Origin of the sequence: Mesorhizobium sp. M0621 (assembly GCF_040320745.1) — a bacterium.
Taxonomy (GTDB): domain Bacteria; phylum Pseudomonadota; class Alphaproteobacteria; order Rhizobiales; family Rhizobiaceae; genus Mesorhizobium.
The window spans coordinates 171,531-219,804 of sequence record NZ_JAMYQF010000004.1 but is presented as its reverse complement, the minus strand read 5'-3'; the positions used below and the strand labels follow the sequence as shown (position 1 = coordinate 219,804).

The 48,274-nt window shown below is 61.4% G+C and carries 49 protein-coding genes, 2 tRNA genes and 1 pseudogene (1 of these 52 running past the window's edge); 18 read left to right on the top strand and 34 right to left on the bottom strand.

Annotation, left to right across the window (positions count from 1 at the left end; all coding sequences use genetic code 11):
* Positions 1 to 103: 103 nt before the first annotated feature.
* Positions 104 to 550: an iron-sulfur cluster assembly scaffold protein gene (locus NKI38_RS05000; protein ID WP_352655273.1), complete on the bottom strand. Its 447-nt coding sequence runs from the start codon at positions 548 to 550 to the stop codon at positions 104 to 106.
* A gap of 239 nt (positions 551 to 789) precedes the next feature.
* Here NKI38_RS05000 and folE point away from each other — a divergent pair, with 239 nt between their 5' ends.
* From folE to NKI38_RS04985, 3 genes are all read left to right on the top strand, one after another.
* Positions 790 to 1,425: a GTP cyclohydrolase I FolE gene (folE, locus tag NKI38_RS04995; protein ID WP_352628070.1), complete on the top strand. Its 636-nt coding sequence runs from the start codon at positions 790 to 792 to the stop codon at positions 1,423 to 1,425.
* A 36-nt stretch (positions 1,426 to 1,461) separates the two neighbouring features.
* Positions 1,462 to 1,923: a phosphoribosyl-AMP cyclohydrolase gene (gene hisI / locus NKI38_RS04990; protein ID WP_352655272.1), complete on the top strand. Its 462-nt coding sequence runs from the start codon at positions 1,462 to 1,464 to the stop codon at positions 1,921 to 1,923.
* Between the two features lie 138 nt (positions 1,924 to 2,061).
* Positions 2,062 to 2,973: a patatin family protein gene (locus tag NKI38_RS04985; protein ID WP_502899252.1), complete on the top strand. Its 912-nt coding sequence runs from the start codon at positions 2,062 to 2,064 to the stop codon at positions 2,971 to 2,973.
* Positions 2,974 to 2,979: 6 nt separating this feature from the next.
* Here NKI38_RS04985 and recJ read toward each other — a convergent pair whose 3' ends face one another.
* The 8 genes from recJ to NKI38_RS04945 form a co-directional block, all read right to left on the bottom strand.
* The gene (gene recJ / locus NKI38_RS04980) at positions 2,980 to 4,764 is read right to left on the bottom strand and encodes a single-stranded-DNA-specific exonuclease RecJ (protein ID WP_352655270.1); all 1,785 of its coding nucleotides are present in this window, start codon (positions 4,762 to 4,764) and stop codon (positions 2,980 to 2,982) included.
* A 189-nt stretch (positions 4,765 to 4,953) separates the two neighbouring features.
* Positions 4,954 to 5,178, bottom strand: coding sequence for a DUF6434 domain-containing protein (locus NKI38_RS04975; RefSeq protein ID WP_352655268.1), 225 nt, complete (start codon positions 5,176 to 5,178; stop codon positions 4,954 to 4,956).
* 73 nt (positions 5,179 to 5,251) lie between these two features.
* Positions 5,252 to 6,235: a class II fructose-bisphosphatase gene (gene glpX, locus NKI38_RS04970; RefSeq protein WP_352655267.1), complete on the bottom strand. Its 984-nt coding sequence runs from the start codon at positions 6,233 to 6,235 to the stop codon at positions 5,252 to 5,254.
* Between the two features lie 204 nt (positions 6,236 to 6,439).
* Positions 6,440 to 6,607 carry a Thivi_2564 family membrane protein gene (locus tag NKI38_RS04965; RefSeq protein ID WP_352628058.1) on the bottom strand — a complete coding sequence of 56 codons (168 nt, stop codon included), beginning with the start codon at positions 6,605 to 6,607 and terminating at the stop codon, positions 6,440 to 6,442.
* A gap of 71 nt (positions 6,608 to 6,678) precedes the next feature.
* Complete coding sequence (locus NKI38_RS04960; protein ID WP_352655265.1) at positions 6,679 to 7,032, bottom strand: hypothetical protein; 354 nt, start codon at positions 7,030 to 7,032, stop codon at positions 6,679 to 6,681.
* A 137-nt stretch (positions 7,033 to 7,169) separates the two neighbouring features.
* Positions 7,170 to 8,483 carry a homoserine dehydrogenase gene (locus NKI38_RS04955; RefSeq protein ID WP_352628054.1) on the bottom strand — a complete coding sequence of 438 codons (1,314 nt, stop codon included), beginning with the start codon at positions 8,481 to 8,483 and terminating at the stop codon, positions 7,170 to 7,172.
* 46 nt (positions 8,484 to 8,529) lie between these two features.
* Positions 8,530 to 9,747 (bottom strand): LL-diaminopimelate aminotransferase, encoded by a 1,218-nt coding sequence (locus tag NKI38_RS04950; protein ID WP_352628052.1) that lies wholly within the window; start codon positions 9,745 to 9,747, stop codon positions 8,530 to 8,532.
* A 60-nt stretch (positions 9,748 to 9,807) separates the two neighbouring features.
* The gene (locus NKI38_RS04945; protein ID WP_352655263.1) at positions 9,808 to 10,200 is read right to left on the bottom strand and encodes a hypothetical protein; all 393 of its coding nucleotides are present in this window, start codon (positions 10,198 to 10,200) and stop codon (positions 9,808 to 9,810) included.
* A gap of 98 nt (positions 10,201 to 10,298) precedes the next feature.
* On the opposite strand from NKI38_RS04945, the gene phaC reads away from it, so the two are divergent.
* From phaC to NKI38_RS04925, 4 genes are all read left to right on the top strand, one after another.
* Positions 10,299 to 12,134 carry a class I poly(R)-hydroxyalkanoic acid synthase gene (phaC, locus tag NKI38_RS04940; RefSeq protein ID WP_352655262.1) on the top strand — a complete coding sequence of 612 codons (1,836 nt, stop codon included), beginning with the start codon at positions 10,299 to 10,301 and terminating at the stop codon, positions 12,132 to 12,134.
* Between the two features lie 215 nt (positions 12,135 to 12,349).
* Positions 12,350 to 13,600 (top strand): YcbK family protein, encoded by a 1,251-nt coding sequence (locus tag NKI38_RS04935; protein WP_352655260.1) that lies wholly within the window; start codon positions 12,350 to 12,352, stop codon positions 13,598 to 13,600.
* Positions 13,601 to 13,669: 69 nt separating this feature from the next.
* Positions 13,670 to 13,888 carry a hypothetical protein gene (locus NKI38_RS04930; RefSeq protein ID WP_352628048.1) on the top strand — a complete coding sequence of 73 codons (219 nt, stop codon included), beginning with the start codon at positions 13,670 to 13,672 and terminating at the stop codon, positions 13,886 to 13,888.
* A gap of 2 nt (positions 13,889 to 13,890) precedes the next feature.
* Positions 13,891 to 13,965: transfer RNA gene (locus NKI38_RS04925), tRNA-Glu, on the top strand.
* Between the two features lie 270 nt (positions 13,966 to 14,235).
* Here the strand turns inward: NKI38_RS04925 and NKI38_RS04920 are convergent.
* From NKI38_RS04920 to NKI38_RS04895, 6 genes are all read right to left on the bottom strand, one after another.
* Positions 14,236 to 14,538 carry a DUF1330 domain-containing protein gene (locus NKI38_RS04920; RefSeq protein WP_352628047.1) on the bottom strand — a complete coding sequence of 101 codons (303 nt, stop codon included), beginning with the start codon at positions 14,536 to 14,538 and terminating at the stop codon, positions 14,236 to 14,238.
* A 497-nt stretch (positions 14,539 to 15,035) separates the two neighbouring features.
* The gene (locus NKI38_RS04915) at positions 15,036 to 15,440 is read right to left on the bottom strand and encodes a TadE/TadG family type IV pilus assembly protein (RefSeq protein WP_352655258.1); all 405 of its coding nucleotides are present in this window, start codon (positions 15,438 to 15,440) and stop codon (positions 15,036 to 15,038) included.
* Positions 15,430 to 15,855 (bottom strand): TadE/TadG family type IV pilus assembly protein, encoded by a 426-nt coding sequence (locus NKI38_RS04910; protein ID WP_352655256.1) that lies wholly within the window; start codon positions 15,853 to 15,855, stop codon positions 15,430 to 15,432. Before NKI38_RS04910 ends, NKI38_RS04915 begins: the two co-directional genes overlap by 11 nt.
* A gap of 19 nt (positions 15,856 to 15,874) precedes the next feature.
* Complete coding sequence (locus NKI38_RS04905; protein ID WP_352655254.1) at positions 15,875 to 17,101, bottom strand: pilus assembly protein TadG-related protein; 1,227 nt, start codon at positions 17,099 to 17,101, stop codon at positions 15,875 to 15,877.
* 551 nt (positions 17,102 to 17,652) lie between these two features.
* On the bottom strand, positions 17,653 to 17,928 hold the full coding sequence (locus NKI38_RS04900) for a DUF6074 family protein (protein ID WP_502899251.1): 276 nt from the start codon (positions 17,926 to 17,928) through the stop codon (positions 17,653 to 17,655).
* Positions 17,929 to 18,140: 212 nt separating this feature from the next.
* On the bottom strand, positions 18,141 to 18,437 hold the full coding sequence (locus tag NKI38_RS04895; protein WP_352655252.1) for a DUF982 domain-containing protein: 297 nt from the start codon (positions 18,435 to 18,437) through the stop codon (positions 18,141 to 18,143).
* A 276-nt stretch (positions 18,438 to 18,713) separates the two neighbouring features.
* On the opposite strand from NKI38_RS04895, the gene map reads away from it, so the two are divergent.
* Complete coding sequence (gene map / locus NKI38_RS04890) at positions 18,714 to 19,541, top strand: type I methionyl aminopeptidase (protein ID WP_352655251.1); 828 nt, start codon at positions 18,714 to 18,716, stop codon at positions 19,539 to 19,541.
* A 53-nt stretch (positions 19,542 to 19,594) separates the two neighbouring features.
* Here map and NKI38_RS04885 read toward each other — a convergent pair whose 3' ends face one another.
* Positions 19,595 to 20,563: a quinone oxidoreductase family protein gene (locus NKI38_RS04885; RefSeq protein ID WP_352655249.1), complete on the bottom strand. Its 969-nt coding sequence runs from the start codon at positions 20,561 to 20,563 to the stop codon at positions 19,595 to 19,597.
* Between the two features lie 97 nt (positions 20,564 to 20,660).
* On the opposite strand from NKI38_RS04885, the gene NKI38_RS04880 reads away from it, so the two are divergent.
* Positions 20,661 to 21,503, top strand: coding sequence for a LysR family transcriptional regulator (locus NKI38_RS04880; protein WP_352655247.1), 843 nt, complete (start codon positions 20,661 to 20,663; stop codon positions 21,501 to 21,503).
* 47 nt (positions 21,504 to 21,550) lie between these two features.
* Here the strand turns inward: NKI38_RS04880 and NKI38_RS04875 are convergent, their stop codons facing one another.
* From NKI38_RS04875 to NKI38_RS04865, 3 genes are read right to left on the bottom strand one after another with little or no spacing between them, the layout of a single operon-like run.
* The gene (locus NKI38_RS04875; protein ID WP_352655246.1) at positions 21,551 to 22,879 is read right to left on the bottom strand and encodes an ATP-binding protein; all 1,329 of its coding nucleotides are present in this window, start codon (positions 22,877 to 22,879) and stop codon (positions 21,551 to 21,553) included.
* Positions 22,876 to 23,637, bottom strand: coding sequence for a response regulator (locus NKI38_RS04870; protein WP_352655244.1), 762 nt, complete (start codon positions 23,635 to 23,637; stop codon positions 22,876 to 22,878). Before NKI38_RS04870 ends, NKI38_RS04875 begins: the two co-directional genes overlap by 4 nt.
* Positions 23,638 to 23,676: 39 nt before the next feature.
* The gene (locus NKI38_RS04865) at positions 23,677 to 24,534 is read right to left on the bottom strand and encodes a MipA/OmpV family protein (RefSeq protein ID WP_352655242.1); all 858 of its coding nucleotides are present in this window, start codon (positions 24,532 to 24,534) and stop codon (positions 23,677 to 23,679) included.
* Positions 24,535 to 24,788: 254 nt separating this feature from the next.
* Here NKI38_RS04865 and radC point away from each other — a divergent pair, with 254 nt between their 5' ends.
* Complete coding sequence (gene radC / locus NKI38_RS04860) at positions 24,789 to 25,547, top strand: RadC family protein (RefSeq protein WP_352655240.1); 759 nt, start codon at positions 24,789 to 24,791, stop codon at positions 25,545 to 25,547.
* Between the two features lie 61 nt (positions 25,548 to 25,608).
* On the opposite strand, the gene NKI38_RS04855 is transcribed toward radC, so the two are convergent.
* Positions 25,609 to 26,133, bottom strand: coding sequence for a hypothetical protein (locus NKI38_RS04855; RefSeq protein WP_352628035.1), 525 nt, complete (start codon positions 26,131 to 26,133; stop codon positions 25,609 to 25,611).
* A gap of 160 nt (positions 26,134 to 26,293) precedes the next feature.
* Positions 26,294 to 27,769 carry a trigger factor gene (gene tig, locus NKI38_RS04850; protein ID WP_352655238.1) on the bottom strand — a complete coding sequence of 492 codons (1,476 nt, stop codon included), beginning with the start codon at positions 27,767 to 27,769 and terminating at the stop codon, positions 26,294 to 26,296.
* 358 nt (positions 27,770 to 28,127) lie between these two features.
* Here tig and NKI38_RS04845 point away from each other — a divergent pair.
* Positions 28,128 to 28,212, top strand: a tRNA-Leu gene (locus tag NKI38_RS04845).
* Between the two features lie 101 nt (positions 28,213 to 28,313).
* Here NKI38_RS04845 and NKI38_RS04840 read toward each other — a convergent pair.
* Together NKI38_RS04840 and NKI38_RS04835 are read right to left on the bottom strand one after the other, a co-directional pair.
* Positions 28,314 to 29,270, bottom strand: coding sequence for a glycosyltransferase family 2 protein (locus tag NKI38_RS04840; protein WP_352655236.1), 957 nt, complete (start codon positions 29,268 to 29,270; stop codon positions 28,314 to 28,316).
* Between the two features lie 2 nt (positions 29,271 to 29,272).
* Positions 29,273 to 31,312 (bottom strand): hypothetical protein, encoded by a 2,040-nt coding sequence (locus tag NKI38_RS04835; protein WP_352655234.1) that lies wholly within the window; start codon positions 31,310 to 31,312, stop codon positions 29,273 to 29,275.
* A gap of 87 nt (positions 31,313 to 31,399) precedes the next feature.
* On the opposite strand from NKI38_RS04835, the gene NKI38_RS04830 reads away from it, so the two are divergent.
* The 3 genes from NKI38_RS04830 (at position 31,400) to NKI38_RS04820 (ending at position 33,467) form a co-directional block, all read left to right on the top strand.
* The gene (locus NKI38_RS04830) at positions 31,400 to 32,101 is read left to right on the top strand and encodes a class I SAM-dependent methyltransferase (protein ID WP_352655232.1); all 702 of its coding nucleotides are present in this window, start codon (positions 31,400 to 31,402) and stop codon (positions 32,099 to 32,101) included.
* A complete protein-coding gene (locus NKI38_RS04825; RefSeq protein WP_352655230.1) occupies positions 32,101 to 32,496 on the top strand; it encodes a GtrA family protein in 396 nt (131 codons plus the stop codon). Before NKI38_RS04830 ends, NKI38_RS04825 begins: the two co-directional genes overlap by 1 nt.
* Before the next feature lie 392 nt (positions 32,497 to 32,888).
* Entirely contained in the window at positions 32,889 to 33,467 is a 579-nt protein-coding gene (locus NKI38_RS04820; protein ID WP_352655228.1) for a class I SAM-dependent methyltransferase, read from the top strand.
* A 59-nt stretch (positions 33,468 to 33,526) separates the two neighbouring features.
* Here NKI38_RS04820 and NKI38_RS04815 read toward each other — a convergent pair.
* The 3 genes and pseudogenes from NKI38_RS04815 to NKI38_RS04805 all read right to left on the bottom strand — a co-directional run bounded on the left by NKI38_RS04815 (position 33,527) and on the right by NKI38_RS04805 (position 36,713).
* Positions 33,527 to 34,974: pseudogene (locus tag NKI38_RS04815) on the bottom strand (aromatic amino acid lyase).
* Positions 34,975 to 35,013: 39 nt separating this feature from the next.
* On the bottom strand, positions 35,014 to 35,598 hold the full coding sequence (locus NKI38_RS04810) for a GDYXXLXY domain-containing protein (protein WP_352655226.1): 585 nt from the start codon (positions 35,596 to 35,598) through the stop codon (positions 35,014 to 35,016).
* Complete coding sequence (locus NKI38_RS04805) at positions 35,595 to 36,713, bottom strand: DUF2157 domain-containing protein (protein ID WP_352655224.1); 1,119 nt, start codon at positions 36,711 to 36,713, stop codon at positions 35,595 to 35,597. The genes NKI38_RS04810 and NKI38_RS04805 overlap by 4 nt, the downstream gene beginning before the upstream one ends.
* A 235-nt stretch (positions 36,714 to 36,948) precedes the next feature.
* Here NKI38_RS04805 and NKI38_RS04800 point away from each other — a divergent pair, with 235 nt between their 5' ends.
* The 3 genes from NKI38_RS04800 (at position 36,949) to trmFO (ending at position 39,088) form a co-directional block, all read left to right on the top strand.
* Positions 36,949 to 37,089 carry a DUF1127 domain-containing protein gene (locus NKI38_RS04800; RefSeq protein WP_013531315.1) on the top strand — a complete coding sequence of 47 codons (141 nt, stop codon included), beginning with the start codon at positions 36,949 to 36,951 and terminating at the stop codon, positions 37,087 to 37,089.
* Positions 37,090 to 37,138: 49 nt separating this feature from the next.
* The gene (locus NKI38_RS04795) at positions 37,139 to 37,279 is read left to right on the top strand and encodes a DUF1127 domain-containing protein (RefSeq protein ID WP_013895120.1); all 141 of its coding nucleotides are present in this window, start codon (positions 37,139 to 37,141) and stop codon (positions 37,277 to 37,279) included.
* 390 nt (positions 37,280 to 37,669) lie between these two features.
* On the top strand, positions 37,670 to 39,088 hold the full coding sequence (gene trmFO, locus NKI38_RS04790; protein ID WP_352655223.1) for a methylenetetrahydrofolate--tRNA-(uracil(54)-C(5))-methyltransferase (FADH(2)-oxidizing) TrmFO: 1,419 nt from the start codon (positions 37,670 to 37,672) through the stop codon (positions 39,086 to 39,088).
* Positions 39,089 to 39,094: 6 nt separating this feature from the next.
* On the opposite strand, the gene NKI38_RS04785 is transcribed toward trmFO, so the two are convergent.
* From NKI38_RS04785 to yajC, 6 genes are all read right to left on the bottom strand, one after another.
* On the bottom strand, positions 39,095 to 40,045 hold the full coding sequence (locus tag NKI38_RS04785; protein ID WP_352655221.1) for a sterol desaturase family protein: 951 nt from the start codon (positions 40,043 to 40,045) through the stop codon (positions 39,095 to 39,097).
* Positions 40,045 to 40,479, bottom strand: a complete 435-nt coding sequence (locus NKI38_RS04780; protein ID WP_352655219.1) for a hypothetical protein — start codon at positions 40,477 to 40,479, stop codon at positions 40,045 to 40,047. The genes NKI38_RS04785 and NKI38_RS04780 overlap by 1 nt, the downstream gene beginning before the upstream one ends.
* 82 nt (positions 40,480 to 40,561) lie before the next feature.
* The gene (locus tag NKI38_RS04775; protein ID WP_352655218.1) at positions 40,562 to 41,404 is read right to left on the bottom strand and encodes a phytoene/squalene synthase family protein; all 843 of its coding nucleotides are present in this window, start codon (positions 41,402 to 41,404) and stop codon (positions 40,562 to 40,564) included.
* Between the two features lies 1 nt (position 41,405).
* Positions 41,406 to 41,798 (bottom strand): Mth938-like domain-containing protein, encoded by a 393-nt coding sequence (locus tag NKI38_RS04770; RefSeq protein WP_352655216.1) that lies wholly within the window; start codon positions 41,796 to 41,798, stop codon positions 41,406 to 41,408.
* A gap of 28 nt (positions 41,799 to 41,826) precedes the next feature.
* Positions 41,827 to 44,376 carry a protein translocase subunit SecDF gene (secDF, locus tag NKI38_RS04765; protein ID WP_352655214.1) on the bottom strand — a complete coding sequence of 850 codons (2,550 nt, stop codon included), beginning with the start codon at positions 44,374 to 44,376 and terminating at the stop codon, positions 41,827 to 41,829.
* 51 nt (positions 44,377 to 44,427) lie between these two features.
* Positions 44,428 to 44,766, bottom strand: coding sequence for a preprotein translocase subunit YajC (gene yajC / locus NKI38_RS04760; RefSeq protein WP_008876289.1), 339 nt, complete (start codon positions 44,764 to 44,766; stop codon positions 44,428 to 44,430).
* A gap of 284 nt (positions 44,767 to 45,050) precedes the next feature.
* On the opposite strand from yajC, the gene NKI38_RS04755 reads away from it, so the two are divergent.
* Entirely contained in the window at positions 45,051 to 45,926 is an 876-nt protein-coding gene (locus NKI38_RS04755) for an ATP-binding protein (RefSeq protein WP_352655211.1), read from the top strand.
* A 118-nt stretch (positions 45,927 to 46,044) separates the two neighbouring features.
* On the opposite strand, the gene NKI38_RS04750 is transcribed toward NKI38_RS04755, so the two are convergent.
* Complete coding sequence (locus tag NKI38_RS04750) at positions 46,045 to 47,565, bottom strand: peptidoglycan DD-metalloendopeptidase family protein (RefSeq protein ID WP_352655209.1); 1,521 nt, start codon at positions 47,563 to 47,565, stop codon at positions 46,045 to 46,047.
* Between the two features lie 206 nt (positions 47,566 to 47,771).
* Positions 47,772 to 48,274: the 3' portion of a protein-L-isoaspartate(D-aspartate) O-methyltransferase gene (locus tag NKI38_RS04745; RefSeq protein WP_352655207.1), read on the bottom strand. The gene runs 151 nt beyond the window's last position; only the last 503 of its 654 coding nucleotides appear in the window; the start codon falls outside the window, past its right edge — the gene reads right to left on this strand; its stop codon occupies positions 47,772 to 47,774.

The following is a 48,274-nucleotide window of genomic DNA, read 5'->3' as shown; positions in this document are numbered from 1 at the left end:
CTGCCCCTGCCGGATGACGCTCAACGCGGGCGCGACGACCGGTTCTTGATCACTACCTCAACCGCAGGCGCCCCTCCCGCGCAGCGGGTTCGTTCTTCGGGCCTCAGGCCGCTTGTTCGGCGCGCTTCTTCTCGATCTGGCCGATCGCGTCGACCACGGCATCGAAAGTCAGCATGGTCGAGGCATGCCGCGCCTTGTAGTCGCGCACCGGCTCCAGATATTTCAGGTCGGCGAAGCGGCCGTCAGGCGGCGCGCCATTTTCCTTCAACATCTTTAGCATCGTGTCGCGCACCGCACGCAGTTCCTCGGCATTCGCGCCGACGACGTGCTGCGCCATGATCGAGGACGACGCCTGGCCGAGCGCGCAGGCCTTCACGTCATGGGCAAAGTCCGTGACCACGCCATCCTGCATCTTGAGGTCGACGGTGACGGTCGAGCCGCACAGCTTGGAATGCGCCTTGGCGGTCGCGTCGGGATGATCGAGGCGGCCGATACGGGCGATGTTTCCGGCGAAACCCAGAATTTTCGCATTGTAGACGTCGTTTATCATTATTTTCCAATCCATCGCCGCCAAGCGAACAGCGATTGCCGCTGTCGTGTCTTCCTTTCGCTCGTCATGACCATATATAATGGTGGCAGTCCGGTATCGACAAGACGACGAAAGCCAGTGTCCTTGCCGGGAAGTTCACGCCACTTACGGGGCTGGAAACGGGGCGAGTTTCCGACACCGAAAGGTCGTGGTCCGTTCAACTCGTTCCTCCGTCGAGAGGGACTACGGGAGACGCCTTTATGGATGCAGTCATCAAGAAACTCATGCCCCAGTCAGCCTACATGGAGAAGCCGGTTACCGACCGGCCGAGCGAAGCCGAGGTCGAGGCAGCGGTGCGCACGCTTTTGCGCTGGACCGGCGACAATCCGGACCGCGAAGGGCTGGCCGACACGCCCAAGCGCGTGGCCAAGGCCTTTCGCGAAATGTTCGGCGGCTACGATATGTGCCCGGCCGACGAACTCGGCCGCACCTTCGAGGAGGTCGCCGGCTATGATGACCTGGTCATCGTCAAGGACATAACATTCCACTCGCATTGCGAACACCACATGGTGCCGATCATCGGCAAGGCGCATGTCGGCTATCTGCCGGACGGCAAGGTCGTCGGCCTGTCCAAGATCGCACGCGTGGTCGATATCTTCGCCCATCGCCTGCAGACGCAGGAGGCCCTGACGGCCCAGATCGCCGGCGTCATCCAGGATGTGCTCAATCCGCGCGGCGTCGCCGTGATGATCGAGGCCGAGCACATGTGCATGGCCATGCGCGGCATCCGCAAGCAGGGTTCCACAACGCTGACCTCGACCTTCACAGGTGTCTTCAAGGATACGCCCGAAGAGCAGGTTCGTTTCGTCACCATGGTGCGCGGCGGCGGGGTCTGAATGGCCCTCGCCGGCCACTAAGAACAAGGACCGGCGATGTCGGCACTGGAATTTCCAAAAGCTCCGTCAGACAAGAAAGCGTTGGAGGAAGGCGCGGTGTTTTCACCGCGCTTCGACGCAGCCGGCCTCGTCACCGTCGTCGTCACCGATGCCGAAGACGGCATGCTTTTGATGGTCGCGCACATGAACGCGCAGGCGCTGGCGCTCACACTGGAGACAGGCATCGCGCACTACTGGTCCCGCTCGCGCAACGCGCTCTGGAAGAAGGGCGAAACCTCGGGCAATTTCCAGCATGTCGTCGAGATGCTCACGGATTGTGACCAGGACGCCATATGGTTGCGCGTCAAAGTGTTGGGCCACGACGCAACCTGTCACACCGGCCGGCGTTCATGCTTTTATCGGACGGTGGGGCTGATCGACGGCAAGGGGACGCTTGCCGACGACGGCAGCAAGCCGCTGTTCGATGCGGAAAACACCTATCGGAAACCACCGGCTTGAACCTTCTGCCTGACATCAGCGACACAGATTCATCATTTCGATACGGCCCGCCTGTATATTGGCCGTGGGACAAGGGAGATCATGATGCTCGAGTGGGCGTCATTGCGTAACAGACCAGATGTCAGGGAGGCCAACGGCCTGTCCTCGTCCGGCGGCGCATCGGAAACACCAAGGAAAACCGGCATTTCGCTCGCCCTGGGCGGAGGTTGCGCCCGCGGCTGGGCGCATATCGGCGTGCTGCGCGCGCTCGACGAAGCCGGCATCGAAGTGTCGATGATCGCCGGCACCTCGATCGGTGCGCTGGTCGGCGGCTGCTATCTCGCCGGCAAACTGGACGAACTGGAAGAGTTCGCCCGCAGCCTGACCAAGCGACGCATCTTCGGCCTGCTCGATCTCAACCTGCGCGGCAGCGGCCTGTTCGGCGGCATGAAGCTTGACGCCCGGCTGCGCGAGCACATGGCCGGCATTCGTTTCGAGGACCTAGCTAAGCCGTTCGTCGCAGTCACGTCCGAAATCCGTACCGGCCATGAAATCTGGCTGTCGAGCGGCTCATTGATCACCGCCATGCGAGCCTCCTATGCGCTGCCCGGCGTGTTCGAGCCGGTGGATTGCAACGGCCGCGTGCTGGTCGACGGTGCGCTGGTCAACCCGGTTCCGGTTTCGGTCTGCCGCGCCTATGAGCAGCCACTCGTTGTGGCGGTCAATCTTCACTACGACCTGTTCGGGCGCGCCGCGGTGATAAAACACAGCGCCGGCGAGCTGGTCATCGAAAAGGATGCGCCGAGGCCCGGCCAGATCGATGCCGAGCACCGGTCGCATCAGACCCGGCTCGGCATCACTGGCGTCATGGTCGAGGCCTTCAACATCATCCAGGACCGCATTTCGCGCGCCAGGCTTGCCGGCGATCCGCCAGACATGTCGCTGCAGCCGAAGCTCAGCCATATCGGCCTGACCGAGTTCCACCGTGCCGACGAGGCGATCAACCTCGGCTATCAGGCGACGATGGCGCAGATCGGCGAACTGACCCGGCTGCAATCGGTTCTCGCCTGATCGACGTCATGCCCGCGCCGCATCGGTGATGCGAAACTGAACGGTGCGGTTGCCGTTCCAGTGATTGCCCGATAGCGAACCGGCGACGTGGATTGTCTTGCCGCGGTTCTTGAACAGGAATTCGCCGAGTGCGGTATCGACGGCGCGAAAGGCGATCGCCTGGATACGGCCGCCGCTTTCCGATTGCAGCTCGACGCGGATGTGATTGGTGCCGACCGGCCGCGCATCGGCCAGCCGATGACGCGGCAGAGCGAAAACGGGTGCCGCATGCCCGGCACCGAACGGTCCGGCCTTCTCCAGCGCGTCGAGCAGGCCGAGCGTCGCGCCTTCGGCGGCAAGCGCTCCGTCGATCGCCAGGCTTTCCTCGCCTTGCAGGCGAAACACATCGGCCGCCGCCCGCTCTTCGAAAAACGCTCTGAGCTCACCGAGCTTCGCCCGCTCCACGGTGATGCCCGCCGCCATGCCGTGGCCGCCGCCCTTGACGATCAGCCCGGCATCGGCCGCCTCGCGCACCAGCCGGCCGAGGTCGAAACCCGACACCGAGCGGCCCGAGCCGGTGCCGGTGCCGTTGGCATTGAAGGCAATGGCGAAGGCGGGCCGGCGCGCATGATCCTTCAATCGCGAGGCCAGCAGGCCGACAATGCCAGGATGCCAGTTGTTGCTGGCGGTGACGACGATGGCCGGGCCATTGCCGCCGGCAAGCTCGGCATCGGCCTCGGCGCGCGCCGCCGCGAGCATCTCCTGCTCCATCAGCTGACGTTCCTGGTTGAGCCGGTCGAGCGTCTCGGCAATGGTGCGCGCCTCGACCGGGTCGTCGGTCGCAAGCAGCCTGCTGCCGAGTGCGGCATCGCCGATGCGTCCGCCGGCATTGATGCGTGGGCCGATCAGATAGGCCAGATGGAAGGGGCTGATCGGCTCGCCGATATGCGAGACCCGTGCCAGTGCGGCAAGCCCTTCGTTCTTCTGCTGACGCGCCATCTGCAGCCCCTTGACGACGAAGGCGCGGTTGATGCCGGTCAGCGGCACCACGTCACAGACGGTGGCGAGGGCGACGAGATCGAGCAGCGAAAGCAGGTCCGGCGGCGTGGCATCGGCCATGCGGCCACGCAGGATCTTGGCTGTCTGCACAAGCGCGAGGAAGACCACGCCGGCGGCACAGAGATGGCCCTGACCGGAAAGATCGTCGTCGCGATTGGGATTGACGACGGCGATTGCCGCCGGCAAGGCGCCGCCGACCTGATGGTGGTCGAGCACCACGACATCGGCCCCGGCCTCGTTGGCGGCATCGATGGAAACGGCGCTGTTGGTGCCGCAATCGACGGTGACGATCAGTGTTGCGCCACGCGAAACCAGTTCACGCATAGCGTCTGGATTGGGACCATAGCCCTCGAAAATGCGATCCGGGATGTAGATTTCCGACGGCACGGAGAAATGCGTGAGGAACCGTTTCAGCAAGGCTGACGAGGCGGCGCCGTCGACATCATAGTCGCCGAAGATCGCCACCTTTTCCCTGGCCATCACCGCGGCGGCGATGCGCGCCGCCGCCCTGTCCATGTCGGTCAGCGATGCCGGATCCGGCAGAAGGTCGCGGATCGTCGGATCGAGAAATCGCTCGGTCTGGTCGGCGGTGACTCCGCGACCGGCAAGCACGCGCGCGACGATGTCGGGCACGCCGTGGCCTTGCGCGATGGCGAGCGCGGTCATGTCCTGGCGCTCGGTCAGCCGGTGTTCCCAGGAAACGCCTGATACGGACTGCCTGACATCGAGGAAGAGGCGTTTTTCGCCGGTCATACTGTTTGCCGACTCATGGTTGGCTGCAGGATAGTGCATGTCGTCCAAAAGTGTGCAGCGGTTTTGGGACGACGACCTGCATAAACAACAACCTAAAGCGCGTCGCGTGAACGCAAGGCGCTTTAGGCCAGAGGCTGGCAAAGCCAAGCGGTTCGCGGTGATGCGCCGTCCCGGGAGATTTCAAGAAAACTACGCTTTCCGCTTTTCAGCTTGACGCCGCAGCCATTCGTCGACCGCATCGCCCATCGTCTTTTCCGCACCATCCTTGAGCCAGGCCATGAAAGGTCGGTCGAACCTGAACGCATCGCCGCATTCCCGGGTGAGAAAGCGACGCACATTCTGGGTGTTGCGATAGGACTTCGTGATGGCGGTGGCGCGCGAAATCGGATCCGCGTGCCAGTCGAATGGTTTCATCGTCAAATCCTTGCAGCCAGCATTGGGTGCGCCCGAATGGCTAACAATTGCAAGGTGGCTTCGCAAGCGAGCGTCAGAACTTATCCAGGTCCTGATGGCGGGCCTTGATCTCGCGCACCGTCCGCGACGACGAGCGCAGCACGATCGTGTGGGTGGTGATATAGTTTTGTCCGAACTTGACGCCTGCCAGCATGTTGCCGTCGGTGACGCCGGTGGCTGCGAACAGCACGTCGCCGCGCGCCATGTCTTCGGCCCGATAGACCCGCTTCGGATTGGAAATGCCCATCTTCGCGGCGCGAGCGACCTTTTCCGGCGTGTCGAGGATCAGCCGGCCCTGCATCTGGCCGCCGGTGCAGCGCAACGCCGCCGCGGCCAGAACGCCCTCCGGCGCGCCGCCAGTGCCGAGATAGATGTCGATGCCGGTTTCCTCGGGATCGGTGGTGTGGATGACGCCGGCGACATCGCCGTCGCCGATCAGCCGGATCGCAGCACCCGTGGCGCGCACGGCGTCGATCAGCTTGGCATGGCGTGGCCGGTCGAGGATGCAGGCGGTGATGTCCGAGACGGCGACGCCCTTGGCGCGGGCGAGGCTCGCCATGTTTTCGGCCGGCGAGGCATCGATGTCGATAACGCCGTCGGCATAGCCCGGACCGATGGCGATCTTGTCCATGTAGACATCGGGCGCGAACAGCAGGCTGCCCTTCTCGGCGATGGCGATGACGGCGAGCGCATTGGGCAGGTTCTTGGCGCATATCGTCGTGCCTTCCAGCGGATCGAGCGCGATGTCGACGGCAGGACCTTTGCCCGAGCCGACTTCCTCGCCGATATAGAGCATCGGCGCCTCGTCGCGCTCGCCCTCGCCGATTACCACCGTACCCTTGATGGCGAGCCGGTTGAGCTCCTGGCGCATGGCATCCACGGCGACCTGGTCGGCCGCCATTTCGTCCCCGCGCCCGCGCAGCCTGGCGGCCGCGACAGCGGCCCGTTCGGTGACACGCACCAGCTCCATGGTGAGTATCCGATCAAGACCGGCAACGATATTCTGGGCCACATTCATCTGGTGATTTCCTCGTTGGCAATGCGGCCTCCCGCCGGAGGCGGCCTGTTTTGTCAAACGAGCATGACAACGGCAAGACCTGCGGAAGATTTTGTCGAATAACCAGCAATATCAATCGATTAAACCGCATTCCGAAATGAAATCGGCCCGGCCGCAGCGCACCGGACCGGGTTGAAAAAGTGAAAATCGGGCGCCCTTGGCGACCTAGAAAACCGCGAGATATTTGAGCAGCGAAATGATGCCGATGATGATGACGATGATCTGCGCGATCTGTCTCGTCCGGGCGTCGAGCGGCAGGCGCTGAACCAGATAGAGAACGAGTATGATGACGAGGAATGTGATCAGGATGCTGATCAAGGCGGATGAAGCCATAGTGCCCTCCTTAAAAATGATCTGCTGAAACAGGGAAATGAGCCGGCAAACCCGGCCCTATCGCGCCGCGGTCAATACCAGCGGCGCGACGTATCGCTCGTCGACTGACCAATGGCGAAACCGGCCATAAAGCCAAGCAAACCGATCACGCCGACCACGGCTGTCGTCGTCCCGGGATTTTCGCGCGCGACTTCGGAGACCGCGTGGGCCTGCGTGCGCAACTGCTGTGCGGTTCGCGACGCGCGGGTCGCGGCCGTGTCGTAGAAGTCAGATGCCTGCTCGCTAGCGTCCAGCATTTCCGCACCGCGCGCCGAAATGCTCTTGTTGATCTTGGTGATCTCCTTGCGCAGTTCGGCAATCTGCTTTTCCAGCGTCTTCTGGATGTCGTCGATATCAGGGGTATCGGATTTGTTGGTATCGGCCATGAAGCGGCTCCCTCTGGTTGCTGACCAAGAGAACGGCGGCGACGCGAATTCGTTCCGGTGGAGCGTGGCAACTTGCCATCAACCGACGCGAAAATGCCGGCGGGATTCTTGAGCCCGCGCGGCTATCGGGCGGGAAACTACCCTGCCCGCTCGATGCGGATGACCTGCGGCTTGTCGGTCAGATGGCCGTCCTTGGTGATGCCGTCGACGGCCTTGCGCACGGCGGCCTCGGTCGTCTCGTGGGTAACGAGGATCACCGTCTTTTGCGCCGCCGCTTCGCCGTTGACTGCGTGCTGGACGATCGATTCCAGCGAAATATCGCTGTCGGCCATGCGCTTGGCAATTGCCGCAAACACGCCGATACGATCATGCACGGTCAGCCGGATGAAGTAGCCACCGGCATGGCTGCGCATCTGCGCTTTCTTGTAGGGTTTCAATTCCTTCGCAGGCTGGCCGAAGACCGGACCGTGCTGGAAACCGGGCCGGCTCTTGGCGATGTCGGCGATGTCGCCGATCACAGCCGATGCGGTAGCGTTGCCGCCCGCACCGGGGCCGGACAGCAGCAGCTCGCCAAGAATGTCGGTCTCGATCGCCACCGCATTGGTAACGCCATGCACCTGCGCGATGACCGAGGCCGTCGGCACCATGGTCGGGTGCACGCGCTGCTCGATGCCGCTGTCGGTGCGCTGGGCGACGCCCAGCAACTTGATCCGGTAACCGAGATCGCCCGCCGCGCGGATGTCGGCCTGGGAGATGTTGGAAATGCCTTCCATGTAGATGTCGTTGGCGGCGATCCTGGTGCCGAAGGCAAGGCTGGTCAGGATCGACAGCTTGTGCGCGGTGTCGTGGCCCTCGATGTCGAAGGTCGGATCGGCCTCGGCATATCCCAGCCGCTGTGCGTCCTTCAGGCAGGCATCGAACGAGATGCCCTCGGCCTCCATGCGGGTCAAGATATAGTTGCAGGTGCCGTTGAGAATGCCGAAGACGCGGGTGACCGAATTGCCGGCCATCGCCTCGCGCATCGTCTTGATGACGGGGATGCCGCCCGCCACTGCCGCCTCGTAGTTGAGCAGCACGCCGCGCTTCTCGGCGATCTCGGCCAGCGCCACGCCATGTTTGGCCAGCAGCGCCTTGTTGGCGGTGACGACGTGACGACCGGCTTCGAGCGCTGCTTTCACCGACAAGCGCGCCGGCCCCTCGTCGCCGCCGATCAGTTCGACGAACACGTCGATTTCGGCGGTCTGGGCCATCTTGACCGGATCGTCGAACCATTTTGCGGCACTGACATCGACGCCGCGATCACGCTTCTGGTCGCGCGCCGAGACCGCGGTAACGACGATATCGCGCCCGCACTGCCGGGTCAGTTCCGCCGCTTTGTCGCGCAGCACGCGCGCCACCGACGCGCCGACGGTGCCGAGACCGGCAATTCCAACACGCAATGCTTCAGCCATGTCCGGCGACGTCCCTCAAGTCAGATCGAAATTGTCTGCGGCAAGCTTACCGATGAGCGGAGAGCGGCACGACATTGTTGGGCTGCTTGGCGCTGGTCGCCAGGAAGCGCTTGATGTTGCGCGCCGCCTGGCGGATCCGGTGCTCGTTCTCGACCAGCGCAATGCGTACGTGATCGTCGCCATGTTCGCCGAAGCCGACACCTGGCGCCACCGCCACGTCGGCATGTTCGATGAGCAGCTTGGAGAATTCAAGCGAGCCGAGATGCCGGAACGGCTCCGGAATCGGTGCCCAGGCGAACATCGATGCCGCCGGTGCCGGAATGGTCCAGCCGGCGCGGCCGAAGGCATCGACCATCACGTCGCGGCGCTTGTGGTAGATGTCGCGCACTTCGGCGATGTCGGCGCCGTCGCCGTTGAGCGCGTGTGCCGCCGCCACCTGGATCGGCGTGAAGGCGCCGTAGTCGAGATAGGATTTCACCCTGGTCAGCGCCGAGATCAGCCTCTCGTTGCCGACCGCAAAACCCATGCGCCAGCCCGGCATGGAAAAGGTCTTCGACATGGAGGTGAATTCGACGCAGACGTCGATCGCGCCCGGCACCTGCAGCACCGAAGGCGGCGGATTGCCGTCGAAGTAGATCTCCGAATAGGCAAGGTCGGACAGGATGATGATGTCGTTCTTCTTCGCGAACGCCACCACATCCTTGTAGAAATCGAGCGAGGCGACCAGCGCCGTCGGGTTCGACGGATAGTTGAGGATCAGCGCCAGCGGCTTCGGGATCGAATGCTTGACACCGCGCTCGAGCGCCGGAATGAAGCCGTCGTCGGGTTCCACCTGCAACGAGCGGATGACGCCGCCCGACATGATGAAGCCGAAGGCGTGGATCGGATAGGTTGGGTTCGGGCACAGGATCACGTCGCCCGGCGCGGTGATCGCCTGCGCCATATTGGCGAAGCCTTCCTTCGAGCCGAGCGTGGCAACCACTTGCGTGTCGGGATTGAGCTTCACGCCGAAGCGGCGGGCATAGTAGCTGGCCTGGGCCCGGCGCAGGCCCGGAATGCCGCGTGACGAGGAATAGCGGTGCGTACGCGGATCGCGCACGACCTCGCACAGTTTGTCGACGATGGCCTTGGGCGTCGGCAGGTCCGGATTGCCCATGCCGAGGTCGATGATGTCCGCGCCGCGCGAACGGGCGCTGGCCTTGAGCCGGTTGACCTGCTCGAAGACGTAAGGCGGAAGCCGGCGAACCTTGTGAAATTCTTCCATGGCAGTTCCAGACAGCAGAGGGGTCCCAGAAATCTAAGGTATTGGGCGCGCGCTATATACTTATTTGCAGGTAGGGTCGAGGGCGGGGTCGCATTTGGCTTCGATCTGCTTCAGCGTTTCGTCACCGTGCTTCTTGGCCAGATCCGTCAGCGCCGCCTGATTGGCGACCTGCGGACCGCCGCCTTTTGCCGCCTGCGAATTCTCATCGGCCTTCAATTGCGCAAGCTTGGCGTTCTTCTCGGCTTCGGTGAACTGCGGCGCCGCCACTTGCGGCTTGATGTTGAGGTTCGGAAAAGTACCGGTATCCTTCGGTCCCGCGTCCACGGCAATCGGCGTCGGGCCGCTGGTGTTGGTACTCGAGCACCCGGCAATCCCCATGAGGACGATCGCCGCACCGATGCGGCAAAAACGTCCGGCGTCGAAAAAAACAGTCTCGCCAATATTAATCGTCATATTGTTTCCTTGGCAGCCGAGCTAGAGCGAGATTGGACCCGGTCGGATGTCCCATGTTAATATGTCAAGAAAAGGCCTCGGGAGGAACCCCGCCAACCATGTCCAAAACACCCGATTCGGGCAAAGCGGAAGATGACGAGCCTTCGACCGTCGAGCAATATCTGGTGAAGGACCCGGAACGCTTCGCCCTGAACATGGCGCGCATGATCGAGCAGGCCGGCAAGGCCGCTTCCGCCTGGGCCGAGCCGCGCGAAAAAGGCGAGGTGCGCGATCACGTCGCCGAGCCGGTCGTCGACATGGTGAAAACTTTTTCCAAGCTCAGCGAATACTGGCTGTCCGATCCGCAGCGCGCGCTGGAAGCGCAGACGCGGTTGTTCTCCGGCTACATGACTGTCTGGGCCAACGCCATTCAGCGCACCAGCAACGCTGCGGAAGAAACCGAAGACGCCGTCAAGCCGGAGCGCGGCGACAAGCGCTTCCTCGACCCGGAATGGGGCCGCAACGCCTTCTTCGATTTCCTCAAGCAGGCCTATCTCGTCACCTCGCGCTGGGCGGTCGACCTGGTCGAGCATGCCGAAGGCCTCGACGAGCACACCCGCCACAAGGCCGGTTTCTACGTCAAGCAGGTGTCCAACGCCATCTCGCCGTCGAATTTCATCCTGACCAATCCGGAACTGTTTCGCGAAACCATCGCTTCGAACGGCGAGAACCTGGTGCGCGGCATGAAGATGCTGGCCGAGGACATCGCCGCCGGCAAGGGCGACCTGAAGCTGCGCCAAGCCGACTACTCGCCCTTCGAGATCGGCAGGAACATCGCCACCACTCCCGGCAAGGTGGTTGGCCGCAGCGATGTCGCCGAGATCATCCAGTACGATCCGGCGACCGAGACGGTGCTCAAGCGACCGCTGCTGATTTGCCCGCCATGGATCAACAAGTTCTACATCCTCGATCTGAATCCGCAGAAATCCTTCATCCGTTGGGCGATCGAGCAGGGCCATACCGTCTTCGTCATCTCCTGGATCAACCCGGACGAGCGCCACGGCACCAAGGGATGGGAGGCCTATATAAGGGAGGGCCTGCAATATGGCCTAGACACCGTCGAGAAGGCCACTGGCGAACGCGACGTCAATGCGATCGGCTATTGCGTCGGCGGCACGCTCTTGGCGGCGGCACTGGCGCTGATGGCGCGCGAAGGCGACGACCGCATCAAGTCGGCGACCTTCTTCACCACGCAGGTCGACTTCACCCATGCCGGCGACCTGAAAGTGTTCGTCGACGAAGAGCAGGTCGCGGCGGTGGAAAAGTCGATGAGCGAAAAGGGCTATCTCGACGGCACCAAGATGGCGACCGCCTTCAACATGCTGCGTTCCGGCGACCTGATCTGGCCCTATGTCGTCAACAACTACATGCGCGGCAAGGATCCCCTGCCCTTCGACCTGCTCTACTGGAATGCCGATTCGACCCGCATGGGCGCGGCCAATCACTCCTTCTACCTGCGCAACTGCTATCTCGAGAACAACCTCTCGCGCGGCATGATGGAACTGGCGGGCCACACGATCTCGCTCGGAGACATCACCATCCCGGTCTACAACCTCGCCTCCAAGGAAGATCACATCGCGCCGGCACTTTCGGTGTTTCTCGGCTCGAAATATTTCGGCGGCAAGGTCGAGTACGTCATGGCGGGATCGGGCCATATCGCAGGCGTCGTCAATCCGCCGGCATCCAACAAGTACCAGTACTGGACCGGGGGGGCACCGACGGGCGACTTCGGCCAATGGATAGCCAAGGCCACCGACCATCCAGGGTCCTGGTGGCCACATTGGCAAGACTGGATAGAGGCCGAGGACAACACGCGCGTGCCTGCCCGCAAACCCGGCAAGCATATGAAAACCTTGGGGGATGCTCCCGGCACCTATGTGAAGGTGCGTGTGTAACGGACTGTAATGTCTGGTGAGTTGACGCACCGGTAAAAGCGGGCGAAATGGTGTCGTCAACCATCAAGCAGCCGTAATTCGGCAATCACTGCAAAAATACTTTCAGGCTTGCGGATTTGACACAGGTCTCGTTTCCGGATCGGAGACAAAGGTCACCTTGACGCGGCGTATCGGTGCTGCACCAAGGACATACCGACCGGACATCGAGGGGGAATTTGGCTTTGAAATCAGCAGGATGGAGCCTCGCAAAGGGAGAACGCCGCGCCATCGTGGCAGCGCTCTGCTCCTTGCTTCTGGCCTCCTGCACTTCGGCCGGCGACCCGACAATGTCGGTTGGAATGCCCGGCTACAACGCCACTGCATCGGACATAAATGCCGCTTCAGGCGCTACGCCGACCACCGTCGCCGATTCGTCTGAGGTCACGACCGAGCAGACGACCGTGATGACGGCGAGCGATACGGCGCTCCCCGAGAAGGTCGCCTATGTCCCGATTGCCAAGCCCCAAGCCGCCTTTCCGCTGACCACGCCGGCCGGCGCCGAGACGATTGTCGGACAGACGCCTCAGTCCTTGCAGCAGCAGGCACAGACAGCGCAGCAGAGCGACGCGGTCGCCGAAAAGATCGCTGCCGCCGATGCCGGCGTGAACGCGCCGAAGCCGACAGATGCACCTGCAATGAACAATCCGGTCTATGTGACGGCTGGCGAGATGCCGCAGGCCGACGCACCGAAGAAAAGAGGCTTCCTGGCCTCGATGTTTGGCACCACACCTGCCTCGGCGACATCCGCACCCCTCATCAACACCCGGTCGGGCGAGCAGCCAGCCGTTCAGGCGAAACCGGCACCAGCAGCGGCAAAGCCGATCATAACGCTCGCCTCCGCCAATTCCGCGGAAAAGCCGGTGCAACTGGCTTCGACCGGTGGCGATACCGGCCACATCACCGGCAGCGACGCCCTGCCCGGCGTGCGCCAGACAGCCCTGTTCGAAATCAAGCGCAAGTCCGGCCTCGACGACGAAAGCGACGTCGACCTCAACGAGGACGAGGGGCCAATCGGCGGCTCCTATCAGGTTGCATCCGCCGCAGGCATGGCCAGGCTGGCGCCCAACGGGCTGCTCAAGCAGAACGAGAGCGTCGATGTGGCCTGCTTGAAGCCGTCGCTGGTCCGCGTGCTGAAGACGATCGAAGGCCACTACGGTCGCAAGATGACGGTGACGTCAGGCTATCGCGACCCAGCCCGCAACCGCCGCGCCAACGGCGCCAAGAATTCGCTGCATATGTATTGCGCCGCCGCCGACATCCAGGTCCCCGGCGTTTCGAAATGGGATCTGGCGAGCTACATCAGAACCATGCCCGGCCGCGGCGGCGTCGGCACTTACTGCCACACAGAATCGGTTCACGTCGATGTCGGCCCCGAGCGCGACTGGAACTGGCGTTGCCGCCGGCGCAGCGGCGGTGGCGACGGCTAGCGGCGCAGACGGTCTGAGGCCTATTAGCAGCCAAGATCGTTCCGTTGAACCATTCTAAGATATTCGGGATTGGCCGAATCTTTCCCAATTTCGTCATCTCAGAGCGAAGCAGAAGTGAAGCGATTTGCTCCGCCCGTGGATGACGAAGCAATGGGCATCACCGCTGATCATCGAAGCCTGCCAACCCTCGCGAAATCGCTGATTTGGCAGGCTCGAAAAAAGTTGTCCAAGGTGGCACCTGACGGGTTGCCGGTTGCGCGCAACGCCAGTATAAGCCGCTTCGTCTGAGCGCGCCCATCGTCTAGCGGTTAGGACACCGCCCTTTCACGGCGGTAACAGGGGTTCGATTCCCCTTGGGCGTACCAGATACTCAGCACTTGGTAGAAAACCAACCTCCTTTGACCAATTTCGTTGGCCATGTCGCGGCCCGATCTTCCGCGATCACCCCATAGGCTAACGCGGTCACACAGTTCACAATACTACTACAAGTGGTCGATTCCTCAGGGATGTAGCCGCTCCAAAAGCCCGCCACAGGTCGCTCCCGTGGCGGGTTTTTCAGCGACATGGCACGGCCAAAGCACCCTTGGCTTCAAGTTCTAAGAGAAAGGTCGGGAGAAGTGGCAGCGCCGCCACGGTCAGGCAGTGGGTGTTGCGATCCCCTCAAGCGCAATGATCCTGGTGCTGGCGCAACGCTTGCGAATTTCGATAAGGCGGGCGTATTCCGGTGAATTGTACCAGCCCATCAATGACGCCATATCGGGGAATTCGATGATAACCAAACGGTGCGGCTGCCAATCACCTTCCAAAACCTTGGTCGCACCGCCACGACCCAGGTATCGCCCACCGTAACGCGCTTCGGTGGCAGGCACATCCCGCCGGTATTCCTCGAACACGGCAGCGTCTTTTATGTCTACATCCGCGATCAGATAGGCGGCCATCTGTGCCCACTCCTTCCCGACAGCGGCCGAACGGGCGCCCGCCGGTTAAGGCTGCTCCCCTTCAACGCTTCAACTTGGCGTCCTCCAACGCAAAGTCAAAAGCCAGTTACAATCCACGGATTCGAGTTGTATCCGAGGCGCGGCTCTGCCTTTGCGCCGCTGTCTTCCGGTTTGGCAGTTCCGGTCATACTGCAGTCCAGATTTGGAACGGGCTTCTTGGTTGTGGGGTTGGTGGAACACAAGGCGGCGGCGTCACTGACTGCCACCTTCTTCTCCTTCGCAACAGCGACACCGGTTGCAGCGAGCACGATAGCCGCACAAAATATAGCCACTCTCATTGGAACCCCCACAGTGCACACTCCGAGAAATACCCGACATGACGTAGCGTCAGATTTATATTAGCATTAATGAATATATAAGATAGCCCTATGTCGTCGAAAGCCGGCCGGAGTGCCAGGCTTGCGTCACTTGACCGTCAAAAGCCCGGACTCCAGAGCCTAACTCCCGACCAGCGGCACAGTAACGGTTGTCGCGTAGTTGACCGGGAAGTTGCTGAAGTAAGGGAAATCGATGACGAAGGCATAGGTGGCGGTCAGATGCGCCATGCGGAAGCCACCGCTCGCGGGATCGATAGCGATTGTGACGTTCACATCCTTAAAACCCAGGACCTGCAGTTTCTGCGTGGCGATCGATTGGATGTCGGCCTGGGTCAGCGTGTTCTTAAGCTGCAGCGAGCGTGATGATGTCTCCAACACATAGCGAACGCTGGACACGGAATGCATCGACCAGCCGAAGGCGAAGATCCCGAACAGCAGCATGACGAGGAAAGGCGCGATCAGCGCGAACTCCAATCCGGCCCCGCCCGATCGATCCCGCCTGAACGCGCTTGCCCTAGCGGACACGGATCATCTCCTGATGGCCGATGATACTGGAACCGGAAAAGGCACCGAAGGCGATGGGCGGCACCCAGGTGGCCGATGCCTGGATCTGGACATAGATCGATGGCACCTTCGGCCCACTGCAGATGATGGAAGCGTCGACCACGGTCGTTCCGCACATGTATATCCGGCTGAGTGTGACCTGGCCGTCCTCCGGCCGATTCTCCCAGCTCGCAATGGCAACGGCCTTGGTCACCGCGTCATCGGTCGATCCGCTCATGACCAGATTAGCGGCGGTCTTCACGCCGGCGCGCATCGACAGCGAACTCGTCACGTAGGACCAGCCGTCCAGAATACCAAGCAGCACCAGGCATAGGATGGGCAGGACCAGCGCGAACTCGACCGCCGCAACGCCCGCGTCATCGCCAAGGATCGGCATCGATCGGCGCTCCACGAAGCTACTCGGCCAGTGCAACGGACCGCGCGGCTGGAATGTTGGGCACTCCGAGGCTCGAGCAATCCTGATTGATGGTTGAGTTACCGGACCATTGGATCGTATTGGCCACGACCCGGGTGCAGCCGCCATTGCCCGAGAAATTGCCAAGATAGTTCACTTGCTGTTTGGGAAAGTAGATGGCTCCGGTCAGCAGCGAGTCCGCTGTGCCGTTGAATGTGCTGGATGCGCTGATACCGGTCCTGTCGCCGTAGAACAGAACGCCTGAATAGGTCCCCGAAGCCGGCGCGCTGAGCTGCACGGAGGCATTACCATTCATGCTGACCGTCGAACTGCCCGACATGAAGATGGTCACCCCGCTGCCGGTGATGGCCGCGTTGGCATTTATCTTGAAATTGCCCTGGACGACATAAACGCCCGGCGAGAGCGTGACATTGCCCTTTAGGTTCATGCCGCCGCAATAAGTGCCTGGACTGAGCGTCGCCTTGTTGTCGTTCTGGCAAGGAGTTGAGGATGTCGGAGCTGGCAACCCGGCAAATGGATCGGCGGCAGGCAGTGCCTGGGTGATCGGAGCCGCGCAAACGGTCGTGACGGGGTTGCTGAGGGAGACGCCGCCCGCCGATAGCAGACAATCAGCCTGGAGGCCCGCCGAGCCTTGAAGCTTGATGGCATCCGAGGCGATCGAGTTGGACATGACGGAGCAGCCGATGAGCTTCACGGTGGTGCTGCCGGAAAACAGCACCGCCTGCGAAGCGGATGGATCGAGCGCGAGCATGCAGGCCGAGGAGGCGTCGGTGATGAGGGCCACCGCCCTCGCCTGTTCGGGAACCTGGGCCTGCGTGAAGATCAAGGTGAACATCCGGTCGAGCTTCTGGCCGACGATCACCTCGACCGCTTTCTTCGCCGTATTCGGTCCGGACGCTGGCGGCGTATTGACGATGATCGTGCCCGAACCCAGCCCGTTCGTCGCTGCCGACTGGGTCGCGGCCGCGACGATGGTCGGCTTGTCGGAACCCGAGATCTGTTCAAGCGCGCCGGCATAGGCGGCGGCATCGGCCGTCGCCTGCAATCTCAGGCTGTTGTAGTACCAATAGGAGGTCTCGACACCGAAGCCTGCTGCGCCGACAACAATCGGCAAGGTCAAAGCGAAGATCGTCGCAACATTTGCGCCCGTGCTCCGGCATATACCGTCCGCCATAAGCCGAATTCGGGTGAAGCAACTGAAGGTCATGACATAGATTAGAAAGCACGCATATGTGAATGAATGGCTAAAAAGTTCAGTTCATTTTCGGTCAGCGCTCTATTGTCCTCCAAAAGAAGGGGTTCGTTGGCTGATCGGCGGGCATTGAAGGCAGCAAGACGACCAAAAAGCCCGCATCCCACGCGGACGAAAGCCGGCTATAGTTTACCGTTTGCTAACACTGCGAATTGCGGAGATGGCGGCAAGTGACCCGCTATGGTGCAGGTTCGGCCGGCTCGCGTTGCAACAGGACTTATGCGCGGCGAACCGGTACCAGATCCGGATCCCGAGCCGACCATTCCGTGCCACTCGCCTACCCTGAACCCGACATTCCCGCCATAGGTCTGCACCCGATCGGCGAATTTGCCGTCGAAGGTGGCGCATACCCGATGTGTCGCTGTCCCAGTTCAGCTTGACATCAGCATTGACGGCGACGGCGTCTTCCGCCGCCGCAAGGCGTAGCCGGTACCGCTTGGAAGATTGGTTCGACCGAGCAGTCCGGCTCGAACCCATGCAGCCAGCCGTAGCCGCGAAATTTTTCTTCAGGCGGAAAGGACTGGCATCGGCTCCGCGATCGTTTCGGCCAACATCTCTCTCTGCACGGCCAGGAAGAACCTGCGCACTTCATCTCCGGCTGCTGTTCTGTCCCTGCCGGATCCGACAATGAGATCGAGTAACTCCGACGCCTTGGCCCTCCAGAACGAGGTGGCGGTCTCGCCATGCAGATTGCCGAGCTTGGCGGCAACCTCTCTGACCAAGAATACCTGACGGTCGATCGGGAATGCACGAACTTTTTCTGGGGACATCTTCCGAACCATGAGACTAACGCAACGAATCAACCATTGCCCAACAAGCAATGGCGTAGCCGGCAAAGTGGAAACGGAAGCTTAACGGCGCTGAAGTTGACGCGTGCCAGTGCAGTCTTCGGGGACGAACGGGCGCAGCGATACGCTCACGACATCGCCGTGTGTGTTCAAACGCAATCGCTGACGTTGCAATCGGGGCAGGCGAACCGGTGGACGGGGAGCCCTCAGGCCTGCAGTGTCCTCGCCTCACCGCCGCGCCTGCGCGGCGCCATCATATCCCTGGCCATCAGTCCGCTCGCGCGACAAAACGCCATGAACGTCCGGCAGGCATCCTCGGTCTTGACCACGTCCACCGTGGCGCCAAAGCAGGCGTTGAACGCTTTCTGATAGATCGGGCCCTGACGGCGCACAGGCCAATCCTGGAGAAAATCGAGCGCCTGTTCGACCCCGTAAATCTCCTCGACTGGCAGGCCGGGCGCGGGTGCGATGCGCACCGGCACCTCGAATTGCAGTCTGTCCATTTCCTATCTCCCGAACTGGCGTCACCGAGGCAATGCCGTTCGTCGTCAAAAAGTTGCTTTGGTCGGCTTTGGCCCAGAAATGTGTCGTCACTTGGGTCGCCAGAAAGGGAAGCAAACCGGGCAAAACCCGGCAAGACATCGCCCCATGCAGGACGAATATCCCGAAGCGCGACTGCATTGGGCAGTTCTTCCTTGAACCTTTTGCCCTCAAGTGCCAAATCTGGGGAGATTTTCACGTCGGCTCTCTTGCAGGGCCCTACCAGCTACACGGACAAAATGGTCACCTATCTCGACGCCGCCACGGCACCTCTCAGAAACACCGGACAGATTCGCCTCTATGGCGAGGAGGGCTTTGCCGGTATGCGCAAGGCATGCGACCTCACCGCGCGCTGCCTCGACCAACTGGTGGCGATGGTCGAGCCCGGCGTCACCACCGAAACCATCGACCGTTTCGTGTTTGAATTCGGCATGGACCACGGCGCGCTACCGGCGACACTCAACTACCGCGGCTACACGAAATCGTCCTGCACCTCGATCAACCATGTCGTCTGCCATGGCATCCCCGACAACAAGCCGCTCAAGGATGGCGACATCGTCAACATCGACGTCACCTACATCCTCGACGGCTGGCACGGTGATTCCTCGCGCATGTATCCGGTCGGCACGATCAAGCGCGCCGCCGAGCGCCTGCTCGAAGTCACCCATGAATGCCTGATGCGCGGCATCGCGGCGATCAGGCCCGGCGCCCGCACCGGCGCCATCGGCGCCGCCATCCAGACCTATGCCGAGGGCGAGCGCTGCTCGGTGGTGCGCGACTTCTGCGGCCACGGCGTCGGCCAGCTTTTCCATGATGCGCCGAACATCCTGCACTACGGCAGCGCCAATGAGGGCGTCGAGATGCGGCCCGGTATGATCTTCACCGTCGAGCCGATGATCAATCTCGGCCGGCCGCACGTGAAGGTTCTGTCGGATGGCTGGACCGCGGTGACGCGCGACCGCTCGCTATCGGCGCAGTACGAGCACACGATCGGCGTCACCGACACCGGTTGCGAGATTTTCACGCTGTCGCCCAACAAGCTCGACCGCCCGGGCCTCCCGGCCTAGCGGCGCGGGCATCGTCACCCGCAAGAATCGCCAACCGGCGGGTTGGTGCCAGCCTATGGGATCAGCAGCAGGCTTCCGGTGGTTCGTCCTGCTTCGAGTTCGGTATGAGCCCTGGCTGCGTCGCTGAGCGCGAATTCCTCACCGACGGCCGCCGTGATGTTATGACGAAAGGCGTCGATCAGGGCTGCAGCAGCTTCGGCGTAGAAAGTGTGGTCGCCGGTCGCGGCCATTATGCTTGGGTGGGCAAGAGCGCGGTTTGGCCGTAACTGGTCAAGCGAAACCGGCGGGATCGGCCCGGCCGCCTGGCCGAAACTCACGGCAGTGCCGAACGGCCGTATGCATTGGATTGTCTTGGCGAGCATGGCGCCGCCGATGCCATCGTAGCCGACATCCACGCCTCGACCACCCGTGAGCTCCAAGACCTGCTGGACGAGATCGGCATCGCGCCCGACGATGAGATAGTCGGCGCCGTGAGAACGAGCAAGTGCGGCTTTTTCCTCAGTGCTGACCGTGCCGATCACCGTTGCGCCCAGATGTTTTGCCCAACGAACCAGAATAGCACCAAGACCGCCCGCCGCGGCATGGACCAGGATGGCAGTGCCCGGCTTAACACCATAGGTGCGCTTGAGCAGCATGTAGGCCGTCATGCCCTTCAGCGTCGACGCCGCCGCGATGCGCGACCCGACCCCGTCCGGCAGCTTGATCGCCCGCTCCGCCGGCAGCAGGCGCGTGGAACTGTAGGCGCCGACCGGAGCGCCCGCATAGGCGATACGGTCCCCCGGAACAAGCAGCGCGACCTCGGAGCCGACGGCCTCGACGATACCGGCTCCTTCGGCACCGAGCACAGCGGGATAGGAGGACAGCGGGTAGATGCCCTTGCGATGGTAGATATCGAGAAAATTGACGCCGATCGCCTCGTGACGAATACGGATTTCGTTCGGACCGGGAGATTGCGGCGCGCGCTCCGACACCTGCAGCTGCTCGATGCCTCCCGTAGCGGCCAGCGTGACGGCGATATCCATCTTCATTCTCCAATCTGATGTTCGATGGGTGAATGGCAGATGGCAGCTTGATTGAAAATTACCTATAAGCTCCCATTCGATGGGAAAAAATAATCAGATGCTGGATTGGGAAGACCTTCGCCATTTCCATGCTCTTGCACGTCTGGGCACGCTGTCGGCCGCCGCCCGGGCACTCGGCGTGGAGCATGCCACGGTAGCGAGACGGGTGGCGCATCTGGAAGAAGCGATCGGTGCCAAGCTCGTCGATCGGCGCGGGCGGCGCCTTTCGCTTACAGCCAAGGGGCAGCAGATCGCCGGCATCGCCACGCGCATGAGCGAAGATGCTCTGACGATCGAGCGTGCGGCACTCAATGCCGACAACCGGCATATAGGTACGGTCAGGGTAAGCGCCCCGCCTGCCTTGGCGACCGCGCTGCTGGCTGAGCGGTTCGTTCGCCTCCGACAACGGCATCCTGGCATCAATGTCGTCGTCATCGGCGAGACGCGTTACGCCTCGCTTGGGCGGCGGGAGGCAGATGTCGCCGTGCGGATGGCGCGACCGGAACAGGGCGATCTGACTGTCACCAAGATCGGCGAGATTGCCTTCAGTCTCTATGCCGATCCCGCCTATCTCGCCGCGACGCGCGAGACGGATTGGTCCTTCGTTGGTTATGAGGAAACCATGGCCTCGTCGCCGCAGGAGAGGATGCTTGCGCAGATTGCCGGGGACCGTCCGGTCGCCATCCGCGCCTCCGCACTGGAGTTTCAACTGGCTGCCGTCAAGGCTGGCGGCGGCGTCGCGCTGCTGCCGGATTTCATGGCGGCGGATCTGAATTTGACCAGATTGCCTTTGCCGGACGACCCACTTACGCGTGAACTCTGGTTGGTCGTGCACACTGATATCAAGGATGTGCCGTTAATCCGCGCCGTAATGGACGAGCTTGGCGGCAAGGCTGGATGAGGCGCCTGCCGGCTTAAAGCCCGTCGTCTAACGCGGCACGAGGCTGTCTATGTTGGTTGGGCACCGGGACCATTCGGCAGGTCGATGGTGACGACCAGTCCGTTGGGTTGGTTGTCCTGCAATTCGATTCTGCCGCCGTGACCCTGGATGATGTCGGCAACGATCGAGAGGCCCAGGCCGAAGCCATGCTTCGATGCAATGCCGCGCGACGCATCTTCCTTGAAGAATGGTTCGAAAACACGGGAGCGCGCCGTCATCGGAATGCCCGGCCCATCGTCGCCTACCGTGATGTGTGCCGCCGTGTCGGTCGCCGTCAACGCGACCGTGACATTGCTGGCGAATTTGACCCCGTTGTCGCAGAGATTCGCGATCGCTCGCGCCAGCGCATTGGGCTTGCACCAGCCCGGAAGCCGATCCGGTCCGGAATATGAGACCGGAAACCCGACATCGGAGAATTCGGCGCAGACGGTTTGCAGAACGCTGGCAATGTCGGCGCGCTGCAGCTTCTCCGTCGAAACATCATTGCGCAGATAGGTCAGGGTCTCGTCGATCAGGACTTCGATGTGCTGGACATCGGACAGTATCGCGGTTCGGATGGGGCCATCATCCATGCGCTCGGCGCGAAGCCGCAGCCGCGTCAAAGGCGTACGCAGATCATGACTGACGCTGCGCAACATGCGCGTGCGGTTTTCGATCATCGTCCGGATACGCGTTCTCATCCTGTTCAGCGCGCGCGTCAGGCCGACCATTTCTACGGAGCCGCGTTCGACGAAAAGCTCGTTGCCGTTCTCGATCTCGGCCGAACCGACGGCTGCCGAGATGCGCTTCAACGGGTCCGTCACGGCCCATACAGCAAACAGCCAGATCAGGACGGGCAAGGCGACGAAAGCCATGAACCTGTAGAAAGTGACGCGGACGAAGCCTGATGTCAGAAAAGAATCGGGCATGCCGAAATGAGCCAGGACATCTCGCTCGTCCAGATCGACGACAAACGCGTATCGACCGCCGATCCTTGTCCAGCGTCCATCAATTCCCCCCCTGTCGATTCGGAAAAGCCATTCGATACTTCGCCATTGCAGATAGGAGTGCGGAATGCCGCGGATCTGTTCCTTAGACAGTATCTCGAAATCAAAACCGGCTCGCATAGCCGTTGCCAAAATTGCGCCACGCGCCGCCCCCACTGGCGTTTCGCGCAACAAGGCAGCCACAATGGCAGTCCGTCTGGCGCTATCTTCCGCCACCGGAAGGTCAACGTTCTCTATAAAACTTTCGACGACCGACCCGACGGACATGATCACAATCACCGCGATGAAAATGATTGCCGTGAACTGCCCACGCACGGATTGTGGCAGAAAACGGCGGATGAAGCCCCTCATGCTTCCTCCACCGTCGCCGTGAAGATGTAACCGCCCAACCGGACAGTCCTGAGAAGCACCGGGTCGCGCGCGTCCTTTTCGATCTTCTGGCGGATCCGGCTGATATGAACATCGACGCTCCGCTCGATCGGTCCGGCAAGGCCGGCATGGGTTTCGCCGAGAAGTTCCTCGCGCGAGAGAACCCGGCCCGCATTGCGGCAGAACGCGAGCAGCAGGTCGAATTCATGCGTCGTCGTCGCAACCCGCGCGTTGCTCGGATCATGCAATTGCCGGCGTATTGGGTCGAGACGCCAGCCGTTGAAGCGAAGCACCTTCGAGCGGTCCCGCTCGTCGGGAGCATAGGCCGTGCGGCGCAGCAACGCCCGTATCCGGGCCGTCAATTCGCGCGCGCTGAATGGTTTCGTCACATAATCATCCGCACCGATCTCCAGTCCGAAAATACGGTCGATTTCCTCGCCGAGCGCGGTCAGCATCAGGATCGGAACGTTCGTTTTCGCGCGAAGACGGCGGCAGATGCTGAGACCGTTTTCACCCGGCAGCATGACATCCAGCACGATGAGGTCGAACTTCTGGTTACGAAGCGCAGCATTCATCTGGACTCCGCTCTCGGCGACTTCCACGATCATGCCGTTGTCGGTGAGTGTTTCACCCAGTATGCGCGCGATCTCGAGATCGTCCTCGACAATGAGTATACGCCAACCTTGCCCCGCCGATTTGGCTTCGGCGCTCAAATCGCTTTGGTGCCGTCGCTGTGCCATGTCGGAGTTTGTCTAGCCTGCATTGGTGCCTGGTAGGCGTCAGAACCGATATCCGACGAGAAGCATCCCAGAAGGCTGGATCTTGTCGACGACAACAGGGCTGTCGGCGGCGTCACCCAAGAGAACGCCGACCCCCGCTTCGCCGCGCACCATCCAGTTCTGGTTGAGCATATATGTGGCGGAAATCGAAAAATCGGCGCGCTTCAAACCCGCGCCGGCGTCATAGCGCGCCAGTCCCGAGCGAGCCGACTGTTCGGGCGTGACGCCGAAATAGGCTTGCATATAATTTTCGTCGGCGAAGACGGCCGATGCGCTGGCGCCGATCAGCAACGATTGGGACAGAGGCCGGGTCACCTCGATCCCCACCTTGCCCAACAGGCCATCGCTGCCGCCGACGGTCTTGTCCAGTTGCGCGAAGATTTCAGCCGGGCCGAACTTCACCGCGGCCTTCGCGCCGACTGTCGCGCCCATGTCGACATCGCCCAAGCCGCGCAGGTGATCGGAGTCGTCTTCCTGGCGGCCCATCTCATAGCCAAGCCGCGCACTGAATGCGAACGGTCCTTGGTCATAGACGGCGATGTTGGCGCCTGTCGGATCGATCGTCACCGTGTCGCGAAATGTTGCCGTGACGAAAGGCACCGGCATGATCTTGAACTCGTCGCTGCCCTCGTATTTGGGGGCGATGATGGCGCCGCCGCCAAGCACGACATGCCAGTCGGCCAGTTTCTGTTCGACGCGCCCAAAACGGGAAGGCTCGGGCGGCGGGCTAAAATCGTCGGAATTGACCGCAATGGCGTCGGCCGCCAGCACGACCCCCGAATGCGTTGAAAACAGAATTGCCATCGCCGCAAGAGAGACGCGGCCGGCGAACATTCCAGAATCGATCTTGGCGAACATGCGTGCTCCAGAACAGCGAGGCAATGAGCCCCTGATGCTCTGACTATTTCAGGTGAAAGTGGCTGCATGCGTGAAGTGATGTTAAGTTTTGTTGCGCAATCGTGGTTTCATCTTGCCGTCGTATAAGAAAGCCGGAGGCTGTTAGCGGGAGCCGCCACCACCTGTCGCGGATCGTCTCGTGATCGGAGAACAGAACTGTTTCAATCCAGGCCGGAACGGTTCTAATGTCAGCGCCGGAGCAATGTGGGCGGCATATGGGGAACACGAGCGACGACGACGAGCGGAGTTTCTTCTCCGAAGCGCCGATGCGGCCAGCGGCGAAAGCCAAGGCGGCCGGCGAAAAGCCGCATTATCTCGGCCATCGCGACCGCCTGCGCGAGCGCTTTGCCTCGGCAGGTCCGGACGCCCTGCCCGACTACGAACTTCTGGAACTTCTGCTCTTTCGCCTGATCCCTCGCGCCGACACCAAGCCGGCGGCCAAGGCGTTGCTGGCGCGCTTCGGCACGCTGGCAGAAGTGCTCGGGGCGCCGGTTGGCCTCTTGCGGGAGGTCAAGGGCATCGGCCCGGCGGTGGCGCTCGATCTCAAGATCGTCGCGGCAACCGCGCAACGCATGGCGCGCGGCGAGGTGCAGGGTCGCGAAATCCTCTCGTCCTGGACACAACTTCTTGCCTATTGCCGGTCAGCCATGGCCTTCGAGGCGCGCGAACAGTTCCGCATCCTGTTCCTCGACAAGAAGAACGCGGTGATCGCCGACGAGGTGCAGCAGACAGGCACCGTCGACCATACGCCGGTCTATCCGCGCGAAGTGGTCAAGCGCGCGCTCGAACTCTCGGCGACCGCCATTATCCTGGTCCACAACCACCCGTCAGGCGACCCAACACCATCACGAGCCGATATCGAGATGACGAAGGAGATCATCGACGCGGGCAAGCGGCTGGGCATTGGCGTGCACGACCACATCATCATCGGGCGGAAGGGATACGCCAGCATGAAGGGCCTGCTGCTGATCTGAGTGGTGAGTTCCAGAAGGTGAGCGCTTGAGCAAGCCATGCCGCCTTGGACCCGCGATCCGGTCACGGCGGATCGGTGTTGCAACTGCCGGCCACTTGGTTGACCGCTTCACCGAACCCGGCGAGGTTGAAATCGGCCTCGCCGCGTCCCGACAGCAGCCCGAATCGCCACGAAAGCTGGAGCCGGTCGGCGGCAACAAGGCGCCTGATGCCATCGGCGCCATCGAGCACCAGCATCCTGCCGCGCGGCCCGACCGACCAGCTCTCATCGAACTTGCTGCCTTGGTCGAGCGTGACCGACATGGTGATCTTGCGGCTGGCCGAGACACCGTCATTCAGTTGCAGCCATTCGGTCCAATGCGGCTCGCCGTTTGCCCGGCAGGCAATCGTCAGGATCGGGCTGTAGCTCAGGGCCCCGCCCCCGGTGATCAGCTTGTTGGTGGCATACAGCGAGGCCGTGACGAGGCCGTCCTCGCCCGTTTCGAACCGCCAATTGTCAAGCACGGCTTCGGCACGGGCAATGCCGCAGACCGAGACCAGGATCAACGCAACTGCCGCAGCGTATCCCATTTCGACGAACAGCCTCAACACGTCCTCCAACAACCCAAGCGGCTGCAATAGAAGCGCAAATAATGATCAAAGCTTGGTCGCCACAGGCCATTGTGCGCAAAGCGCATCGGCTGTTGCAGTTTAGCAACGAAAAGGCCGCCTCGAGGGCGGCCTTTCCTGTTCCAGTGAAATGCTGGTGTTATTCAGCGTCCTTGGCGGCCTTCTTCTTCGGCGCGGCCTTCTTCTTGGGCTCTTCGGCGTCGTCGGCCTTCTTGTCGTCAGCCTTCTTGGCGGCGGCTTTCTTCGCCGGCTTCGCCTTGACGGCCGTTTCGTCCTCCTCGTCGTCGGCCATCAGCTCTTCCTTGCTGACCTTGACGTCGGTAACCGAAATCTGGCCGAGCAGATGATCGACCACCTTCTCCTCGAACATCGGCGCCCGCAGAGTGTTCAGCGCTTCCGGGTTGTTGCGGTAGAATTCGAAGACTTCCTGCTGCTGGTTGCCCGGATAGCGGCGGACCTGCTCGAACAGGCCGCGCTGCAGCTCCTCGTCCGACACGGTGACGCCGGCCTTCTCGCCGATTTCAGCCAGCACCAGGCCGAGGCGCACGCGGCGCTCGGCGAGACGCAGATACTCGGCACGTGCCTCTTCTTCCGTCGTCTCTTCGTCGGCGAAGGTGCGTCCGGCCGCTTCCAGGTCGCGATTGACCTGCGCCCAGATGTTGTTGAACTCGGCGTCGACGAGCTTCGACGGCGCCTCGAACGAGTAGGACGCGTCGAGCTGGTCGAGCAGCTGGCGCTTGACCTTCTGGCGCGTCATGGCGCCGAACTGGTTCTCGATCTGGCCGCGCACGACGTCGCGCAGGCGCTCCAGCGACTCCAGGCCGAGGTTCTTGGCGGTCTCGTCGTTGATTTCCAGGGCGCCGGGCTGGGACACTTCCTTGACGGTGACGTCGAAGGTCGCTTCCTTGCCGGCCAGATGCGCCGCCTGGTAGTTTTCCGGAAAGGTCACGGTGACCTGCTTTTCGTCACCGGCCTTGGCGCCGACAAGCTGATCCTCGAAGCCGGGGATGAACTCCTTCGAGCCCAGCACCAGCGGCTGATCGGCGCCGGCGCCGCCATTGAAGGCCTCGCCGTCGATCTTGCCGACATAATCGATGGAGACGCGGTCGCCAATGGCGGCCTTGCCAGTCTTCGGCTCGTAGCTGCGCGCCGATTCGGCAACGCGCTGGACCTGCTCGTCGATCTCGCTGTCAGGCACGTCGAATACCTGGCGTGTCACCTTGATGTCGGAAAAGTCCTTGATCTCGATCGCCGGAATGATCTCGTAGTTGAGGCGGAATTCGAAATCGGCGCCGCCGGCCAGGATCTTCTCGGCTTCCTTCTCGTCCTCGGTCATGATGACTTCGGGCTGCATGGCAGCCTTTTCGCCACGCCCGGTGATGATCGAACGGGTCGAATCGTTGAGGATCTCATTGACCACTTCGGCCATGAACGACTTGCCGTAGACCTTGCGCAGGTGCTGCACCGGCACCTTGCCGGGACGGAAGCCGTTGATGCGGACCTTGTTCCTGGCATCCGAAAGCCGCGCCATCAGCTTGGCTTCCATGTCACCGGCCGGCACGGTGATCTTGATCTCGCGCTTGAGACCGGAGTTGAGCGTTTCGGTGACCTGCATCGTAAAACCTTTGTTTTCACCAATGAGACTGCACGGCCTCTGCCGTTTACAGCCTGCCGGTATATTCTTGCCGGGAATGGCTTTTGGTACGGAACCTGGCGATTTGACCGAAAATACGGCTCAAACTCTCCCAAACTGCGTTCCAAAATGTGAATAAGTTCTTGTTTTTCCTACTTCTTATCACATTCTGTAGAAGCGGATCGTCGCGTCCCGTCACATTTGACACGCCTTTTGTCACAGGCGAGGCTAATTTTCAACAGTCTTCGCATTCCGGCGAATAACCAACATTCTGGCCCTGACCCAACATCATCTTGTCTGACATTGACAGAATGATGGCTACATGGGATTGCCGGTCCATGCGGATGTGGCGGAACTGGTAGACGCCCTGGATTTAGGTTCCAGTGCCGAAAGGCGTGGGGGTTCGAGTCCCTTCATCCGCACCACGGCTCATCGCGAGACCGTATATCTTGCCGGTCCTACCGATCGGTAGCTGTTCGAATTCGAACCTGTCGGCGCCAACACTGTCGCATCGCAGCTGCCGAGATTAGTTGGAATTTGAAAAGGTGGTTTCCCGAACGATATATTGCGGCGTGTTGTTGAGCCGAATGTAGACGCGCCCGAGATATTCGCCGAGAATGCCCAAAAAAACCATCTGCAGCCCGCCTATCAAGAGAATGGTGGCGATGACCGATGCCCAGCCAGGCTGCATCTCTGGATGCGTCAATCGCTGTATTATGATCAATGCCAGAAAGATCAGGCTGACAGCTGCCATCACAAACCCGAACACCGTCGCAATGCGAAGCGGATAGACCGACGATCCCGTAGCCATCTTGAGCCACAGCGACACCGATCGCTTTAGATTGTAGTTGCCCGCGCCGGCAAAGCGTTCCTGATGATCAATGTCGACCGAGGTGACTGAGTTTGTCACATTGAAGATCAGTCCATCCACATATGCATAGGGGCCATCATAGGCCAGAACGGCGTCGACGGCGCCGCGGCTCAGTGCCTTGAAGGATGAAAGATAAAGGTCGCGAGGCTTATTGAGAACCCAGCCAGCCACAATGTCATTGAGGCGGCTGCCCCACTTCTTCCAGGCTGCATGTTTGCGTTCATTGTACCGGGTGTAGCAAACGTCAAAGCCTTTCTCGATCATCGCAGCGAGCGCAAGAATGGCGGATGGGGGATGCTGCAGGTCATCATCCATGACAATGATGACGTCCCCTCGCGAGTACCTGAGGCCTGCCATCGTAGCGTTGTGCTGGCCAAAGTTTTTTCGGAGAGAGATGCCGCGCACCCAAGGGAACTCCTTGGCATAGCGCTCAATATAGTTCCAGCTCTCGTCCGGGCTGCAATCGTTGACCAGGACGAGTTCATAGTGTCCCTCGTATTGGCTTCCAGCGAGCGCATCCCTCACCTGGGATATAAGTTCGGGGAGAACCTCCGCGCTCCGATAGACTGGAACTACAACCGATAGGGCGACTTGGTCAGAATTTTTTTGCATGGCTAAAACTCAAATGTCGCGACAGCATGATCGCAATTCGGTTGGGACCTGTCATGGACAACAACCGAAAGGATCCCGTTTTCTTCCGGGAGTTGAATTGTCGTGTTGTCTCCGGGCAAAACGACACCCGACCAAAGCTCTCGCTCATTAAGGACGACATTTGCCGCCACCCCATCGGCGGTGGGGCATTGTTGTAGGACTTTGCTCGAGATGGATAGGTTAAGGCGCTTCGGCCGTTGGTTGATGGCAGATTGAAAAGGTAGCGTGATCGAAGTCGGCAGGTTCGTTCCGGGGTGGATAAGAAACGAGTTCGGTCCCATTATGATGACTTGCCCCCATTGATCTCCGAGGGCCTGATCTCGTGCCGCGAAGGGCATCACCATCGAGGATCGGAACATCTGCCCCCAGCCGGGATAGTGGCCATCAAGTTCGGTCACAAGCTCGTTGACCTCGTCGAGTGTGACCGGCCGAACGCGTCGAAAAAGATATGCATGCACACCATCCATGAGCGCATAATCCGAGCCGATCTTCTCATAGGCCCGCCCAAAGCCGCGTCGGTCAAGCAGCCATTGGCCAGGGATTGTTATGTTGGCTTGGCTTCCGGGCGCTTGGTGTTCTTGCGGTGGGGTGACGGCAACAGCGAATTCAGCCCCAAGTGCATTGAAATCGAAAAGAGCCTGCTTTGCGATGTGAGGGGAATAGATCACGCGGTCTCGAAGATTCCGATCGAGAGCCACCAGCAGAGAATCCGATATTCTCTTGGTTGATGCATAGACCACGAATTTTTCACCCCTGCCGGTTAGCCGCTCCAGATCGGAGGTGAGTCGCTCGTACTCGGCATAATTATCTAGATAAAGCGGGCTTGTATCGCTCTCCGGAACGAAGATATGGGCCGTGGGACCCAGCGATCGCGACCACGGAGTGATGGCCATAAGGAAGGTTGCAACCGCGATCGCGGCAAAAGGCCAAAGCCGGAAGTGAATTGGCAAAACTCTCAGATATCCGGCGCATCGCGTCACGCCAGCGAGCAAGAGCGGCAAAAGCCAAAACGCGATCGGCAGGAAATGGTGAGGACCGAGGTATTGAGTTCTAATGAAAAGCAAGAAAGTTCCGACCGCGGCCAAGAGGCAGAAGGCTCCCTCAAAGCTCTTATTCGCGAGAAGCACGATCGCTCCGAACAGCGTCAGCGCCAGCATATAAGGACTGAAACGGCTTGCAAACATCTGGAGATGGGTCAGAAAAGGCACTTGGTAGGCACTATAAAGATCACCATACGAGGTGGTGAGCACGCGAACCAAAAGTTCATATTGAAACGCGAGCGCCAAGGTGATGAGCACGACGAAGGCGATCGCCAGACCGCAGCCCAGACTGAGGACAGATCTGGCCCCGGTCCGTTCGTGGAACGCTTTGACTGACCCAACCAGAAAGGCAACAACGAAGAACATAACGACGCTGTAGGCGTACCAGCGCCGAAACAGGAATGGCAGCCAAATCAGAAAGCCCAGAAGGAGGCCATTGGCAACTGGTCGCCTCGTCAGGAAATCGGATTTAAACAGCAGCAGCGTGGCGAGGCCCAGGAACACGAGGCCAACTATGTCCAGCATTCCTCGGAGGGTCGGCGCCCAAAAAGGTAGAAATGTCAATGCCACCAAGAAGATTGGCAACAAGCCCGAGGTGGTCTTCGCCGTGCGACTATAGACAGCTGTCGCAATGAGCGTTGTCGGAAGCAGGTAAAGAAGCGCAACTGCGCTCACATAGACTATTCGTCCGGAACCGAACAGCGCGTAAAAGGGCAAGAGGGGTACTACCCCGGACGGGTTATAGTCCTGCGACCAGATCCCGCCAAAAACGGCCTTCAGCGCTCCGACGGGGCTGGTAGCGAAGAAATTACCATATTCCCCAAAAGTGTTCCAATATGCGGCGTAGTCCCAAGTGTACGCGGGGCTTTCCCGGTGCACGTAAGCCGCGACAACGCCCACGATCGCCAGCGAGGAAAGCGCCCAGATCAGGATCCATCGCCGCAACGACTGGGCTTCGAGCATGTGACTACCTTTCACGAGACGCGGGCTTGCCGCCCGATGGCGGCCGATGCTAGTGAGACGGCGTGCTTCTAGCGGAGAAATTGTAGATTGAGCAAGAACGCAACTGGTAATGAGTTTGATGCGTACCGCAACTCCTACTCGGAGGCTGTGAACAACGCGATTTCCTTTTCCGGTCTGAAAGTCGATTTCTTCACGCGCGCCAAGGCTGCGCGGTTGCTCGGGCTCCTGGAAGACTCACTCGGGCCAACCGAAAAGCTTTCGGTTCTCGACGTCGGCTGTGGGATTGGAAACTACCACGAACTCCTTCGAGACAAGATCGGCAAGCTTACGGGCGTCGATCCTTCATCCGAATGCATTGATGAGGCGAAGCTGAGAAACCCCGGCCTGATTTATCGTGTCTCGGATGGGATAGAACTACCGTTCCAGGATGGGGAATTTGATGCCGTGTATGCGATCTGCGTCATGCATCACGTACCGCCTGCCAACTGGATAAAGTTTTCATCCGAACTCGCGCGCGTCACTCGCCCCGGCGGCGTGGTACTGATCTTCGAGCACAATCCTTATAATCCGCTGACCCGCCGGGCAGTATCGACGTGTCCATTCGATGAGGACGCGGTCCTGCTCGCGAAGAAACAAGTTGCGGAACATCTCAGAGGAGCGGGGCTGCACGACGTCGCGGGTCGCTATATCCTTACGGTTCCGGCCATTGAGGGTTTGCTCAGGCGCATTGACGATGCTTTAGGCAGCGTGCCGCTTGGCGCTCAATATTATGTTCTTGGCCGGCGTTAATGACCTCCAGCACCAGCCTGAGGCAATTTGTCGTCTTCTGTGCCGTGGGCCTCGTCAATACCGGCGCGTACTTTGCCGTCGCCAATGGCTTGCATCTGCTCGGCGGCTTCACCGAGACGGCGTCTGCCTATTTGGCCTATGGGGCTCTGGTGCCGGTTTCCTTTATTGGGCACCGAAAGCTGACATTCGCCTCGGACGCAGCAGTGTTGGGCGAATGGGCAAAATTCTGTGTCGTCCAGGCAATGAGCCTGCTGGTAATCTCGGTCACCACATATTCGGCGCACCAGGGATATTTCTCCGGATGGCAAACCTTCGCCATCATCAGCATCGCAATCCCGGCATTGAACTTTCTGACATTTCAGGCATGGGTTTTTGCCAGAAAGCCGACTGCTTGAACACTGGCCTCGAATCGGCTCACCGCCGATCACCATCAACCGCAAGCAAGTCCAAGCGCTCCTGAAGCCGGCCAAAACTCCCGAACCGAAACGGATCTACCCGCGAAGACGTAGAGGAAACTGCCGTGGGACCACTATGTTCGACGACACCACTGTGCGCCTGAACGTACCGAGACGCAGCCCTGCGCCTGGCGAGCGTCCTGCTGATTGATCGCTTGAGAGATAGCCGGCAATGAGATCAACTCATTGCGGGGAAATGGCGGGACGACAATGACACTTCAATACTGGAACAAGGCGCACATCTGTGGCCTGCTCTCGGTTCGCTTCGGGCTCACGAGCTACCTTGAGATCAACACGAGCACCACCGGCTTCAGGTACTCGGAGCCCGGCAATTGGGTTTTCAGCCCTGCATGCGTTTGGTCTATCGGGCGACTGAGCCGCCGCTTGATGGTCTCCCTGTCGATTTCACCTCCGCAGATGAAAATATCGCCACATGCCTCGAAGACACGCGCCTGAAGGGACAGACGTTCGACCTTGTCTTCGTTGATCCGCATCACACATACGAGTGCTCGGCGCGAGACATCCGGGAGGCTTTCCGCATGGTCGCGCCCGGGGGTGCCGTGGTGGTGCATGATTGCCTGCCCCCGGACCGGGCGGCAGCCAATCCCGCTTTTTTTCATGGCGAGTGGTGCGGCGTGACTTACAAGGCATACATCGATTTCGTGCTGGGCAATCCGGATCTCGACTATTTCACCGTCGATGCCGATTACGGTTGTGGTGTCATTTTGAAGCCCATGGGGACCGGCGCGAAGATAAAGAACTGGCTGCGTGCCCGGCGCGCTCGGGGGTTGAAGGGCGAGTGGCGTGCAATCGGCAATGATTTCGATGCCGCGTTTGACAAGCTTGTCAGCGACAAGACAAGGCTTTTGCGCCTTGTCGACTTTCGCCTGCTTCGCAGAAAGCTTGGCTGAAACGATGGGGCCGACAATTTTGCGCTGGCCAATACCGGCATTTGCCTAAAGCTTTTAGGCTACGCCTCGAAGGCCTGGTGTGTGAACCACGCGGCCAGATTCGCCAGCTCCGGCCCCAGCACACGATCGTTGTCGACCGGCGGCACGATGGTTCTGATCTCGTCGACGAAGGCCTGCAGCGCCGGCGGCGGCGTGCGTTCGGTAACGTACAGAGCTTGCGAGGCCATCATCGCCAGCATCGCCATCGCGGCATCGACGCAGCGTCCGGCGGTTGCCTCCTTGGTCCATGCGAAGAACGCCGTGGTGGCAACATCGTCCTGCCCGGCGCCGGCTGATTCCGTGCCTGGAATGAAAGTGCGCTGCGCCGCCAGCTTGGCTTGCTCGAGATAGCCGGTGATCGCCATCGGCACATAGCCGACATTGCCGTGGCCGTCGCTGTCGGCTGAGTGCCGTCCGGCCATCAAGAGGTCGGGCAGCAGCGACACCTTGCCGTTGAGGAGTTTTGAGGCGTGACGGTCGCAGAGCAGGCAGATATCGGCCCATATCGCTGCCAGATCGTCCAGTGCCGGCGTCGCCATGGCGTTGTGATAACCGCCGGTGCTGATGCAGCGGCCGAGCGGATGTGCGTCGTCGGGCGGGATATAGACCGGATTGTCCGATATCGAGGCCAACGATACGGCGGCCGCCCGTCGGCTGTCGACAATGCACGATGCGCCTGGCCGAGGGCGCGCGGCACGATACGGTAGCTGACCGGCGCCTGGTAGTTGCGTCGCCCATCGCCGGCGCCGACCAGAAATTCCCGCAACCCGCGCAGTGCCGCTGCCTCATACTCGTCACCCCAGAGCGTGTCGAGAGCCGCGTCATAGTGCTCGAGCGGCGCGCGAAAGGCTTCGATCGACAGCGCGAACACTTTTTGCGCCATACGGATGCGGCGGCGCGCAGCGAGCGCTGCGTCCGCCACCAGAGCGGCAGCGCAAGGCGAGCCGTTGATCAGCGAGCCCCGTTCCTTGACCTCCAGATCGAAACGCGTCGAAAGCTCGGCAAACAGCGGATAGAGCGCCAGGATCTCGCCGGCGCCGCCCTGGCCGGAGGCTGGCACCGTTGGCATCGGCCCACCATCGAGCATTGTGGCCACGGCAAGCGCGATGCGCGGCGTGGTGGCGGCATTGCCCTCGATGAAGTTCGTCAGGCGGGCAAGCACGATCGCCCGGACCACGCGGTCGGGCAAGGCATCGCCGAAAGAGGTGGCCGCAGCGAATGCCTTGATGCGCGCATGACGGGCCCGCTCGTCGAGTTCGAGCTTGCGGCTCGCCAGTTCCCCCATGGCGGTGGTGACGCCATAAATGACCGGTGGCGGGTCGGATTCAATTAGCTTGAGGAATGAAGCACGGCATTCGGCGATGCGCCGCAAGGCTGTTTCGCTGATCTCCACCGTGTCCTGCTTCCAGGCAACGCGGAAAACAGTGTCGAGGTTGATGTCCTCGCGCGTCGACAGGCTAACTGGCATGCTTCACACCACGGCAGGAAGGGACACTAACAACGAACACTAATAGAGCGGTTCCTCGAACAGCGTCTTGTCGCCGTCCACCAGCGCCTTGATCTGGGCGGTGCCGTCACCGGCGAGCGCGAGCCGGATGCCGAATGGCCGCACCCGCATGTCGTTCTGGATCGCCATCCCCTCGCCTTCCGGCAGGTAGAAGCGCTCGATGCCGTAGTCCGGCGCGATGGTCATCCCTTCGCCGCGAAGATCCCAGCCCTCGGCGACGTGGCCTGATATATCGGCTTCGTCGGCAGTGGCCGGTGTTGGCGCCTTGCCGAACCAGGCCGTCGTCGGCTGCCAATAGCCATCGGCACCCTTCTTCAGGCGGACGACAATCGGGGTGTCGTCGCTGGAAAATTTATCGGGCGGAATATCAGCGATCATTTTCACCGGTATGCGCGAAATCTCGTAGCCGAGGATGATGTAGTCGCCGCGCAGCAGATCGCGCGGATCGATGGGTTCGACCTTCAGCAGCACGTCCTTGCCGTTGCGCAATATCGCCGCCCGGCCGGCGATGATCCAGCTCAGGAACCCGATCTGGACGAGCGCCAGCACCAGCGCCGAAATGACAAGTCTTTTCCCGGTCATCATGCCGTGGCTCCCTCGGTAACTGGACCCCTCATGCGTTTTTCGACGCGGATGATGACCAGCGCAAGGATGCCGAGCAGCACCGCGGCGACCAAGAAGAAGCCGGCTGTATCGAGCATCGATTGCAAGGTCACCACATAGATGATGGCGAGTTCGAAGGCGAAGCCGGCATAGGCAAGCCAGCGCAACCCACGGCTCTCGCGTCCTGCCAGGACGACTGCCGCGACGATGCCGGCAAGCGCGACCACCGAAGCGATGGCGAAACCACTGTTATAGGTGCTCTCGTCAGCCAATTCGAACTGGATCATCGTCAAGCCGGTGAGGAAGCCGAAAAGCGCATGCAAGGGCAAGCGGCCGCCAAGCTGCACGATTCTGTCGACCGGGTCCGGTGTGACGACAGAGGCCGCGAACAGGAGCATCGAGACGATGACCAGCGGGATCGCCACCTGCAGCGTATCGTGGTTGGTGACCAGCAGCACCAGATAGAACAGCACCGACAGGATGATCAGGTGCCGTGCCGCCTGGCTGCGGGTCCAGAACGAAACGGCAAACAGCACGATCGCCATGACGACGAAGGCATGCGGAAATTCGCTGCGGCTGTAATAGTCGAAGCCTTTCAGGAACAGCCAGGCATCGGCAATGCCGACAGAAGCGACGGTCAGCGGGTTCGAACGCAGCGCGACTGCCGCCAATGCCGTGCCGGCGCCCCAGGTGACCAGAGCCGACGCCTCGTCGCCGGACAGATGATACATCTGGCCGATCAGCGCGATCGAGCCGCCGAAAGCGGCTGCCGCCACGATCCACAGCGCCTCGCCGATCGCCGCATGATCGCGTGTTTTCAACAGCGCGCCGCCGACATAGCCGCCAAGGATGACCGCAAAGAGTGCCAGAACGCGCGCCAGCCGCGGGATCGCGTCCCAGTTGGCGGCGACGAAAATCAGGATGGCGGCGCCGAACAGCAAGGCAGCCATCATAGCCAGGATCGAGCCGAAGCTGAGCGACTTGCGTTCGTTGGCCTTGACATCGCGCGCCAGCACGTCGGCCGTCGTGGCGTCGATCAGCCCGGCCTGCTGCCAGCGTGCGATATCCGCCCTGACCCGCGACGAATAACCCGCCATGCCGCTTCTCCCCGGTTTGGTCTTTTTTTCAGCCGACCCGGTCAAACCGTTGACGCAACGGCATTTTCCGATTCGGGTCTTTTTGTGTCAGGTCCATGAACGCGCGTTAATGCTGCATTGCACAATTTGCATTGCTGCCATGCAGCCATAGCGCTTTTAAATCGATATGGGTCCGCCTATTTATAGTTCGTACACAAACGGAATGATCCGCAAGAAAGACGAAACGAGAACTACCATGAACCTGATCCGCAACTACCGCAACTGGCGCCGCTATAGGGACACCGTGTCCGAGCTGAGCCGCCTGAGCAACCGTGAACTGACCGACCTCGGCATCAGCCGCAGCGACATTCCCTACGTCGCTCGCAAGGCGGTCTAATTCTTCGGACCGCGAATGGTCCGAACCAGTTTTGAAAAAGAGAACGACAATGAACCTGATCCGCAACTATCGTAACTGGCGCGTTTATCGCGAGACGGTTACCGAGCTGGGTCGCCTTTCGAACCGCCAGCTGCATGATCTCGGTATCGTCCGCGACGAAATCAAGATCGTCGCCCGCCGGGCGATCTAACCAGAATTTCGCCAGGGTCGACCTCCTCCCCGACCCTGACGGATCCGGTCAACCTTCACCTCCTCCCGAGGGTTGGCCACAAAAACGGCGCCCGCCGCACCTCCTCCCGCGGCGGGCGCTGTTTCCCCGGGGCAAATCAAATTTGCCCCAAAGGGTTTCGCCCCTTTCAAAAACAGCGAAAGAGATTTCGTCAAAGCCGACCTCCTCCCCGGCAATGACGAATACGGTCGGCCTTCACCTCCTCCCGAGGGTCGACCCCCAAAACGACACCCGCCGGACCTCCTCCCCCGGCGGGTGTTGTCGTTTCTGGGGTTGATTCTTCGAACCGCTGTTTGCCCTGACCACGCACGGCAATTGCAATCGCCGCATCAAGCGATTATTCCGGCGCTCATGAGCAAAAATCCCATCCACATCATCGGCGGCGGCCTCGCCGGCTCCGAAGCTGCCTGGCAGGCAGCGCAAGCCGGCGTTCCCGTCATCCTGCATGAAATGCGGCCCGTTCGCGGCACCGATGCCCACAAGACCGATAGCCTGGCCGAACTGGTTTGTTCCAACTCCTTCCGCTCCGACGACGCCGAAAACAACGCTGTCGGCCTGTTGCACGCCGAAATGCGGCTGGCCGGCTCATTGATCATGAGCGCCGGCGACGCCAACCAGGTGCCGGCCGGCGGTGCGCTTGCCGTCGACCGCGACGGATTCGCCGACGCCGTGACGAAAAAACTCGAAGCACACCCGCTGATCACCATCCAGCGCGAGGAAATACCGGGCCTGCCGCCGGCGGATTGGGATCAGGCGATCGTCGCCACCGGTCCGCTGACCGCGCCATCGCTTGCCCAGTCGATCGCGGAAGCGACCGGCGCCGATGCGCTCGCCTTCTTCGACGCTATCGCGCCGATCGTCCATTTCGACACGATCGACATGGATATCTGCTGGTTCCAGTCGCGCTACGACAAGGTCGGGCCGGGCGGCACCGGCAAGGACTACATCAATTGCCCGATGGACAAGGACCAGTACCTCGCCTTCGTGCAGGCGCTGGTCGACGGCCAGAAGACTGAATTCAAGCAATGGGAAGGCACACCCTATTTCGATGGCTGCCTGCCGGTCGAGATCATGGCCGAGCGCGGCGTCGAGACGCTTCGCTACGGACCCATGAAGCCGATGGGGCTGACCAATGCGCACAATCCGACCGTGAAAGCTTATGCCGTGGTGCAGCTGCGCCAGGACAATGCGCTGGGCACGCTCTACAACATGGTCGGTTTTCAGACCAAGCTGAAGCATGCCGAACAGGTGCGCGTCTTCCGCACCATTCCGGGTCTCGAAAACGCCGATTTCGCCCGCCTCGGCGGCCTGCACCGCAACACCTACATCAACTCGCCGACCTTGCTGGACGCCTCGCTGCAGCTGAAATCGCGCCCTGGCCTGCGTTTTGCCGGCCAGATCACCGGCTGCGAAGGCTATGTCGAAAGTGCTGCCATCGGCCTCCTCGCCGGCCGCTTCGCCGCCACTGAGCGGCTCGGCCAGGCACCATCCCTGCCGCCGCTCACCACGGCTTTCGGCGCCTTGCTCAACCACATCACCGGCGGCCACATCGTTTCAGACGACGAGCCGGGAAAGCGTTCCTTCCAGCCGATGAATGTCAATTTCGGCCTGTTCCCGTCCGTCGAAGCCCCTAAAGCCGAGGGCAAACGCATGCGCGGCAAGGACAAGACCGTCGCCAAGCGGCATGCCATCACGTCGCGCGCACGTGCCGATTGCCGGCAATGGTTGGGGTTGGCGTCGCAAACGGAAACGGCCGAAGCGGCGGAGTAAACTCCCCTATTCTGCTGGCTCCGCACCTGCCATCGGCAGCCCCGGCTTGCCGGCCTCGCTTGGATTTCGCCTGACATAGGCGGCCTTCAGCGTCTCCGAAGTTTCGCGCGAGCCGTCATGGCTCCAGCCTGGCGGCTTGATCAGATAGTTCAGGCGGTCGCTCAACGTCAGACCCGGCGCAAAGGCATCCCTGAACATGCCGATCCATTCATGGAACGCCACTTTCAGCGGATTGAAGGTGCCGAGATTCCTGACGATGCCATAGCGCGGCCGGTCCTTTTCCAATTCACCGACGAAGGTTCCGAACATGCGATCCCAGATGATCAGCGTGCCGGCGTAGTTGGCATCGAGATAGCGCGGATTGGTGGCATGGTGGACGCGGTGATGCGAGGGCGTGTTGAAGACGAACTCGAACCAGCCCCACATCTTGCCGATGGTCTCGGTGTGGATCCAGAACTGCCAGATCAGATTGAAGCCGAAGGTGAAGGCAATGACCGCCGGATGAAAGCCAAGCAGCACCAGCGGCGCCTGCAGCACGAACATGAAGGTGAACAGCCCGGTCCAGCTTTGCCGCAGCGCCGTCGACAGATTGTAGTGCTGGCTGGAATGGTGGTTGACGTGCTCGGCCCACACCCAGCGCACCCGGTGCGCGATACGATGATAGAAATAGTAGCGCAGATCATCGAGCAGGAAGGCGGCGAGGAACACCCAGACCGACAGGCCGAGATTGAAGACGCGGAATTGCCACAGCCACAGCAGCGCCCAGTAGGACACGACGCCAAGCAGCAGTCCGGCAACGACATTGCCGGTGCCCATCATCAGGCTCGTCAAGGTGTCGCGCGTCTCGAACGAACCCTTGGCGCGGCCGGTTCGCACCAGCCAGAGTTCAATCAGGATCGCGGCAACGAAGAACGGGATGGCAAGCTGCGTGACTTGCGGGAAATTGTAGTCGTCCATCACGCAGCCTCCCTGGCGGAACTTGGATGTTGCGGCTGAAGCGCTTTCAGCAAGCCTTGTGCATCTGCTGCGCTGGAAAAGCGAAAGCGGCCGCCCTTCCAGGTGAAATCAGCGAGCCGGAACGAGACCGTATTGACATCTCCGACGTTCAAAACCGCGACATCTTGAGGCGTGACGATGCGGGTCAAAAAGCAGTCGCCGACGCTATGAACGATCCCGATGCGCCCTAGCCCGATATCCAGAAACGCGGTCCTGGCATCCGCCGTCAGGCGCACCAGCGTCACCATCTCGTCGGGAAAATCCTCGGCGAAGCGGCTCATTGTTTGATCGGCGCCGGCTAGCGTCGCCGTCTTGCTGCCGCCGGTGAAATGCACCGCGGCAACCGACAGCGCAATGCCAAGGGCGACGATCGCGATCAGCAGCGGCAGGCTCATGAACGGGTATCTCCTCCGGCCGGCCTGTCGTCTTTGGCGACAGTTCTGGCTCGGGGACTCCTTAGCATGATTGACGTTTACGTCAAAGTGCCGGCCAGCCCTTGGTCGCGCGGCGCAAAAGCAGCCAATGCCGGCGCAAGGCGGACAGCCGCGCCACGCCGTCGAGCGGGGAGCCGCGTTCCATTTTCGTGAGATAGGCGCGCGACAGCGCCAGCGGCAGAAATGCCGGGCGCAGCGAGACCGGCGACGCCGCAGCACCTTGCTCGAAGGCGGAAAGATGGTCCCGCGCCAGCGCCATCATCGCCGCCACCGCGCGTTTGGCGCCAGGACCGCCGTCGCCAGTGAGAAACTCCTGCGGCGAAGAACCTGCCGCAGCAAGGATATCGGCCGGGACAAAACACTGTCCGCGTTTGCGGTGCAACGGCAGCAACAGCAACAGGCCCATCATCGCCTGCGCGCAGCCTGCCCTACCCGCCAATTCGGCAAAGCGTGGCGCCTCGCCGGGGTCGAGCACCATCGCCGCCAGCTGGATGAGCGCGGCGGCCGTCTCGCCGCAATAGCCTTCCAGATCGGTGCGCGATGGCATCGGGTCGTCGTAAAGATCGAAGATGCGCGCATCGAGCATGTTCTCGAAGGCCGGCTTCGGCAGATTGAATGTCGCTATGGTGGCATTCAAGGCTTCGGCTGTGGGATGGCCGGCGCCCGCTTCTCCGCCGTCGGCAATGACATCGCGCCACCATTGCAGCCGCACCTCGCCTGGCAGCGCCTCGTGGATGCGATCGCGAATGCCGGCGATTTCGGCATTGAAGGCATAGAGCGAAAACAGCGCGTCGCGCTTGTCTGCCGGCGCATAGAGCGCGGTGAGATAGCGGTCATGGTCGGCGGCGCGCACCGCGTCCATGACGATTTTGGCATTCTGGGACATCTCAGTCGACGGCTATGAGCGCGGCGGCTACGGCGCGCTCTTCCGCCAGAAGGACATTGTAGGTCCGTACCGCTGCACCGGTCGACATCGGGTCGGACGCAATGCCGGCCGCCTTCAGCGCGGCCCGCAGTGCGGCGGGCAACGGCCTGAGATCCCTGCCCATGCCGACCAGCAGGATCTCGACCTTGTCGGCCTCAGTCAGCAGCTTGTCGAAATCCGCCACCGTCAGCGCCAGAGGATCCGCCGGTTCCCAGCCATGGATGCCGGATGGCAGACAGAGCAGCGAGCCGCGATGCGACATGTCGGCAAAGCGGAACCCGCCATTGCCGTAGGCTTCGATCGGCGCGCGGCCGGGAAAATGCGCCTCGCGGATGACGATGCCTTTGCTGGTCACCGTTTTGTCACCCTTTCGGGGCGGCGCGTCAGGTCGCGACCGCCTTGCCGCCGCCAGCCGGCTTCTCCTCGTCCGCCGAAGCCTGCGGCCGCAGTTTGAACAGGATCAGCAGCGGTGCGGCGATGAAGATCGACGAGTAGGTGCCGAACACGACGCCGAACAGCATTGCCATGGTGAACGAGCGGATGACCTCGCCGCCGAACAGAACCAGCGCCAGCAGCGCCAGGATCGTCGTCACCGAGGTCAGCGTCGTTCTCGACAGCGTCTCGTTGATGGCGTTGTTCAAAAGCTGCGGCAGCGGCATTCGCTTGTATTTTCGCAGATCCTCTCGAACACGGTCATAGACCACGATCGTATCGTTCAGCGAATAGCCGATGATGGTCAGGATCGCCGCCAGCGATGACTGATTGAACTCCAGCCCGGTGATGACGAAGAAGCCGAGTGTCATGACCACATCGTGCACCGTCGCCACGATGGCGCCGACCGCAAACTGCCATTCGAAGCGGAACCAGACATAGACCAGAATGCCAAGCAGCGCGATTAGCATGGCGATCGTGCCCTGCTTGGCGAGCTCGCCCGAGACGGTCGGCCCCACCACTTCGACGCGGCGGAAATCATAATTGTCCTGCAGCTCGCCGCGCACCTTGTCGATGACGGTCTGCTCGGCATTCTCGCCGCCATCCTGCGAGCCGACACGGATCAGCACGTCGTTCGGATCGCCGAACTGCTGCACCTGGACTTCACCGATGTTGAGTTCGGTCAGCCGCCCACGGATATCGGCGATGTCGGCGTTGCCGCTCTTGGCCTTCACCTCGATCAGCGAGCCGCCCTTGAAGTCGATGCCGTAATTGATGTCGACGGTCATGAACAGCACGACCGAGAGGACCGAAAGGATGCTCGACAGCGCGAAGGTCCAGCGGCGGATGCCCATGAAGGGGATCTTCGTGCCGGGCGGAATGAAGGTTACCGGCGCCTTCGGCAACTCCTTCGGGCGGGCCCGGCGCAGCCAGATCGAGACCAGCAGACGGGTAAAGGTGAAAGCGGTGAAGACCGTGGTCAGGATGCCGATGGCGAAGGTGATGGCAAAGCCCTTCACCGGCCCGGTGCCGAGATAGAACAGCACCACGGTTGCGATCAGCGAGGTGACGTTGGAATCGACGATGGTCGCGAGCGCCTTGGTGAAACCGGTATCGATCGCCTGGATCACCGAGCGGCCGTTTCGTCGTTCCTCGCGGATACGTTCGTAGATCAGCACGTTGGAATCGACCGCCATGCCGATGGTCAGCACGATACCGGCGATACCAGGCAAGGTCAGCGTCGCGCCGAGCAGCGACAACAGTCCGACGATCATCGCCACGTGCACCGCCAGCGCGATGTTGGCGAGGAAGCCGAGGAAGCCGTAGGCCACGAACATGAAAACGACGACCAGGATCGAACCGATGATGCCGGCGACCTTGCCGGCATGGATGGAATCCTGGCCGAGACCCGGACCAACGGTACGCTCTTCGATCACCGTCAGCGTCGCGGGCAAGGCGCCGGCGCGCAGGAGCACGGCAAGGTCGTTGGCGCTCTGGGCGGTGAAGTTACCCGAGATCTGGCCGGTGCCGCCGAGGATCGGCTCACGAATCTGCGGCGCCGAGATCACTTGATTGTCGAGGATGATGGCGAACAGCTTGCCGACATTCTGCGAGGTCGCCTGGCCGAAACGCGCGGCACCCTTCGAATCGAAGCGGAACGAAACCACCGGCTCGTTGTTCTGCGAATTGTATGTCGCCTGCGCATCGACGAGGTTTTCACCCGAGACGATGACGCGGTTTTCGATCAGATAGGGAACCGGCGGATCATCCTGCGAATAGAGCACTGACGAACCGGCGGGCGGGCGGGCGTTGAGCGCGTCCTGCACCGGCATCGACTGGTCGACCATCTGGAAGGTCAGCTTGGCGGTCTGGCCAAGGATTTCCTTAAGCCGCTGCGGGTCCTGAAGACCCGGCACCTGAACAAGGATGCGGTCGTCGCCTTGCCGCTGCACGATGGGTTCGGTCGTGCCGAGTTCGTTGACGCGGCGCTCGACCACCTCGATCGACTGCGTCAACGCCGTCGATGTGCGATATTTGATGCCGGCGTCGGTGACGTTGAACTTGAGCAGGCCGGGCTCGGAATCGTCCAGCGTCATTTCCTGGATGGAGCCGCCGGTGAACAGGCCGGCAGCGACCGGATCGGTCAGCGTCTTCAGTGCTGTCTTGGCGGCATCGAGCTGGGCGGGATCGGTGATGCGAACCTGCAAGGTCCGCCCAGTGCCGGCAAGGCCGGTATAGCCGATCTTGGCGTCACGTAGCAGTGTGCGGATTTCGTCGCGCGTCGTCTCCAGCCGGTCCTTGATCAGATCGTTCTGATTCATCTCCAGCAGAATGTGCGAACCGCCCTGCAGATCGAGGCCGAGCGTCATCTGCCGCTTCGGCACCCAGTCGGGAAGCTTGGCCAAGGTACTTGCGGGGATGAGATTGGGCGCGGCGAGGATCACTGTGATGGCCACGGCCACCCAGATCAGGATCATCTTGAAGCGCGAAAAATACAGCATATGGCGTCGTCCGTCAGAGCGTGTCCGCGGATCGCTCCGCCTAAAATTGGATTATTTCTTGGCGTTCTGGTTGGCCACCGGCTCGCCCTTGACGCGCACATCGGCGATCGTCGAGCGCAGCGCCGTTACCTTGGTGCCGCCGCCGAGGTCGATCTCGAGCTCATTGTCGTCGATCACCTTGGTCACCTTGCCGACGAAGCCGCCGCCAGTGACGACCGTATCGCCGCGACGGACCGCGGCCAGCATCTCGCCGCGCTTCTTCAGCTGCGTGCGCTGCGGCCGGATGATCAGAAAATACATGATCACGAAAATCAGGACAAACGGCAAAATGCTGATGAACATGTCGGGAGAAGCGCCAACGCCTTGGGCGTATGCCGGTGTCACGAACATCGAGGTACTCCTGAATTTTGAAAACAGCCGCCAAACCGTAATTTGGCGGCCCCTTGAAATTTGGCCGGAATATAGTCGGTAAAGTTGTCAATGCAACTGCGCGGCCGGCCAAATCGGCTGCTTTTCCGGCCTGTTGAGCCGTGTTAGAGCATGATCGCAAAAAGCGCGAGCCGGTTTTGCGAAAAGATCACGCTCGAACAAAAGGTTGCAACCGGTTTTGTATCAGGCGCAATCGGGCAGGTTCACGCTCCCGCACGTCAAAAACGAGAAAACAAAAGACAGACATGACCGACAGCAGCATTGAAGCCCTGAACCAGAAACTCGACCGGCTGATCGAGGCGGTGAGCCGCCTCGCCCCGCCGCCAGTGCCCCAAACCGACCTCGGCGAGGCCGATTGCTTCGTCTGGCAGGCCGATCCGGGCTATCTGGAGCCGGTACGCAGGGTTAACCGCGTCGACATCGGCCTGATCCGTGGCGTCGACCGTGTCCGCGACATCCTTGTCGACAACACCGAACGCTTCGCCGCCGGGTATCCAGCCAACAATGTGTTGTTGTGGGGCGCGCGCGGCATGGGCAAATCGTCGCTGGTCAAGGCCGTGCATGCGCAGATCAACGCCAAGGCCAAGTCCGACCTACCGTTGAAGCTGATCGAAATCCACCGCGAGGACATCGACACGCTGCCAAAGCTGATGGGATTGCTCAAGGCAGCCCCCTTCCGCTTCATCCTGTTTTGCGACGACCTCTCCTTCGACCATGACGACACCTCCTACAAATCGCTCAAGGCAGCGCTCGAAGGCGGCGTCGAGGGCCGCCCGGCCAATGTCATCTTCTACGCCACCTCGAACCGCCGCCACCTGTTGCCGCGCGACATGATCGACAATGAGCGCTCGACCGCGATCAACCCGTCCGAGGCGGTCGAGGAAAAGGTGTCGCTGTCCGACCGCTTCGGCCTGTGGCTCGGCTTCCACAAATGTTCGCAGGACGAGTATCTCGACATGATCGACGGCTATATCAGCCATCATGGCCTGACTATCGATCCCGAGCAGCTGCGCACTGAGGCGCTGGAATGGGCAACGACACGCGGCAGTCGTTCAGGCCGCGTCGCCTGGCAGTTCACGCAGGACCTGGCCGGCCGGCTCGGCAAGCCGCTGAAGGATTGATCCGCCCGCAACCAACTGAAAAAGCCCGCTCCTTGCGGAACGGGCTGAGCCGGCGGGCCGGACTGGAGGTCAGACGGCCCGCAAATTGCTTTTTTTCTTCTATTCGAGATAGCCCCGACTATTCGAGATAGCCGGAGGGATCGACCGGGGCGGAGTTCTTGCGCACTTCGAAGTGCAGCTTCGGCGAGTCCGTCGTGCCGCTCATGCCCGACAACGCGATTTCCTGGCCGCGCTTGACCTTCTGGCCGCGCTGCACCTCGATCGAGCTGGCGTGGCCGTAGACGGTGACCAGGCCATTCTCGTGGCGCACCAGCACCGTGTTGCCGAATTCCTTGAGGCCATCGCCGGCATAGATGACGACGCCGTTCTCGGCCGCCTTGACCGGCGTTCCTGCCGGCACGGCGATGTCGACGCCGTCCTTGCCGGACCCGAAACCGGAGATTACGCGGCCACGCACCGGCCAGCGCATCTTGCCGATGCCGGTGGCGTCAGGTGCGACGGCGTCGTCGTCCTCGGCCTGCTGGATGACCTTCGAATCTTTCTTCGGCGGCGTGTACGACGCCAGCGTTTCCGACGGCGTGGCCTTTGCGGCGGGCTGGGTGGTGGCCGTGGTCACCGGATCGATCTTGGCCGGCTTGGCGCTGGCGACCGTTGCGGCCCCGCCAGTCGGCACTTTCAGGGTCTGGCCGATCTTGAGCAGGCCATCCTTCATCCCGTTGGCCTGCTTTAGAGCAACGACGCCAACGCCGGTCTTCCTCGCAATCGAAGACATCGTGTCGCCCGACTGGACCGTGTAGGTGCCGGCAGCGCCAGTCGCCTTGGCGGCGGCCATCTGCGGCTTGGGCTCCTTGGGCTGGTTTGCGGCAGCCGACGTGTCGACCTGAGCGGCGGACTTGCCCTCCTTCAGCTTCGGCTGCTGTGGCAGCACCGCGACCTTGTCGGGCGCCGTGGCCGGCAGGTCATGCTTGCCGTCTTTCGCCGGCTTGGCGTCGGCGACTTTCGGCTCGCCTTTGCTGGAGTAGGCATAGGCCGGGATGACCAGCTTCTGGCCGGTCTTCAGACCCTTGGTGGCGCTCAGCCCGTTGACCTTCATGATCACGTCGGCCGGCACCTTGTAGTGCTGGGCTATGCCTGAAATCGTTTCACCGTCCCTGACGACGATCTCGGTCGCATGCGGCGTGCCGGCCGCTGCCACGCGCGGGGCATCGGGCTGCGCAACCTTGAACGGCGATGCGGCCGGAGCAACGGTACCGGTCGTGGTCCTGTCAACATGCGGCGCCGGAGCCAATGCGGTGCGCGTCGGCTTTGCGGCGGGCGCCAGTGCGGGAGCCGGCTGCGCCTGGGCAACGGGTGGCGGCAGCGGCCGCGTCGAGACCGGCTCGAGGCTGGAGCGGCTGACCGACTGTGTGTGGCTGCCATCGATGGGAGCGGCCGCGACATCGCCCGGATAGGGCTGCTGTACGGCATCCTGCTTGTTGATGATGGTGCGCTGATTGTTGGTCGAGGATGTAAAGACGTCGTCGACGCCATTGAACCGCGAAACCTGGGAACTGCACCCCGCCGCAGCACCGGCGACCATGAGGACAGCGCAACCCCGCAGCAGATTGCGTCCGTTTGTCTTCAAAACACTGAGTTGCATCGCACTAACCCGCACATACCCGGTACAAACTAGGCATGATTAAAGCGCGTTAATGTTACTCGACGGTTAACCTCATGGAATCCGATGCAATTTTTCTTAAAATATTAGAGTGTGCGCCGAGGAGAGATTTTAGGTCAGGCCGAGCCGGAGCCAAGACGGGCGCGACCTACCGTTTGCGGGCCGGCATTACCTGACCCTCAACGCCCCTAAATGACGGCGGCCACGCTGCCCAGGATCGGCTGCAGGCGGACAAGGCCGATGTCTTCACGCTCGAACCGGCTGCCGACCTTGGTCAGCTTGGCCAGCACCTGTTCGCCCTCCTCGGGTCCGATCGGGGCGATGACCATGCCGCCGCTCGACAATTGGTCGAGCAGGAAGCGCGGCAGGCTGTCGAAGGCGGCCCAGGCAACGATGCGATCGAACGGCCCTTCATTCGGCAGCCCGCCGGAACCATCGGCGTGACGCACGATGACATTGCCGATGCCGAGCGCCTCGAAGCGCTGCCTCGCCTGCTCGACGAGCGTCTTGTAGCGATCCGTGGTGACGACCCGCGCGGCCAGCCGCGACATCACCGCCGAGGTATAGCCGGAGCCGGTGCCGATCTCGAGCACGCGGTTGCCCTGCTCGATGGCGAGTGCGGCGATCACCGCCGCCTGCATGTCGGCGCCTTCGATCGCTTCGCCGCATTCGATCGGCAGCATGCGGTCCG

Excerpts from the sequence above, each read along its gene's own strand:
- glpX (WP_352655267.1), bottom strand. The coding sequence starts at position 6,235 with ATGAATGTGGCCCAGAATATCGTTGCCGGTCTTGATCGGATACTCACC.
- hisI (WP_352655272.1), top strand. The coding sequence starts at position 1,462 with ATGTCGGCACTGGAATTTCCAAAAGCTCCGTCAGACAAGAAAGCGTTG.
- NKI38_RS04895 (WP_352655252.1), bottom strand. The coding sequence starts at position 18,437 with ATGGACAGACTGCAATTCGAGGTGCCGGTGCGCATCGCACCCGCGCCC.
- NKI38_RS04865 (WP_352655242.1), bottom strand. The coding sequence starts at position 24,534 with ATGTTCGCCAAGATCGATTCTGGAATGTTCGCCGGCCGCGTCTCTCTT.
- tig (WP_352655238.1), bottom strand. The coding sequence starts at position 27,769 with ATGCAGGTCACCGAAACGCTCAACTCCGGTCTCAAGCGCGAGATCAAG.
- NKI38_RS04900 (WP_502899251.1), bottom strand. The coding sequence starts at position 17,928 with ATGGTTCGGAAGATGTCCCCAGAAAAAGTTCGTGCATTCCCGATCGAC.
- NKI38_RS04870 (WP_352655244.1), bottom strand. The coding sequence starts at position 23,637 with ATGGCACAGCGACGGCACCAAAGCGATTTGAGCGCCGAAGCCAAATCG.
- NKI38_RS04880 (WP_352655247.1), top strand. The coding sequence starts at position 20,661 with ATGCTGGATTGGGAAGACCTTCGCCATTTCCATGCTCTTGCACGTCTG.
- recJ (WP_352655270.1), bottom strand. The coding sequence starts at position 4,764 with ATGACCGGCGAAAAACGCCTCTTCCTCGATGTCAGGCAGTCCGTATCA.
- NKI38_RS04775 (WP_352655218.1), bottom strand. The coding sequence starts at position 41,404 with ATGTCCCAGAATGCCAAAATCGTCATGGACGCGGTGCGCGCCGCCGAC.
- NKI38_RS04955 (WP_352628054.1), bottom strand. The coding sequence starts at position 8,483 with ATGGCTGAAGCATTGCGTGTTGGAATTGCCGGTCTCGGCACCGTCGGC.
- map (WP_352655251.1), top strand. The coding sequence starts at position 18,714 with ATGGTCACCTATCTCGACGCCGCCACGGCACCTCTCAGAAACACCGGA.
- NKI38_RS04810 (WP_352655226.1), bottom strand. The coding sequence starts at position 35,598 with ATGATGACCGGGAAAAGACTTGTCATTTCGGCGCTGGTGCTGGCGCTC.
- NKI38_RS04755 (WP_352655211.1), top strand. The coding sequence starts at position 45,051 with ATGACCGACAGCAGCATTGAAGCCCTGAACCAGAAACTCGACCGGCTG.
- NKI38_RS04905 (WP_352655254.1), bottom strand. The coding sequence starts at position 17,101 with ATGACCTTCAGTTGCTTCACCCGAATTCGGCTTATGGCGGACGGTATA.
- folE (WP_352628070.1), top strand. The coding sequence starts at position 790 with ATGGATGCAGTCATCAAGAAACTCATGCCCCAGTCAGCCTACATGGAG.
- NKI38_RS04950 (WP_352628052.1), bottom strand. The coding sequence starts at position 9,747 with ATGGAAGAATTTCACAAGGTTCGCCGGCTTCCGCCTTACGTCTTCGAG.
- NKI38_RS05000 (WP_352655273.1), bottom strand. The coding sequence starts at position 550 with ATGATAAACGACGTCTACAATGCGAAAATTCTGGGTTTCGCCGGAAAC.
- NKI38_RS04910 (WP_352655256.1), bottom strand. The coding sequence starts at position 15,855 with ATGCCGATCCTTGGCGATGACGCGGGCGTTGCGGCGGTCGAGTTCGCG.
- NKI38_RS04785 (WP_352655221.1), bottom strand. The coding sequence starts at position 40,045 with ATGGACGACTACAATTTCCCGCAAGTCACGCAGCTTGCCATCCCGTTC.
- NKI38_RS04750 (WP_352655209.1), bottom strand. The coding sequence starts at position 47,565 with ATGCAACTCAGTGTTTTGAAGACAAACGGACGCAATCTGCTGCGGGGT.
- secDF (WP_352655214.1), bottom strand. The coding sequence starts at position 44,376 with ATGCTGTATTTTTCGCGCTTCAAGATGATCCTGATCTGGGTGGCCGTG.
- NKI38_RS04965 (WP_352628058.1), bottom strand. The coding sequence starts at position 6,607 with ATGGCTTCATCCGCCTTGATCAGCATCCTGATCACATTCCTCGTCATC.
- NKI38_RS04835 (WP_352655234.1), bottom strand. The coding sequence starts at position 31,312 with ATGCTCGAAGCCCAGTCGTTGCGGCGATGGATCCTGATCTGGGCGCTT.
- NKI38_RS04975 (WP_352655268.1), bottom strand. The coding sequence starts at position 5,178 with ATGAAACCATTCGACTGGCACGCGGATCCGATTTCGCGCGCCACCGCC.
- NKI38_RS04885 (WP_352655249.1), bottom strand. The coding sequence starts at position 20,563 with ATGGATATCGCCGTCACGCTGGCCGCTACGGGAGGCATCGAGCAGCTG.
- NKI38_RS04945 (WP_352655263.1), bottom strand. The coding sequence starts at position 10,200 with ATGACGATTAATATTGGCGAGACTGTTTTTTTCGACGCCGGACGTTTT.
- trmFO (WP_352655223.1), top strand. The coding sequence starts at position 37,670 with ATGAGCAAAAATCCCATCCACATCATCGGCGGCGGCCTCGCCGGCTCC.
- NKI38_RS04795 (WP_013895120.1), top strand. The coding sequence starts at position 37,139 with ATGAACCTGATCCGCAACTATCGTAACTGGCGCGTTTATCGCGAGACG.
- radC (WP_352655240.1), top strand. The coding sequence starts at position 24,789 with ATGGGGAACACGAGCGACGACGACGAGCGGAGTTTCTTCTCCGAAGCG.
- NKI38_RS04825 (WP_352655230.1), top strand. The coding sequence starts at position 32,101 with ATGACCTCCAGCACCAGCCTGAGGCAATTTGTCGTCTTCTGTGCCGTG.
- yajC (WP_008876289.1), bottom strand. The coding sequence starts at position 44,766 with ATGTTCGTGACACCGGCATACGCCCAAGGCGTTGGCGCTTCTCCCGAC.
- NKI38_RS04920 (WP_352628047.1), bottom strand. The coding sequence starts at position 14,538 with ATGGCCGCCTATCTGATCGCGGATGTAGACATAAAAGACGCTGCCGTG.
- NKI38_RS04960 (WP_352655265.1), bottom strand. The coding sequence starts at position 7,032 with ATGGCCGATACCAACAAATCCGATACCCCTGATATCGACGACATCCAG.
- NKI38_RS04805 (WP_352655224.1), bottom strand. The coding sequence starts at position 36,713 with ATGGCGGGTTATTCGTCGCGGGTCAGGGCGGATATCGCACGCTGGCAG.
- NKI38_RS04780 (WP_352655219.1), bottom strand. The coding sequence starts at position 40,479 with ATGAGCCTGCCGCTGCTGATCGCGATCGTCGCCCTTGGCATTGCGCTG.
- NKI38_RS04800 (WP_013531315.1), top strand. The coding sequence starts at position 36,949 with ATGAACCTGATCCGCAACTACCGCAACTGGCGCCGCTATAGGGACACC.
- NKI38_RS04840 (WP_352655236.1), bottom strand. The coding sequence starts at position 29,270 with ATGCAAAAAAATTCTGACCAAGTCGCCCTATCGGTTGTAGTTCCAGTC.
- NKI38_RS04875 (WP_352655246.1), bottom strand. The coding sequence starts at position 22,879 with ATGAGGGGCTTCATCCGCCGTTTTCTGCCACAATCCGTGCGTGGGCAG.
- phaC (WP_352655262.1), top strand. The coding sequence starts at position 10,299 with ATGTCCAAAACACCCGATTCGGGCAAAGCGGAAGATGACGAGCCTTCG.